Here is a 57,671-nt window from a genome sequence, read left to right on the forward strand (position 1 = left end):
GATGGGGGTGTCGTCGCTCATCCTGTCCTCCTGATGACTGCACTATAGCCTGTGCAGCTCTGGAGGGGGTCACTTCAGCGACGTAGTAGCAAAATGGCGACTCCAAGAGATATCCCGTACCAGCCCAGCGCAGACCAAGCCCCCCAGGGCGCCATCAAGCCAAACAAAATGAAAACCGGCAGAGTGAAGAACTGATTGACCGTCTCCTGAACGTTGTTGTTTTCAGCCCGTTCCTTGCCCCCGATACACTGGTCGAAACAAAGCCCGGCAACGAACACTGCTAATACGCTGTCGGTCCCGATCAATTTACCAAGTCCCAGCGTCAACAGCGTCAGGGCAATCGTGGTCGATAGAAAAGAGGGTTGATCAATGAGTCCGTGCCGTTCCACCCACAGGAGTGCGCGCCCGGCCAGCATGCCGAGCAGCGCACCACAAGCGATGCTGCCACCGATTTCCCACAGCCACGTTTGTAGGAACCACTCCGTCCATGCTTTGTCGCTGGGCAAGGTAAGTAGCAGCACCGGCAACATCACTAGGGGATAGGCCAGCCCGTCATTGATCCCTGCTTCGGTGGAAAGCATATGGCGAAAGCGCTCGGGTAGAGCCTCTTTGGCTAAGCCGCCCGTGACGATGGACGATGACACGACCGGATCGGTCGGGCAGACGCTACTACCTACCAATAAGGCGACTAGCAGCGGTAGGCCAATTAACCAGCCGGCGAGTAGCGCGCTGATAACGCACATGGCCGGCATGACGATCAAGAGAAGTACGGCGAGCGGGCGCCAGTGGCGAAATGGGTAACGCGCCGGCAAGCGTAGCGCTATGCCCATCAGGCTGATGCCCAGGGTTAACCGGGTCGCTTCTTCGAGTAACTTATGACTATCACCCCAGCCTGCCGGGTCGAGCCAACCAAGTACCTCGGGCCCGCTTAGCGTGCCGGCGAGAAAGGACAAGAGCGGAGCCGACACCAGCGAGCGGGTAACTGGACGTGTCAGAAAGCCGAGCAAGAGCACGACGAATCCCACTACGGCCAAGGCGATATTGAGCGAAGACATAGAGACATCCTTGTCACGTGAGCACGTCAATATGGCTATTTTAAGCGTCTCGAGCTCTATCTAAATAATCTAGGTTAATGAGCTAAGGCGTCAGGCAGTGTTGACTAAACTGAAGCTTCTAGTTTGATTTGGTAGAAGCAGCGGATGACCACACACATGGATCACGCCGAGGTTGGTGATCGACGTCAATTTCAGTGAGTGGGAAGCAGGACGAAGTCGCAATAGATTCTTCCTACGTTGCCATGGAGGCACTAGATGAAAAGGAATGTGTTCATCCCCGCGCTGGAAGAACAGCAGCGCATTGAGCTTGAAACGTTACGCCACACCGATCAACTGTCATTTCATGGTTTGCTAGATATCCCCACGCTGATCGAGCCGGAGTCGCTTTGCTTCAATCAGATATTGGAGAAAGCACGCCAAGAGTTGCGTGAGCTGAAACAGTTTACCGGCAGTATCGATGCGATCATTGCCCACTGGGATTTTCCTACCAGCGTACTGGTGCCGATCCTATGTCGTGAGTACGACATTCCCGCGCCGCCTCTGGATAGTGTGCTCAAGTGTGAACATAAGTACTGGAGTCGCCTGGAACAGCAGAAGGTAGTCCCTGAGATGGTGCCGGATTTCTGTAGTGTCGACCCCTTCGCCGACGACCCACTCGAACAGGTCACACTCGACTATCCATTTTGGCTCAAGCCGGTCAAGGCGTTCTCCTCTCAGCTTGGTTTCAAGATCGAGAGCGAAGAGCAGTTTCGTGCCGCCATCGACGAGACCCGCCAGCATATCCATCACTTCGGCGATCCCTTCAACGAGGCGCTGGAGCACACCGAGTTGCCAATCGAGATTGAGCAGGCCAACGGCAATACCTGCATCGCCGAGCAGATCATTGCCGGCATCCAGGGCGCCCCCGAAGGGACTATGTATCAGGGCGAATTCAACGTCCATGGCATCTTCGACCAGCCCAAGGATGAGGGCGGAGAACTGTTCGATCGGCTTGAGTACCCCTCCAGCATGCCGGAGCACATACAGCGTCAGATGATCGAAGCCAGTCGGCGCTTTTTGGAACATATCGGCTACGACAATGGCTGTTTCAACGCTGAGTTCATGTGGGATGAGGTCAACGACAAGCTATGGTTAGTCGAGGTCAATACGCGCATTTCCCAGTCGCACAGCGAAATGTTCGCCATGGTCGACGGCATGTCGAACCATGAAGTTGCGATCGATATTGCGCTGGGCCAGCGGCCCTCCATGGCCAACCGCCAAGGCCAGTATTCGGTGGCCGCCAAATGCCTTATCCCACATGGGCACAAGGATGGCATCGTCAGGCGCATACCCAGCTTGAAAGAGCTTGATGCGCTGCGCGAACGCTTCCCGGGGACCAAGGTGCGTCTGGCCGTCGAGCCCGGCATGCGTCTAAGCGAGTTGGCCAACCAGGACAGCTTCTCCTATCACATCGGCACCATCTACCTGGGCGCGGATAGCCACGAGCAGATCAAGGAACGCTACCACGCCTGCCTTGAGGCGCTGCATTTCGAGATCGAGCCTGTCGAGGCCAGCCAACCACCGGAAGACGCTAACGGCTGGCAGGCGAATTTAACCGTATGAAGGGAGGACCGATGGAGACGGTGACTTCGTATCCTTATGATGTCCAGATCATCGAGAATACCTTTATCACCATGCGCGACGGCGCTAAATTGGCCGCACGCATCTGGCTACCAGAAGGCGCTGAACATCAGCCAGTACCCGCCATCATGGAGTATATTCCCTATCGCAAGCGCGACCTGACCCGCGGGCGCGATGCCAACAACCACGACTACTTGGCTGGTCATGGCTATGCCTGCGTGCGTATCGACATGCGCGGTAGTGGCGATTCGGACGGACTCATTGCCGATGAATACACCCAGCAAGAACAGGAGGACGGCGTCGATTCTATCGCCTGGATCGCCGATCAGCCCTGGTGCAGTGGCAGCGTCGGCATGATGGGCATTTCCTGGGGCGGTTTCAACAGCCTGCAGATCGCGGCGCGGCGCCCTCCGGCGCTAAAGGCGATCATGACAATCTGTTCGAGCGACGATCTTTACGCCGACAACATGCACTACATGGGTGGTTGCCTGCTGGGCGATAATCTCTCGGAAGCGACCGTCATGTTCGCCTTCAACAGCCTGCCGCCGGACCCCGAGATCGTTGGTGACCGTTGGCGCGAGATGTGGTTCGAGCGACTCAAGGGCAATGGTCTGTGGCTTGAGGAATGGCTGGCCCACCAGCGGCGCAGCGGCTACTGGAGCCGAAGCTCGGTCTGCGAAGATTATTCAGCGATTCAGTGCCCCGTATATGCCGTGGGCGGCTGGGCCGATGGTTTCACTAATACCGTCTTTCGTCTGCTTGAGCACCTCGACGTTCCGCGCAAGGGGTTGATCGGCCCCTGGGGACACAAATATCCCCATCACGGTATTCCCGGGCCGGCGATCGGTTTCCTCCAGGAAAGTCTTAAATGGTGGGATTACTGGCTCAAGGGCCAGGAAACCGGGGTGATGGACGGCCCCATGCTGCGTGCATGGCTACAGGACAGCATGCCGCCGCATACCTCCTACGAGGACCGTCCGGGGCATTGGATCGGCGAGCCAAGTTGGCCGTCGCCCAATATCGAGGAGAAGCGCTACCCGTTGGGGCGCGACGTCATCGGCGCCAATCCAGATGATATCCTCCCCAATGCGGAAGTTTCGATTCAATCGCCCGTCAGCGTCGGCATATCGGCTGGCAAGTGGTGCTCCTACGCCGCTACGCCGGACTTGCCGGGCGACCAGCGCGAAGACGACGGCGGTTCGCTGGTATTCAAGAGCCAGGCCTTGGAGGAACCCCTCAAGATCGTCGGGCGTCCGGTGGTCGAGCTGGAGGTGTCGCTCGACAAGCCGCTGGGTATGATGGCGGTGAGGCTCTCCGATGCCGCTCCCAACAGCAAGTCCACCCGCGTGACCTATGGCTTGCTCAACCTGACGCACCGCGATAGCGACGCTAACCCAGAGCGGCTGGAGCCCGGTAAGCGCTATCGCGTCAAGGTCGAGCTCAACGGCATAGCGCACTGCTTCCCGGCTGGCCACCAGCTACGAATCTCGGTATCGACCTCCTACTGGCCGCTGGCATGGATGCCCCCCGAGCCGGCCCTGCTGACTATATATACGGGCAACAGCGCACTACTACTACCGGAACGGCCCCACCAGGAAACCGACACCGCGCTGCATCCTTTCGAGCAACCCGAGCAAGCACCCTCGGTAGCGACTACCCGACTCGAGCCCGGCCAGCATAACTGGCATGTACACCGCGACTTGGCCAATAATCTATCGACGCTTGAGGTCATCAACGATCAGGGTGGCTTCCGCCTCGACGAGATTGGCACCGAGATTCGGCGCAGCACGCGGGAGTGGTATTCCTGTCAGGATGATGATTACACCTCGGCACGCGGCGAGACCTACACCGAGCGTGGCTTTAAACGCGACGACTGGGATATTCAGGTCACCACCCGCACGATACTAACCTGCGATGAAAAAGATTTCTTCATCCACGCCCAGCTCGATGCCTATGAAAAGGGCTATCGCATCTACTCGAAGAATTGGGACCGGACTATCCCCAGAGACCACCTCTAGGTCAATGAGCTAAGGCACCAGTCAATGTTGACTAAACTGAAGCTTCTAGTTTGATTCGGTAGGAGCAGCGGATGGCTGATCTTGAGACCTATCATCGCAAGCGCGACTTCACCCGATCTCCGGAACCTCGGGGCAGAAGCGGGCAGCACCGCGGTGCTGCTCGGTTCGTGATTCACAAGCATGATGCCAGTCAACTGCATTACGACCTGCGTCTCGAAGAGGACGGCGTATTGCGAAGTTGGGCCCTGCCGAAAGGGCCGAGCCTCGCTCCTGGAGAGAAGCATCTGGCCGTACAGGTCGAAGACCATCCGCTTGAGTACGGTGATTTCGAAGGTGCGATCCCCGAAGGATATGGCGCCGGTACTGTGATGATCTGGGACCGGGGGGAGTGGCATGTCACCGCCAAGCACGATGACGATCAGATTGATTTTGAACTCGATGGCAGCAAGCTCAAGGGCGCCTGGACCCTCAAGCGCATGCGTGGTCGCAAACGCGATTCCAAGCAATGGTTAATGATCAAGCGCCACGACGATGATACCGCTCACGTGCCCACGCGACTCGACGATGTCAGTGTCGAGTCTCAGCGTTCAATGTCGCAGATCGCTGCCGACAGCAACGAGAGCAACGAAAGGCCCGCTGGTGGGTCCTCCAAAAAGCGTCATGAGACGCGGCAAGGGGAGAATGGCAACACGGAGCGCCCCCGCGAGGTATCTACTGGTGCCACATCCCAATCTACTCAGGCGGCGCTACCTAACGCAGGTGAGGTCGAAGGCGCTCGTAAGGGGCGACTGCCCACTAAGCCTTCTGCACAACTGGCCACACTGGTTGACGAGGCCCCCGAAGGGGATGAGTGGTTTCATGAGATCAAGTTCGACGGTTACCGCATTCTGACTCGGCTACAAAGTGGCAAAGCACGCTTGATTACTCGCAATGGCCATGACTGGAGCGAGCGTTTCCCGGAGATCGCTGCCGCAATGAGTGAGCTGAGCGTCGGCGGAGCGTTGTTCGACGGTGAGGTCGTGGCGCTTCGAAGTGACGGCATCAGTGACTTTCGCCGCCTGCAGCGGGCGATTAGCGAAACGCATACCGCTCGCTTGATCTATCAGGTCTTCGATCTGCTTCACCTCGATGGTGTTGACCTTCATGACGTGCCGCTGCGGGAACGCAAGCGTCTGTTAGCGGATCTGTTCAAGGCGTTGAAGCTACCCGAGCGCAGTCCGATACGCTATACCGATCACATCGAAGGCCAGGGACGCGTTTTCTTCGAGGAGGCGAGTCGCAAAGGGCTCGAGGGCGTGGTCTCTAAACGTGCTGACTCTCGCTATAGTGGCCGTCGCAATCGTGATTGGATCAAGACCAAGACCGAGCGTCAGGCAGAGTTCGTGGTTGGCGGTTATACCGATCCTAAAGGTTCGCGAGCGGGATTTGGCTCTCTACTGCTCGGCGCTTATGAAGACGGTCAGTTACGCTACTGCGGCCGCGTCGGCGCAGGCTTTTCCAATGCACAGTTGGAGGAGTTCCGACGCTCACTATCAAAAAACTCGCGCAAGACATCACCATTCGTCGAGCGTGATATCCCTAATTCCGAGTCCACACACTGGGTCACGCCGAAATTGGTGATCGACGTCAACTTCAGTGAGTGGACCGGCGATGGTCGGCTCCGCCACCCTCGCTTTCGCGGTGTACGTGAGGATCGCGATCCCGGGGATATCCAACTCGAACAGCAACGCGTCACGGGAGGGTCGATGTCTGATGACCACAGCAGTAGAAAAGATCAGGACGATAACCAGGGATCGAAAGGCGGAAAAGCCAACGCCAAAGCGAAGGCCAGTGCCGACAATCGGTCTCGCCAGTCCCGCAAGACGAGCGGCAACGATGAGGTTCGCATTGCCGGGGTTAGGCTGACCCATCCGGACCGGGTGCTATTCAAGCGCGGCCATATCACTAAGCAGCAGTTGGCCGAGTTCTACGCCGCACAGGCCGATTGGATTTTGCCGGGACTGATCGAGCGGCCGCTGACGTTGTTACGCTGCCCTGGCGGTATAGATGACGACTGCTTTGTGCAAAAACATCCCAGCGGGACTACACCGGAAAGCCTACCGAGTATCGAGATTAAGGAGAAATCGGGCAGCAATGACTATCTCTACATCCGTGATATCGAAGATATTGTTGCCCTAGTCCAGCTTGGTTCGATCGAGTTTCACATCTGGAACAGTCGTCTTGATGATCTCGAGCGGCCCGATCAGTTGGTCTTCGACCTCGACCCGGCACCGGAGAGCGCGTGGCAAGAGGTAATCGATGTTGCCCGTGAACTACGCAAAGCGCTAGAAGCCCTTGGGCTCACGGCTTTTCTACGTACCACTGGAGGCAAGGGGTTGCACTTGGTCGTGCCGCTTAAGCCGCATGCCGATTGGGATACGGCCAAAGGCTTTGCCGAAGCGGTTTGTGAACGTTGCGCCGAAAAGCACCCTGGCAAATTGACCTTGAATATGTCCAAGCAGGCGCGTCGCGGTAAAGTCTTTCTCGATTATCTTCGCAATGGCCGTGGCGCGACGGCGATCGCTTCTTACTCTGTGCGTGCCAAGCCTGGTGCCCCCGTCGCCACGCCGGTTCGCTGGGAGGAGCTGGGGCCGGCGCTCAAAGCTGACCACTACACGCTCGAGAATCTGTCACGCCGTTTGGCTTCGCTCAAGCGAGACCCCTGGGAAGGTTTTGAAAAGGCGCGACAGACGCTCACGAAGAAGCGGTGTCGAGATGTCGGGATGGAGGTTTGAATGGCAGCACGTGCCGTGTGGAAGGGCGTCATTCGATTCGGCGCAGAGCGAGTGCCGGTTAAACTTTATTCGGCGGTCAGCGATCGCAATGTGCATTTCCGTCTGCTAGATCGACGCCACCATCGCCCGGTCCACCAGACGATGATTCATCCTGAGACGGGGGAGGCGGTGCCCCGAGACGAGCGTCGTAAAGCGGTCGTAAGCAAGCAAGAGCGGACTTTTTTCGACAAAGACGAATTGGCCGAACTGGAGCCGACACCCTCGCGTGACATTGAGGTGATGCATTTTCTACCGCCTGGGGTTATCGATCATCAATGGTATCGGCGTCCCTATTTTTTGGGCCCCGATGGTGACGACGAAGCTTTCAACGCTCTGGCAGTAGCCCTGGCTGACAGCAGCCGCGAGGGATTAGTGCATTGGGTCATGCGTCACAAGACTTATGTGGGCGCGTTGCGCGACCATGATGGACATCCCGTACTCATCACCTTGCGTCACCTTGATGAGGTTGTCGATGCGGAAGCGCTGGATCCTCCAGGTGGCGGCCAGCTCGGTACCGGTGAAGTAAAAATGGCTACCGAACTCGTTGAGATGTATGCCGCCGAATTCGAACCGGAAACCTATCAGGACGAGTATCGTTGTCGTCTCGAAGACTTGGTCGAAACCAAACGTCATGGCAAGCGTGTCAAGGTAAAGCGCCGCAGGCAACGAGAGCCCAACGACGAGCTTGCGTCCACGCTCGAGGCTAGCCTGGCAAGGGAGCGTAAGCGTGCCTAAACGTGATAACAACTCCAGCTTTCGCGGTCCGCGACCGTTCTGGTCGGGTATCATTGCCTTCGGATTGGTTAACTTGCCCGTGGGTCTCTATCCTGCGCATCATTCGCGGGATGTGACGCTGCGTGAAGTGGACGAAGAAGGTACGCCGCTGGCACGCCGTTACTTCAGTGAGCGAGGGCGTAAGCCTCTCAAGTCGAGCGAGCTGGCACGAGGTGTCGAAGTGGCCGACGGCCGCTATGTAGTGGTCGAGGAGCAAGAGATAGAGGATGCCGCCGTTGAGCATCGCCGTGAGATTGAGTTGAGTCGCTTTGTCTCGCTCGAGGAACTTGACCCGCTCTACTTCCGCCAAGCTTATTTCCTAGTGCCGGACAAAGGCGCGCTCAAGCCCTATAAGCTCCTCGCGGAAGCAATGGAAAAGACCCGGCGAGCTGGTATAGCGACGCTGGTAATGCGTGGGCGCGAGGTATTGGTAGCAATACTCGCCGAAGGCGGCATCCTTCGTGCGGAAGCGCTGCGCTTTCACGATGAATTACGCTCGCCTGAAAGTATCGGCCTCGAGGAGCCGGGCCAACCGACACCGAAACGTGAGCAGCAAATGCGAAAGGCAATGGATAAGCTCAACGCCAAGACATTTGATCCCGATGAGCTGATCGACCCACACATGGAGGCATTGCAAAAGCGTGTGCGGCAGAAGCGTCGGCGCCATGAAGATACCGTCTTCGTCGAGGATAACGATACGACTGAAAGTAACAATGATGAGGACGGCGCTGAGGTAATCGATTTGATGCAGGTGCTGAAACGCAGCCTCACACGTGGTCGTGCGGCACCGAGCGACAATGAACACCGTCAATCAAGTGCAAAGGATAGCGCATCCAAGGGCGCTTCATCCCGTCGAAAAAGCGCGAGTCAGTCACTGAGTGGGACTTCGGAAGATCTCAAGAAGCTGACTCGTGAGGCGCTTTATGAGCGCGCCCAAGCGCTTGAGATAGCGGAGCGCAGTAAAATGAACAAAGCGCAATTAATCAAGGCGATTCAGCAGCAGGGGTAATGCCACTATGGCATTCATGTTCGTGAGCCTATCCAACCTGTTAGAGGGCTTTAAAATAATTAGTTGCGCATTTGTACACGGTTAAAAGTACCGGCAATTTATGATGTAAGGCAGCACCAAGATTTCTACGCTTCATGTTGTACTCACGCAACGCAAAGGAGGCACCATGAAAGCTGTCGTTTACCATGGAATCGGTGACATACGGCTCGACGACGTTCCCGAGCCGGCCCTCAAGGAACCCACCGACGCGATCGTTCGGCTTACCTCATCCGCCATCTGCGGCACCGACCTGCACTTCATTCGCGGCACCTTCGCCGACATGCAGGAGGGTTTGATTCTCGGCCATGAGGGCGTTGGCATCATTGAGGCGTTGGGCGAGGACGTACGCAACCTGTCGGTTGGCGATCGGGTAGTCATTCCCTCGACCATCGCTTGCGGCACCTGCTCGTATTGCCGCGCTGGCTATCATGCCCAGTGCGATAATGCTAACCCCAATGGCAAACAGGCTGGCACGTCGTTTTTCGGCGGCCCCAAACCGACCGGTTCATTCGATGGGCTCCAAGCCGAAAAGGCGCGTATTCCATATGCCAACGTTGGTCTGGTCAAGCTGCCTGACGCGATTAATGACGACCAAGCCATCGCCATTTCGGACATCTTCCCCACCGGCTACTTCGGGGCCGAGTCGGCCGAGATCAGTGACGGCGACAGCGTGGCGGTGTTCGGCTGTGGCCCGGTCGGTTTGTTCGCGATTGCCAGTGCTTTTCTATTCGGTGCAGGCCGGGTGTTCGCCATCGATGGTCATCAGGACCGACTGGATCGGGCCCGTAAGCTAGGCGCTGAGACCATCAACTACGAACGCGAGTCACCGGTGGAAACGCTCCAGCGGCTGACCGGGGGCATCGGCGCGGATCGTGCCATCGATGCCGTCGGTGTAGATGCTGAACACGCTCATCACAGCCAGGCCGCCGACAGAAGCGACGTCGACACCCAGGAGCAAGAGGCTCGCGAGACAGCGCCGCAGGCCAATCCTTCCGGCGAGACCTGGCGTCCCGGCGATGCCCCCAGCCAAGCGCTGCAGTGGGCGGTCGAGGGTCTCGCCAAGGCCGGTACGCTATCGATCATCGGTGTTTACCCGCCCGATTTCCGCCATTTCCCCATTGGCATGGCGGCGAACCGCAGCCTGACGATGCACATGGGTAACTGCCATCATCGCAAGTACATTCCCAAGCTCATCGAGTTGACCCTGGCCGGCAAGATTGACCCGGCCAAAATCCTCACTCAGCACGAGCAGTTGCCCGACACGCTTAGCGCTTTCGAAGCTTTCGATCGTCGTGATGAAGGCTGGATCAAGGTGGCGTTAATGCCACAAACCAACTGAGCCGGTTGATCAGCCAACCTGAACTGCTACCGACAGCACTAGTATCAGGCCAGGGCAGTTTTATTATCGCGGTTGATGAAGGTTTGGGGACAACTTTTACCAGCGTTAAACAAGGAAATCCCCCTCAGCGCTATCTTGAAAGCCAGTCCTTGGAAAGTCAGTCCCCCGTCTTCCCCGGTCGCCTCGGCCGGGGTTTTTTACCTTTAGGTGCCAAGCATAGTGCTTATTATAGCTAAACGATGCCAATGCCTGTGCGCATGATGAGTGCCATCTCAATATTTCGTGGGATTCATGATGAACAGCCAGCCTACGCCGAGAAATGACGTCTCATCAGCGTGATCATATCTTGTGCGCCTGGTGCGTCCGGGTTTTTACATTGCAGCATGAGTTGGGAACCCGGCAAATTTGGTAGCTTCAGTTCCTTGGGGACCGCGCGAATGCCTTTGGGGATCGTGCTTTTGCCGAGCACGCCGATACCGAGCCCCGCCTGAATGGCGGCTGCGACACCTGCGATGCTGTCACTGGAGTACGCAATACGCCATTCGCGTCCCGTCTCGTTAACCTGGTTCAACGCACATTGTCGCCACCAGCATGCTTGATCGAATAAGACCAAGGGCAATGGCCCCGTGGTGGGGAGGCTGATATTGCTGGCGATAACCCACCATGTTGGATCATAAAGCAGCACTTCACCGCTGCGGCGTTCATTGTCGTCCGCGACGAGCAGCGCAAGGTCCAAGGCGTCACTTTCAATAGCTGTAGCCAGTCTGTCACTGCTGGCGCTTTGTACGAGTAATTCGATACTCGGTTGGCTACGTTGGAAATGGCTCAATAGCGGTGGGAGTTCGGAACCTGAATACTCTTCCGGAATGCCGATGCGCAAGGGGCCTGACGCCGCCTCGGCACTATTGAATATGGCGGCGGCGTCGCGAAGGGCCTCGGTGGTACGCCGGGCATGAGGCAAGAGCCTCTCTCCCGCTTCGGTGGGGGTTACGCCGGTGCGTTCACGAACGAGCAGTGGTATGCCGGCCGCTGCTTCGAGTTGTTGGATCTGCATGCTGATCGCCGACTGGGTACGGTGCAGATGTTTCGCGGCTCCCGTGAAACTACGCGCTTCCACGACAGCGGCGAAGGTCACCAGCCATTCACCTCGCATGTATTCCCTCCCATCAGCATTCCTGATGCTTAAAATAAGATGAATTCGTTTTATTTATTATAGGTCCTCCACCACCCTGGCGGCTATATCAACGATTCAGGGAGAAAACGATATGCGCCGAGCTGGTTCAGGCGTCTGGTGGCTGACCGGCCTCATGTTGCTACTGAGCTCTGTGTGGCCCATGCACAATCTTGATCTGGTGATATCCGTGGCGATGGAGCTCATCACGTTATTGCCTCTGATTGTACTGGTGGCTCTGATGGCAGGATGGCTTGCGGTGAGCGCGATGGCGGAACGGTTTCGCGGTGCTTTGGATAATCGCCCGTGGAAAGCCATTTTCTTCGCGGGGTTGATCGGGACGGTAACTCCAGTGTGCGGCATTGCCAGTGTTCCACTTGTCGCAGCTTTGTTGCGCCAAGGCGTTCCTATCGCGGCGGCGATGGCCTTCTGGCTGTCTTCGCCGATCACGGACCCAGGTATGCTTTTATTGACTGCTAATATATTGAGCTGGCCGTTCGCGATCGCCTTGTTGATTGCAGCCATGCTGTTGGGACTGACGGCCGGTGCTGTCACGCACGGCTTGTGTCGGTGGCGGCCGCAAGCACAATGGGTACGTGAGAAGGCAGTACAGGAAATGCAGGCGCCGCAATGCGGGATATCGGCGCGTTCGCCTTTCTGGGCGGAAACACTTTCGACCTTTGCGCTTGTCCTGCGTTGGCTGGCGTTCGCCTTGACGGTGGAAGCCTTGGTGCGCGCACACCTCGGGGCGGCGGGTTACTCACTGCTGACGAATGTGGACAGCGTCTGGGCGGTACCTTTTGCAGTAGGCATCGGTGGGCCACTGTACATTGAGGGATACGCGGCGCTACCCCTGCTGCGTGGCATGCTGGACATGGGGCTCAGCCCCGGGGCGGCAATGGCATTTCTGATTTCTGGTGCGGCCATCAGTTTTTACGCTGCCATAGCCGTGTGGAGCCTGGTACGGCCTGCCATTTTTGGGCTTTATCTGACACTGGGAATCGTCGGCGCATTAGTGGCAGGTTGGGTGACGGATATCGCGACCAATCTTATCTAGTAGTGGCATGGTCGCTTCATGCGGGTACAGGACAACCTACGTTGAGTTTCCGCTAGAAAGCGCCAACGCGAAGGAGGAGTGTGGATCATGCTATCGGGGTTTCTGTGTTCGACATGCGGGGTGCAGTACCCCGTGAGCGAGGCGCCGCCGTCGCGGTGCCCGGTATGTGAGGATGAGCGGCAGTACGTGCCAGCGTCGGGCCAGCAGTGGACAACGCCGACGGCCCTGGCGGCGGGGCATACCAATACCTTTCGCGAGATGTCGCCGGGGTTGCTGGCGCTGGGCACGGTGCCGAAATTCGCCATTGGCCAGCGGGCGTTCTTACTGCGCACGCCCCACGGCAATGTGTTGTGGGATTGCCTTAGCCTGCTGGATGCGGCGACGATCACGTTGATCGAGGCGCTGGGCGGGCTAAAGGCCATCGTCATCTCGCATCCGCATTACTACGCCACCATGGCGAGCTGGGGCCGTACGTTCGAGTGCCCGGTATACGTGCACGCGGCGGACCGCGAGTGGATCATGGTGTCGGACGAGGCGCTTTCCCCATGGCAGGGCGAGACGCTGGAGGTGCTGTCCGGCGTGACGGCGCACCGGTTGGGCGGACATTTCCCCGGCGCCAGCGTGCTGCACTGGGAAGCGCGCGGTACGCTGTTGACCGGGGACACGCTGCTGGTCACGCCGGACCGCATGGCGTCGTTCATGTGGTCGTACCCCAACAACATTCCGTTGCCCGCCAGTGAGGTGGCGCGTATCGGCGAGCGCTTGCAACACCTCGACTTCGAGGCCGTCTACGCGGCATTCTGGCATAGCGAGATCACTGCCGATGCCGGGCCGGTAGTGGCGCTGTCGGTAGCGCGCCATTGTCAGGCACTGGAGGCGCCTCGGGCGAAGTGAACGCACACCTTTGCAAGCCAATATGACAATCATGGAGCGCATGACATGAAGCTGTATCTCAAGCCGGGGAGCTGCGCGATGGCCGTGCACATCGCGCTGGAAGAGGCGGAGCTGACCTACGAGATCGAGAAAGTGGATCTGGCGGCCAAGAAAACGGAGAGCGGCGAGGATTACCTGACCATCAATCCTAACGGTTACGTTCCCGCCCTGGTGCTGGACGACGGCGAGGTGATGACCGAGGCGGTCGCGATCCTGCTGTATATCGCCAACCTCGCGCCGGAGGCCGAGATGGCGCCTTCCCCGGGCAGCAAGGCATATTTCGAGCTATTGAGCCACTTGGTGTTCATTACCACCGAGCTGCACAAGAATTTCAGTCCGTTCTTCAAGCCCAACAGCGGCGACACGTGGCGCGCTATCGCCCAGAAGAACCTGAATGCACGCTTGTCGCTGATGAACGAGCACCTGGCCACACGCGACTACGTCGCGGGCGAGCGCTTCAGCGTGGCGGACGCCTACTTGTTCACGGTGCTCAGCTGGTCACGGGTGGTGCATATCTCATTGTCGCCATGGCCCCATCTGCAGCGTTTCGTGGCGCACATTGCCGAGCGCGACTCGGTTCAGCGCGCCATGCAGGCGGAAGGGTTGAAGTAAGCGATCGCTTGCCTCCTGTCGCTGCCATCAGGCGTGATCGCGGCCTCCGGAAGCATTGCAATTAATCTGAAGCCAGCGCCTGGAGCCGTGCCAGCGTCTCGTCGCCCAGTCGGCGCGTGAGGGTCTCGGCGTCGCCATGGGGAGCCAGTGCCGCTGCCTGGCCGGCCCACAGCGAGGAGAAGTCGCCACGCCCGTGGGCTTCGGCGGCTTGCTTGAGCGGGGCGAGCGCGCCACCGGCGGTGGGAAAGGGCGGGGCAGACGGTGAGAGCGGGCCGAGCTCGCGAATCACCCGATTGACGAGCCCGCGCGCTGGGCGGCCTGAGAACAGGCGGGTGACGACGGTGTTATCGTCGCGGGCCTCGGCCAGAGCGGCGCGATGAATGTCGCTGACCAGGCTTTCCGGTGTGGTCAGGTAATAGGTGCCGAGCTGCACGCCGCAGGCGCCCAACGCGAAGGCGGCGGCGACACCGCGTGCGTCGCCGATGCCGCCGGCGGCGATGACGGGGCGGTCGATGGCATCGACGAGCTGCGGCACCAGCGCGAAGGTGCCGGGCTGGCGGGCCATGGCGTCGGCGACCGTGTCAGCGCGGGTATCTTCGAGAAACACGCCGCGGTGCCCGCCGGCTTCGAGCCCCTGGGCGATGATGATGTCTGCGCCGTTGGTGGCCAGCCAGCGGCCCTCGGCGACGGTGGTGGCGCTGGCCATGACCGTGGCGCCGGTGGCTTTCACGCGGGCCAGCAAGGGGGCATCCGGCAAGCCGAAGTGAAAGCTCACGACCTCGGGACGCAAGCGTTCGACCAGCTCGCACTGGACGTCGTCAAAGGGCTTGCGTTGGGCGGCCGGGGCGGCCTCCTCGGGGTCGAGCCCTGCTTCGCGGTAGAACGGTGCCAGGCGTTCGCGCCAGGCGGCTTCGGCGCTGGGATCGGGCGGTGACGACAAGTGGCAGAAAAAGTTGAGGTTGAGCGGGCCGCTGGCATGCTCGCGAAACCGCGCGACTTCTCGCTCGATGCGCTCGGGGGCGAGCGTGGCGCACGGGATGGAGCCCAGCGCGCCCCCTCGACTGACGGCGATGGCCAGTGTCGCGTCGTTGGCGCCGGCCATGGGGGCCTGGATGATGGGTAGTTCGATGGAGAGGCGGTCGAGCAGTTCACGTTGCGGCCACATGGCGATGCTCCCGGAAATGACAGAAAGAGGGCGATGGCCCCGGTATCAGGATCGGCATGGTTCATGATCGAGTGACCGAGACGGCGTTGCAAGCACACTAATATGCATCTCGCGTCTCAATACTTTGGTCTTACGTCTTTGGTCTGATGTGTGGAGAGTGGCGCCCGGTTATTAGGGGGCGTACGAATATGATAATCGAATAGATATCGCTTTTAGCCACAAAACACATTAGATGGCTATCGGTACACGCATTAGGTTGGCGCCTCGCCGTCGCTGAGCGGCGTTCAGCCACCAATGCGAGGACCGTATGGACACCGCATTTGCTTTCTCTCTGTCGACGCCGGGTCTGCTTGCAGTGGCCGCCGGGGCGATCGCCATCCTGCTATTTCTGATTATCAAGGTGAAGCTGCACCCCTTCCTCGCCTTGGTGATCGTGAGTATCGCCACGGCGCTGGCGACCGGCGTGACCGTGGACGACCTGTTGCCGACGCTGCTTTCCGGTTTCGGCAAGACATTGGGCAACGTAGCGCTGCTGATCGGCTTCGGGGCGATTCTCGGGCGCATCGTGGCGATCTCGGGTGGTGCCAAGGTACTGGCGGATACTCTGATTCGCATCTGCGGTAAGCAGAAGGCGCCGCTGGGGCTGTCCATCGCCAGTTTACTGTTCGGCTTTCCGATCTTTCTGGATGCCGCCTTCGTGGTGATGCTGCCGGTGATCTACTCCATCGCGCGCGAACTGCGAGGCTCGTTACTTATCTACGCGTTGCCGGCGGCGGGTGCGTTCCTGGTGATGCACGCCTTGGTTCCACCGCACCCCGGCCCGGTGGCGGCGGCGGTATTCCTTGAGGGCGACATCGGCATGGTACTGCTGGTGGCGTTGATCGTGGGGCTACCGACCTGGTATCTGGCGGGCTATCAGCTTTCACTGTGGCTGGCCAAGCGCACACCGTTTCATCCGGTGCCGGATTTGATGGGCGGCGCCGACAGCGATGAAGTCGAGCGCACCTCACTGCCGCGCTTCTCGACGATTCTGCTGGTGCTGTTGTTGCCGCTGGTACTGATTTTCATGAATACTGGCATTACGACCCTAATCAGCGCAGGCACCTTGCCGGAAGGTAATCCCGTGCTCGGTACGCTGACACTGATCGGTGAGACGCCGGTGGCGCTGCTGATCAGCCTGTGCCTGGCGATGTGGCTGTTGCTGCTGCGCGGTCATGAAAAGGGCGCCATGGGCGCCGTCAACGAAACCATCGAGAAGGCGCTGGCCCCGGTTTGCAGCATCATCCTGATTACCGGCGCGGGCGGGATGTTCGGCGGTGTGCTCACAGCCAGCGGTATCGGCGAGGCATTGGCCGATAGCCTGCAGTCGCTGGGGCTGCCGATACTCGTGGCGGGGTACGTGATCGCGGCGGTGATCCGCATCGCGCAAGGTTCGGCGACGGTCGCTGGGACCACGGCAGCAGGGATTCTTGCCCCGGCGGTGCTCGACTCTTCGCTGAGCGGCATGCCGCTGGCATGTGTCGTGGTCGCCGTGGTGGCGGGCGCCATCGGCTATTCGCACGTCAACGACTCCGGCTTCTGGCTGGTCGGTCGTTTCCTGGGCATGGAAACCAAGACCATGCTCAAGACTTGGAGTGTGGTCTCCACGGCAATTTCGTTGATGGCCTTCGGTCTCGCCTGGGCTCTATTCGCGATGCTGACGTAAGCACTGTCAAAGCCGCCGCCGAAGTTTCGGCGGCGGCATGCAAGTAAGCAGGCCTGATATACTCCTTCGTCATGATGCTGCGACCCCATAAGGCTAACGCATGACGCGGGATTGGTTGCGCAGGGGACTGCGCTTTTTGTTGTTCGCGATGCTCGGTTTCGTCGGGCTATCGGTGCTCCTGGTGCTGGTGTTTCGCGTGGTACCGGTGTTCGGCTCGACGGTGATGCTGGAGCGCAAGATCGAGTCGTGGGTGAGTGGCGAGCCGATCTCGATTCACCAGCAATGGCGGCCGTGGGCGTCGCTTTCCGACAATGCCAAGCTGGCGGTGATCGCCTCAGAGGACCAGCGCTTTCCCATGCATCACGGATTCGATTTCAACCAGATGCAGAAGGCACTAGACGCCTGGTTCAGTGGCGACAGCCTGCGCGGCGCCAGCACTATCAGTCAGCAGACGGCCAAGAACCTGTTCCTTTGGACCGATCGGACCTGGGTGCGCAAGGGCTTCGAAGCCTGGTTCACGGTATTGATCGAACTGCTATGGCCCAAGGAGCGGATCCTCGAGGTGTATCTCAATATCGTCGAGTGGGATAGCGGCGTGTTCGGTCTCGAAGCCGCCGCGCAGCACTACTTCGGTGTGAGCGCCAACCAACTCAGCGCAGCGCAGGCTAGCCGCTTAGCGGCGATTCTGCCCAATCCGCGCGAGTGGAGTGCGTCGCGGCCCTCGGCGTACATTCAGCAGCGCAGCCAGTGGATTCGGCAGCAAATGCGTCAACTGGGTGGCAGCGCCTACCTCGAGCGCCTGTAAGCGTTGGCATCTGCTCGCCGCTGTCATTGCAGTCGCTTTTATTAGATAAGGAGCCTTCATGAATTCCACTTCCGTGGCCATCGTCGGATTCGGCAAGATCGCACGCGACCAGCACGTGCCCGCCTTGCATGACAGCGCGGCGTTCACGCTCGATGCCGTGGCCAGCCGTAATGCGTCGCTGGAGGGTGTCGCGCATTTTCGCGATATCCAGACCCTGCTCGATGAGCGTCCGGACATCCAGGCGATTTCGCTGTGCGCGCCGCCGCAAGTGCGTTATCGCCAGGCGCGCGCGGCCATCGCCGCAGGCAAGCATGTGATGCTGGAAAAACCGCCGGGTGCGACGCTGAGCGAGGTGGAAGATCTGCGTGCTCAGGCCGAACGTGCCGGCGTGACGCTGTTCGCAACCTGGCATTCGCGTTACGCGGCGGGGGTCGCTCAAGCTCGTGAGTGGCTGAGGGGGCGTCGCGTGCGTTCGGTCAACGTGCAATGGAAGGAAGACGTACGGCGCTGGCACCCTGGCCAGGAATGGATCTGGGAAGCCGGTGGTCTGGGCGTGTTCGACCCCGGCATCAACGCGTTGTCGATCATCACTGCGATTCTGCCCGAACCGTTCTTTCTCACCCAGGGCGAGCTTGCAGTGCCGGCCAATCGCCAGGGACCGATCGCGGCGACGCTGGCGTTCCGCGATGCACATGATGCCGATATTCGAGCCGAGTTCGACTGGCGCCAGACGGGACCGCAGACCTGGGATATTTACATCGAGACCGATACCGGGCCGTTGTCACTCACCCAGGGCGGCAGTCGCTTGACCGTCGGTGATGAGGTGGTAATGGAAGGCGGCGATGCCGAGTATCCCGGGCTCTACGCTCGCTTCGCCGAGCTCATCGCTCATGGTGAGAGTGATGTCGATGTCGCGCCACTACGGCATGTCGCCGATGCCTTCCTGCTTGGTCAGCGCGTCAGCGTCGATGCTTTCCACGAGTAAGCGTGCCGTGCTGAGGGCGTGACTCATTGCCCACGGATGATCTCGCGCAGAGTCGACATCAACGCCGCCGCGCCGGGCGAAAGCCGCTGTTCGCGCAGGCTGACCAGCCCGTAGGGCTGCACGCTCAGCGCCTCTGGGAATGGCAAAATGCGAAAGCGCGGCTGGTCGCAGAGCAGGTCCGCTACCTGCCGCGTGGTCACCGTCACGGTATCCGACTTGTCGACCATGGCCAGCGCCACCAGGATGTCCGGCGTATCGACGATTTGACGCGGCAACGCCACGCCGTGATGCAGGAATAGATGGTCGACCCGCTGGCGCATCAAGGCGCCGGGCGGCTGCAATACCCAAGGGTAGTCGACCATCGCCGCCAGGTTCAGCGACTCGCGTTGAACGAGCGGGTGGTCGGCGCGACACACGAAGCACAGCGCCTCCTCGCCGATCTCCTCGAAGACGAAATCGCCCGCGGGCAGCGTCGATGGAATTCGCGCGATGGCGAAGTCGAACTCGCCCTCCATGAGGCGTGGAATTAGCGCGTGGCTGACATCCACGTCGATGCTGACCTTGAGGTTGGGGCGGTCACGATGCACGCGCTCCACCGCGCTGGTCAGCAGCGTGACGGCCGGCGCCATCACCGTCCCCACCGAAACACTCCCCGCGCTGCCCGCATGCAATGCATTCAATTCGTCGCCTGCTTGATGAAGCGACGACATGATGCCGCGCGCGTGTCGAATCACCGTCTCGCCGTACCAATTGGGGGCGATGCCGCGCGGGTGACGGTCGAACAATACGAGGCCGAGCTGGTTTTCTAGCTCACCCAGCAGTTTGGATGCCGCCGGCTGACTCATACCCAGGCGCTCGGCGGCGCGGTGCAGGTTGCGCAGCTCGTCTAGCGCGATGAACAACTGCAAATGGCGCAACTTTAGTCGCACCTTCATGAACCAGTCAGTGGGCAAGGAGCTCATGGTGTCTGGCCTCAGGAGAAAACAATAACAAAATGGATATCGGTATTTCTGTCAAGTGGCATTAGTCGGTTATTTCGCTGATGCCTATTGTTCAGACTGTTAAGAAACCTGTTCTGCAGCACAACAACAACCCCTCGAAGGGATCCAGGAGGACGCCGGATGTCATTAACAACACCTAAGACGCGTACGCTACGACCCATGACACGTACCCTACTGGGGATGGCCGTGGGCTTGGCGCTGAGCGCTGGGCCGTTGACGGCACAAGCCCAGAGCGATGAGGACGTCAAGATGGGCTTCATCGTCAAGAAGCCCGAACAGGCGTGGTTCATCAATGAGCAAGAGGCCGCGACCGCATTGGGTGAAGAGAAAGGCTTCGAAGTGGTGCGCTTGTCGGGCGAAGATGGCCAGGAAGTGTTGAGTGCCATTGATAACCTCAACTCGCAAGGCGCTCAGGGCTTCGTGATCTGTCCGCCGGATGTGCGGCTGGGGCCAGCGATCATGAACCGTGCCAAGCAATATGGCATGAAAGTGGTGACCGTCGACGATCGCTTTATCGGCAGCGATGGCGAGCCGATGGAGAACGTGCCGCACTTGGGGATGTCCGGTTATAAGATCGGTGAGCAAGTCGGTAACGCCATCGCCGAAGAGATGGACAATCGCGGCTGGGATCCGGACGAGGTCGCGGCACTGCGTATCACCAACTATGAACTGCCTACCGCAAAAGAGCGTACCGATGGCGCCACGGCTGCGTTGCTCGAGTCCGGCTTCAAGAAGGACAACATCTTCGATGCCCCGCAACAAAATACCGATACCAGCAGCGCCTTTTCGGCGGCATCGCCGGTGTTCTCCAAGCGTGGCGATTTCGAGCACTGGGTGATCTACGCCCTCAACGAAGAGAGCGTGCTAGGCGGCGTACGCGCGAGTGAACAGTACGGACTCGATCCGGAACAGGTCATCGGCGTGGGCATCAACGGCTCCGGCGCGGCGTTCGCAGAGTTCTCGCGTGAGACGCCTACTGGCTTCCACGGTACCGTTGCCGTGAGTTCGACCATGCATGGGCGCCAATCGGCGGACAACCTCTATCAGTGGATTACCGAAGGCGAGAAGCCCAAGGCCAATACCGAAACTACCGGTAAACTGATGACGCGGGACAACTGGCAAGACGTACGGGAAGAGCTGGGTTTGTAAGATCGATGCCCGCGCCCCGGTGCGCGGGCATGCTTTTTTCCTTCAGGAGTGCCGTATGTCCGAGGCTTTTCTTCGTTTCGACGATATTACCGTCGAGTTTCCAGGTGTGAGGGCTCTCGACGGTGTGAGTTTTGCTGCAAAAGCCGGCGAGGTGCATGCCTTGATGGGCGAGAACGGTGCCGGGAAGTCGACCTTGCTCAAGGTGCTCAGCGGCGTCAATCGCCCTTCCTCGGGACAGTTGTGGATCGATGGCCAGTCGTATGTCTTTACCAACGCTCGCGAGGCGTTGGCTAAAGGCATCGCGATCATCTATCAAGAACTCACATTGTCACCCAACTTGTCGGTGGCCGAGAACCTGTTGCTGGGACAGTTGCCGGAGCGTCGCGGCTTCATCGACCGGCGTACCATGAAGGCGCGTGCTCGGGAGATTCTCGAAGATCTCGGCGAAGGCGAGATCGACCCGGCCACCAAGGTGCGGGAGCTGTCCATCGGCCAACAGCAAATGATCGAGATCGGTCGTGCATTATTACGTGACGCCAAGATCATCGCCTTCGACGAGCCCACCAGTAGTCTTTCCGTGCAAGAGACACGGCAACTCAAACGCATCGTTGCGCGGCTACGCGAGGAGGGGCGCGTGGTGCTGTACGTCACGCATCGCATGGAAGAAGTCTTCGAGATGTGCGATGCGCTGACGGTGTTCCGCGATGGGCGCCATATTTGCACCCACGAGACATTGGAAGGCGTCGATCAAGACACCTTGGTTGGCGAGATGGTAGGCCGACAGATCGAGGACGTTTATGGCTTCAGACAGCGTGCCATGGGCGACGTATTGATGCGTATCGACGGTCTTCAGGGGCGGGGCGTTAACGAGCCGGTCAGTCTGGAGGTGAAGCGCGGCGAAGTGTTCGGTCTCTTCGGGCTTGTCGGCGCTGGGCGTAGCGAGCTGATGCGTCTGGTGTGCGGCGTGGAAAAGGCGAGCCAAGGGCAGGTGACATTTCGTGGCAAAACCGGTGTCTTTACCTCGCCCCAACAGGCAATTCGTGCGGGCATCGCCATGTGTCCCGAGGATCGCAAATCCCAAGGAATATTCCCCGTGGCGAGTGTCGCCGACAATCTCAATATCAGTTGTCGGCGCTTCTTCAAGCGCTGGGGCGTGTTTCGCCATGCTGGGCGTGAAGCCGATAACGCCAAGACTTATATCCAGCGTTTGAGTATCAAGACGCCGAACCATCGCACACCGATCAATACCCTCTCGGGGGGGAATCAGCAGAAGGTGATTGTCGGGCGCTGGCTGGCGGAGGAGATCGACTTGTTCGTGATGGACGAGCCCACGCGTGGCATCGACGTGGGGGCTCGACGCGATATCTACACCTTGCTGTATGACCTCGCGGACCAGGGTAAGGGCGTGATCGTGATTTCCAGCGACCTCGCTGAGGTCAGCTCGATCTGCGATCGCATCGGCGTCATGCGCGATGGCGCCCTGGTCGATATCGTACCGCGCGAGCAGGCGACCCAAGAGCGCCTGCTGGGACTGGCGCTTCCGGCTTGAGTTGCCATCAATCGCATTGCTCACCCGCTAACAACATGAAGAGATTGACCACATGAGCACAAACAAAATGGCCGCTACCGACACCTCGCCGACGGCGCCAAAACCGCGGGCCAAGGCATTGCGCACGTTGCTCGACACCTCCGGGTTGATTGCGATTTTTTTCGTCCTCTTCATCGCTTTGGCGATATTCGTGCCGGACTTTCTGACCGGCCGCAATATCGTCGGATTGCTACTCTCGGTCACCCTGATCGGCACCATCGCGACCACCATGATGATGGTGCTGGCCCTCGGCGAGGTGGATTTGTCGGTCGCCTCCATCGTCGCCTTTACCGGCGTGGTGGCTGCCGTTGTGACGTCGACCTCGGGCAGCGTCTTCATTGGCGTGCTCGTGGGAGTCGCCGCTGGTGGCGCGGTGGGGGCCTTCAATGGCTTCGTGGTATCCAAGTTCGGCATCAATTCATTGATTGCCACTTTGGCAGCGATGGAGTTCGTGCGCGGGTTGGCTTACATCACTTCCGGGGGTGATGCGGTCATGGTCACCGTGCCGAGCTTCTTCGACTTGGGCAGTGCTTCATTTCTGGGGCTGACGTTGCCGGTATGGACCATGATCGCGTGTTTCGTGGTCTTCGGAATCGTGCTCAATATGACGGCGTTCGGACGCAACACCCTGGCGACCGGTGGTAATGCCGAGGCGGCGAGCTTGGCTGGGGTCAACGTCCGGCGTCTGAAGATTACCGTGTTCGCCCTTCAGGGCGTTGTCGCGGGCATCGCTGGGGTACTGTTGGCCTCGCGCATGGGGCTTGGCGACCCCAACACCTCGATGGGGCTAGAGCTGGCGGTGATTTCCGCCTGTGTGCTGGGTGGCGTCTCGCTGTCTGGTGGGGTGGCCTCGATCACCGGCGTGCTAGTCGGCGTTTTGATCATGGGCTGCGTACAGAACGCGATGGGGCTACTCAACGTGCCCACCTTCTATCAGTATCTGGTACGCGGGGCGATCCTGCTGCTGGCGGTGATGTTCGACCGCTGGAAACAAACACGCCGCGCCAAGGGGTGACGTGCGATGGCGGAAAGAGCGCCGCGCCTGCATGGCAAACATGTCTTCATTACCGGAGCGGCGGCCGGCATCGGCCGGGCCATGGCTGAGGCCTGTATCGAGGAAGGTGCGCACGTATCGCTAGCGGATATCGATCTCGAAGGCGCGCAAGCCGTCGCCCGGCAACTGCGCGATACCGGCGGGGTGGTTGTGGCGATCGCCTGCGATATTGCCGATCCCGCTTCTGTGAACATGGCGCTCGACGCGGCACGCGAGGCGCATGGGCCGGTCACGACTCTGATCAACAATGCTGGGCGCAACGTCTTCCACACGCCGCTTGAAATGCCCGAGGCTGCCTGGCAGCGCTGCATGTCAGTGGATCTGGAAGGCGCTTGGCACTGCGCGCGCGGTGTGTTGCCAGACATGCTCGCGCAGGCGAGTGGCAGCATCATCAACGTGGCCTCGACGCATGCGTTTTCCATCCTGCCGGGCTGTTTTCCCTACGCGGTGGCCAAGCACGGTTTGATAGGGCTGACGCGGTCGCTGGGCATCGAATACGCTCGACAAGGCGTGCGAGTCAATGCCATCGCGCCGGGGTATATCGCTACGCCCGCGGTCGAGGCACACTGGCAACGATTCGACGAGCCGGACGCGGCCAGGCAGCGGATCGAGGCGCTGTTGCCGCCGGGGCGCCTGGGAACGCCGCGGGAGGTCGCCATGACGGCGGTCTTTCTCGCCTCCGACGAGGCACCGTTCATCAACGCAAGCTGTATCACCATTGATGGCGGGCGCAGCGTGGTCTATCACGATTGAGCGACCCACCGTCACCGACTCGACCTTCAGGAGCCCATAACATGCAACTCGCACAAGCTCGGAACGACAATGGCGAGCGTTTCGTCCTGGTCATCGAAGACGATCCGACACAGGCGCGTCGTCTAGATGACGTGGATAGCGTGCTAGCCCTGGCACTCACGGCGCTCGATCGCAATGTCGGGCTTGCCGCGTTGGTTGCCGAGTGGCCGGGAGAGGCCCGTATCGACGCCGCGGCATTGTCCGATCAAGGTCGCCTATTGGCACCGCTCGATCATCCCGACCCGGCGCACTTGCTGGTCACCGGCACCGGGTTGACGCATCTCGGTAGTGCCGAAGGGCGCGACAAGATGCACCGCCAAATGAACGAGGCAGATCAGAGCGAAGCGCCGCTCACCGACTCGATGAAAATGTTCCGCAAGGGGCTCGAGGGCGGTAAACCGACCGGCGATGATTTCGGCGTGCAGCCGGAGTGGTTCTACAAGGGCGATGGCGGCATCGTCATGGCCCCAGGCGAGGCGCTGCGCATGCCACATTTCGCGCTGGATGGCGGCGAAGAGCCCGAAATCGCCGGGCTGTATCTGATCGACAACGACGGCGCGCCGCGTCGCATCGGCTATGCGCTGGGCAACGAGTTCTCGGATCATGTCACCGAGCGCGAGAACTACCTGTACCTGGCGCATTCCAAGCTGCGTGCCTGTTCCTTCGGCCCGACGTTGCTCGTCGACGAACTGCCCGACGACGTGCAGGGCACATCGCGCATCCGGCGCGACGGCGGTGTGCTATGGGAGAAACCGTTCATCTCCGGCGAAGACAACATGTGCCACAGCCTCGCCAATCTCGAGGCACATCATTTCAAGTACGCGCAGTTCTGTCGGCCGGGTGACGTTCATGTGCACTTCTTCGGCACTGCGACACTGAGCTTCAGCGACGGTATCAGTGCTCAGCCGGGAGATGTGTTCGAAATCGACGCCAAGCCATTCGCCCTACCATTGCGTAATCCGCTGGCAAAGGACGCCACCGCACCGGTGCCGAGCGTCAAACCTCTGTAAGTCTTTCAGTCTATTTTGACCCGAACCCCAACGGCCGCTGGAGCATACCAGCGGCCGTTGGGGTTGTGGCGGGTTGGCGTTGTGCTGAGGGAGTATGTCGGTCAGTTCATCGCTTGCGGTAGATACAATGCGATCCCAGGGAACAGGTGTAATAGCACCACGGCGAGGATCATTAGCAAGAAGAACGGCAGGGTAGCGCGGGTGATGGTGATGATGTCCTTGCCGGTCAGTCCCTGAATGACGAACAGGTTGAAGCCGACCGGCGGTGTGATCTGCGACATTTCCACCACGATGACCAGGTAGATGCCGAACCAGATGAGGTCGATCCCTGCGCCTTCGATCAGCGGCATGATGATCGACGTGACCAGCAGGATCAGCGAGATACCGTCGAGGAAGCAGCCCAGTACCAATAAGAAGAGTGTCAGAACCACCAGCAGCATGGTCGGGGACAGTCCCATCTCGGCGATGGCGTTAGCGAGCTGCATGGGCAGTTGCGTGAAACTCATTGCCGAGGAGAGAAAAGAGGCGCCTGCGATGATGAAGGCGATCATGCACGCCGTGCGCAGCGCCGCGAAGAGCGAGTCGAGAAAGATGGCCTTGTTGAAGTGACCGTTGCCCCGCGCGATCAGCATCGACAGCACCACGCCGACGGCGGCGGCTTCGGTGGGCGAGGCCAGCCCGCCGTAGATGCTGCCCAGGATGCCGCCGATGAGCGCCAGTAGTGGGATCAACTGGGCGCTATTGCGGAGCTTCTGTCCGAACGGCATGTGGGCCGCGCCCTCGCCGGCACGCCCTTGGCGGTTGCCGACCAGCAACGACCAACCGATCAGGTAGGTCATGAACAGACCCAGCAGCAGCAAGCCCGGCAGAATGCCGGCGATGAATAGCCGCGAGATTGACTGCTCGGTCACCACGCCGTAGACGATCATCATGATCGAAGGTGGAATCAGCAGGCCCAGCGTCGAGGCGCTGGCCAGCGTGCCGATGGCAAGGTTACCGTCGTAGCCGCGGCGTTCCAGCTCGGGCAGCGTCATCTTGCCGACCGTGGCGCAGGTCGCCGCCGAAGAGCCGCATACGGCGGCGAATAGGCCGCTACCGATGATATTGGAATGCAGCAAGCGTCCCGGCAGGCGATTGAGCCAGGGCGCCAGGGCGCGAAACATGTTGTCCGCAAGCCCCGAGCGAAACAGGATCTCGCCCATCCAGACGAACATTGGCAGAGCGGTCAAATCCCAGCCGTAGCTGGCGCCCCAGAAGTCGGACGCCAGAATGGGGCCGGGCTCGAAACTGCCGAAGAACGTCAGGGCGATCCAGCCGGTTCCCAGCAGGGCAAAGGCGATCCATACGCCGCCGCCGAGAAGCAGCGCCAGGGCGAGGATCGTGACGAGACTGAGGGTCAGCATGACAAGGCATCCTCTCGCGTATGGCGGATCATGAGTCACCGTCCTGTGGCTCGGGTGCCACATAAGAAGCAGGGGCCGTTAAAGCCGTGCGCAGGGTACCCAACAAGGTTTCGAGGAGCGCCACGCACATCAGAGCGATGCCAACGACGAGAACGCTTTGCGGTATCCATAGTGGAATGGCGAGCAATCCCGAGGACACATCGTTGTATTCGAGGCTTTCACGCACCAGGCCCACCAGTTCCCAAGTGAGCAGTACACTAAGCGCCAGCGCCACCAGCAGACAGAGCGTCTCGACCCATACGCGAGCACGCGGCGGCAGACGTGAAATGACCAGCGTCACGCGGATATGTGCGTGGTGCGTGAAGGTATAGGCCATGCTTAGAAAAGTGGCGCCCACCAGCAGATAAGCGGCCATTTCCGAGACGCCGGGAATTTCGAGCCCCAGGCGTGCATTGCCCACCAGGACTAGCAGTGCATCCAGGCAGCGCAGTAGCACTTGAACGGTGACGATGGCACAGATCGCTAGCATGCAAGCCGCGGCGCCCCAAGCGCCGAGGCGATAGAGTCTGTCGAGTCGGTAGGTCATGTCGGTCACTCACGAATCGGGGGCGAAGACGTCATCTAACGTTCGCGACCGCCATGCATTATGGCGATCACGAAGCGTCGAATGTCGTCTTGGGTCGGATGTGACGCGTCAGTCGTCGGCCTGGCGCTCGCGATAGCGCTCGATCAGCATCTTGGCCTGATCGCCAGCGCGTTCCTGCCAGTTCTCGAACAGCGAGTCGCCGGCAGCCTCGAGATCCTTGGCCAGCTGGCCGCTGGGCTTGGAAATCGTGATGTCGTGTTCCTTCAGAGCCTTGGCGCTCTCGGCGCTGTCCTCGCGGCTGGCCTGCCAGCCACGTCGTTCGGCTTCAGCGGCGGCATCCAGCACGGCTTGCTGCGTCTCGTCATCGAGTTGGTCGAAGGCACGTTTATTGACGAACACGATGTTCTTGGGCAGCCACAAGTTGGCATCGCTGTAATGCGAGACATAGTCCCAGGCGGACATCGACTTGCCCGTGGAGACCGACGTAATCATGGCGTCGACGCGTCCGGTGCTGAACGCAGTGGGAATATCGGCCTCTTCGGTTTCGGTGGGCGTGCCACCGAGATTCTCGACGAAGCGTTGCGTGTTGATGTTGGGGGCACGCACGCGCAGCCCCTCGAACTGCGATGCATCGGTCATCTCGAAGTCGGTATAGATGCCCTGCGCCGGCCACGGTACGGCATACAGCGGCATCAGGCCTTCATCGGCGAACATCTGGGTGATGATCGGCTTGGAGGCCCGCCAGAGGTCGTAGGCATCTTCGTAGCTCCCGGCCAGTCCCGGCAAGGTATCCACTTCGTAGATCGGCGATTCGTTGGAGAGCGACGAAAGGAACACTTCGCCCGCCTGGACGGTGCCGCGTCGCACGGAAGGTTTGATCTCGGAGTGCGCGATCAACGAGCCGCCGCTATGCACAGTGATGTCCAGTTCACCGTCGGTAGCGTCGGCGACGTCCTCGGCGAATTGTTTGGTGTTCTGAGTATGAAAGCTGGCATCGCCGTAGGGTGTGGCGAGGTTCCATTGCGCGGCCATGGCGCTGCTGGCAATGCCAAGCGAGCCGAGTGCCGCCAGCCAGGCGAAAGAATGCATCGTACGCATGTTCAATTCCTCATTGTTATTGAACTTGGAAGACGATTTCATTCTTCAAGTGGCGATGCGTTGGCGTCAAATCGTTAATTCTGATGTCAAGTATCGACGTAACCTTTCATAGTGGTCGGTGATGAAAGCTTTCCGTGATCCTGGGCGTAATCGGCGGCGCACTGCTTGGCCAGGCGAGCCACGCTGGCGCAGAAGCTCGGGTAGTTGGAACGGCGCCAGATGGCGTCATAGATCATCGGTGGCAGGGGTTCTTCCAGCGTCAGACGCTCCAGGTTACCGGCCTCCACGGCATCGCGTACCGTGGCGACCGGTAAGACGCCGATGCCCAGCCCCTCGATGCTCATGCGCATGATGGTCATCAGCGTGCTGGTGGAGTGAATGCGTGGCGTGTCGATGCCCAGCGCGGTGAGGTAGGCGACCAGCTCGCTGTAAGGCCGCGCCTGCTTGCTGAAGGAAATGAACGCCGTGTCGGCGAAGGTCGCCATATCGCCATGGCGTAATGCGGCGGCTAGCTCGGGGGCGGCGAACATACCCATCTCGTAGGTGCAAAGCGGCGTCTGAATGGCAGAGAGACCCGGCGCTAGGCCGTCCATGGCGAACAGCATGTCGAGATCGTTCTCGGCCAGGCGTTGATGTAAAAAGGGGGAAATATCCACCATCAACTCGATGGTCAGTTGCGGATAGCGCTCTGCCAGTCGGCGCATGAAGGTCGGGCACCAACTGCTGGCGATGGTCTCGATAACCCCAAGGCGCAGCGTGCCGGAGAACGATTCCTCGTCCTGGAACAGGCGCATGGCCTCGTCGCGTCCCTCGAGTAGACGTTCTGCATGGGTGAAGAACTCGCGGCCGCGAAGCGTGGGTTGCACGGGGCGCGCCGAGCGGTCGAGAAGCGATTCGCCGACGCTGTCTTCGAGCCGGGTGATACGGTCCGAGATCGATGGCTGGGTGAGGTGCAGCTTGGTCGCGCCCTTGCGGAACGAGCCCAGGCGCACCACCCAGACGAACGCCTCGAGTTCCTTGAAATCGAACATCGGTGATCCTGCACAGGTCGCCGCGCGATTCCCGCGCGGCGAAAAGGAAGCGGCGGCGAGTACTCTGTCTTCTTGAAAAGCGATGTCTTCCTGAAAAGCTATGCCTTCTTGAACAGCTGTGTCTCGCGATCTTTGAAGGCCTTGAACTCCAGGGCATTGCCGGAGGGATCGTAGAAGAACATGGTGGCTTGCTCGCCGGGTTCGCCCTTGAAGCGTACGTAGGGCTCTATTTCGAAGGCGATGCCATGAGCGCTTAGCTTGTCGGCCAGGGCCTGCCAGGCCTGCATCTCGAGAACCACGCCGAAATGCGGCACCGGCACGCCATGACCGTCCACCGGATTCTTGTGACTGGCCACGGCGCTGTCCTTCAGGGCAGGGTTGAGATGGCAGACGAACTGGTGGCCGAAGAGGTCGAAGTCGACCCAGCTCTCCGATGAGCGGCCCTCGGGGCAGCCTAGGAAGTCGCCGTAGAAACGCCGGGCTTCGTCGATGTCACGGACTTGAACGGCGAGGTGGAAAGGATCGCTGACGGCCATGGAAACATCCTCGTTAGATTGTGATTGGCATTTGTGAGCCTCGATTCTTTAGCCCGGCGCTGTGCGGCGTCAACTCGTTTTCCCACGCGGTATGATGAAAGGTTCCTCCGATATCGCGCATCACGAAAAACGATTGGACCGGGCCTCGCGGGCTTTCTTAGAGTGAAATACCAAAACCGTGCAAGCCGACGACAATAAAAGAGGTCACGTTCATGCCCCTTCCGCTTCTCAACTGCGACATGGGAGAGAGCTTCGGCAACTGGAAAATGGGCCTCGATGACGAGGTCATGCCTTATGTCGATTGCGCCAATATCGCCTGTGGCTTTCATGCCTCCGATCCCGACATCATGCGGCGTACCGTGGCGTTAGCCGTGCAACACGGCGTGCGCGTCGGCGCGCATCCGGCCTATCCCGATCTGCAAGGCTTCGGGCGTCGTTCGCTGGCTTGTTCGCCGCGCGAAGTCGAGGACATGATGCTGTACCAGATCGGCGCGCTGGAGGGCATGTGCCGCGCCGAGGGCACGACCGTGAGCTACGTCAAACCCCATGGCGCACTGTACAACGACATGGCCCGCGATCCGGAGCTTTTGCGCGGCGCCATGCGCGCCGTGCTGGCCTATGATCGCACCTTGCCGCTACTCGCCATGGCCACGGCGGACCCGGCGCCGATGCGGGCGCTGGCCGAGGAAATGGGCGTCACGCTGTGGTTCGAGACCTTCGCCGACCGCGCCTACGACTCCCAGGGACGGCTGGTGTCGCGGCGCGAGCCGGGTGCCGTCCACCATGATCGCGAGACCATCGTGGCGCAGGCGGTGACGCTCGCCAAGGGCGAAGCGCTGACCGCCAACGACGGCAGCACGCTGCGTCTAGCCGCCGATACGCTTTGCGTCCACGGCGATAATGCTGAGTCGGTGGCCGCCGTGCGCGCCATTCGTGACGCCTTCGATGGTCTGGCACGGGAGTGAGCCGGTGAGCGACCCAAGTATCGAAACGGTGGGCATGGACAGTCTCATCGTGCGCCTTTTCGACAACATCGACGAAGAGAATATGCCGTGGATGCTAGCCGCCGACCGAGCCTTGCGCGAGGCCTTCGGAGAGGCGCTGATCGATCTGGTGCCGTCCTACACCACGCTGCTGGTGCATTACGATATCCAACGCCTTGATCTGCAGGCCGCTCGAGCCCGGGTGAGCGAGGCGCTGAAAGGCCTCACGCCCGCGACGAGTGGCGAAGGCCAGCGGCATGTGATTCCGGTGTGGTACGACGTTAGTGTCGGGCCGGAGCTCGAGCGCATTGCCGAGCGTCTGGGGGGCAGCCAAGAGGACGTCATCGCGCGGCATTGCGCGCGGGATTACAGCGTTTTCGCGTTGGGCTTCGCCCCCGGCTACGCCTTCATGGGACGTCTCGACGATGAGCTGGCCACGCCGCGCCTGAAAACACCTCGCCAGAAAGTCGCCGCCGGTAGCGTGGCCATCGCCGAACGCCAGACGGCGGTCTATCCCACGCTCTCACCGGGCGGCTGGAACATCGTCGGGCGTACGCCCGTGGCGCTGTTCGGGCGCGACCGTGAGGGCTACAGCCTATTTCGCCCCGGTGACAAGGTGCGTTTCGAGGCCATCTCCCGCGAAGCGTTCATCGAGCAGGGCGGCGACCCGACACCGCTGGCAGAGCGCGGCGACATTCCCACGGAGGCCCAGACATGAAGGGATTGATCGTCGAACGTGGGGGGCCGTTGGCACTGATACAAGATGGCGGGCGCTTCGGGGTACGCCATCTCGGCGTGACCCAGGGCGGTGCCGCCGATTGGGTGTCGCTGGGATGGGCCAATTGGCTGCTGGGTAACGCGCCGCAAGCGCCCGGCGTGGAAATTACCGTGGGCGGCTTGACCCTATACGCCGAGACATCGGTCACATTGGCCCTGACAGGGGCGGATCTAGGCGCGACCCTCGACGATGAGCCATTAGCGCCAGGGCGTCGCTTTACGATCGCTGCCGGGCAGCGTCTAGCGTTCGAGAGTCCTCGGACCGGTCTGCGCGACTATCTAGCCTTTCCGGGTGGGCTCGACGCCGCGCCGGTGTTGGGCAGCGTGGCCAGCACGGTGCGCGAAAGCCTGGGCGGGCTCGATGGCCAGGGGCGGGCGCTGACCGAAGGCGATTGCCTGACATGGGTGGGAGGCACCTCTGGGAGTGAGCGAACGTTGCCCTCGAGGGTGGGCACGTTACCTGGAGATGGAGAGCGCGTGACGTTGGCGCTGGTAGGCGGCGCGCAGATCGCCGGCTTCAGTGGTACCAGCGTTTTTGAAGCCTTCAATACGCCGTGGCAGGTCGATCAGCGCGCGGATCGTATGGGCGTGCGTCTTACTGGTCCCGAACTGCGTTACCTGGGAGAGGGGATGGTTTCGGAAGGCATTCCTCTGGGCGCTGTCCAGGTGCCCGCCGACGGCCAGCCCATCGTCTTGCTCAACGACCGCCAGACCATCGGCGGCTATCCGCGGCTCGGCGCGTTGACGCCGCTGGCCTGCGCGCGCTTGGCGCAATGCCAGCCGGGCACCGAGGTATGGCTGACGCCGGTGGCGGTGGGGCAGGCGCGCGAAGCCCATCTTCGCCAGTTGGCGTGTTGGGGCTGACGGACGATCTATAAGCGGCGAGCTCGATATTTTATTTCCCGTATTGCAAATTAATTTGCAATACGGGAGGCGGATGCCTAATCTGGAAGCAGAACCCTTTCAGGGAATGGTGTCAGGAGCCCGCCCCATGTCCGCCGAGAATGTCGACTTGCCTCCCCGGCGCTATGCCGACCTGCAACTGCTGGCGCTGCGTGCTCGACGTGGTGACGCCGCCGACCTGAAGCTTTCCGCTAAGGGACTCGCTTTGCTCGAAGCCCTATTGGCCCAGCCCGAGTCAGTGAGCCTGTCGAGTATCTCGCAGTTGGCGCAGCACCACGGGGTAAACCCTTCGCGCCTGACGCGCCTAGCTCACGCGCTCGGCCTGGAAGGTTACAAGGCGCTGCAGGCGCTGTTTCGTGAGGATCTTAGCGATAGCGCCTTCTATTCCACGCGTGCCCAGCGTTTGCTGGATTTCGGTGAGACGCCCCGCGCCGAGGGCGACGCGTTGGCGGATGATCGCGCGCTATGGCAGCAGGAGATGCAAAATCTATCGGCTGCCGTGGACACGCTGGACACGACGCAACTGACCACGGCAGCGGCTAGCATCCAGCGGGCCCGGCGTATCCACGTCATCGGCCTGCGGGCCAGCTTCGGGGCCGCGCATTACCTGGCGTATTACCTGGATTATCTGCGCGATGGTGTGTACCTGGTCTCGGGACACGCCGGTGTCAGCGTCGAGCAGGCATTACGGCTGAGCGAAAGTGATCTGGTGATCGGCATCGCCTTTCGGCCCGAGTCGCAGATGAGCATCGACTACTGCCGGCTGGCGGTGGAGCAGGGTGCCTCGCTGCTGGCGTTGACGAATCATTCCAGCTCGCAACTGGCCGCGTTGAGCGAATCGACGCTGCTCGCGCCGGCCGAGGGCGCCTTCTTCTTCAATCCCATGAGTAGCCTTTTCATGCTCGTCGAGCTGTTGCTGTCCCGCGTGGCCCGAGAGATGGGGCATGACGCAGTGCTGGCCTTGCGTCAGCGCGAGGCGCTGATCTCGCGTCTGCACGTCGAGTGACATATCCGTTTACACCGCTTCTTTTACCGCTTCTCTGGAGTTTGCCATGACCTCTTCTGTCTCTTTCTCTGATGCCCCAGGGCCAGCTACCAGCGCCGCCGATTGGTTGGACCGGGGCTACGCCGACGATCATAACGCCACCGCCGCCTCGGATACGCTCTTGATCAACGAGCAGTCGCGTCTACTCGAAACGCAGGGACGACGCATCACCAAGTTCGGTTTCGGCCAATCGCCGTTTCCGGTCTTCGCCCCGGCTGTGGAGACGCTGGCCGAACACGCCGCCGACAAGGCCTACCTGCCGGTGCAGGGTATGGCGGCGCTGCGCGAACAGGTGGCGGCTTTTCATCGTCATATGGATGGCACGGACTGGCGAGCCGAACGCGTGTTGATCGCCCCGGGGAGCAAGCTGCTGCTGTTTGCGCTGATGAAGGCCCTGCCACGCGCCGAAGTGCTCATTCCGGCGCCGGCCTGGGTCTCCTATGCGCCACAAGCGCGACTCGCGGGACAGCCGGCGGTGAGGCTGGAAACAAGCTTCGATAGCCGCTGGCTGGTTACGCCGGCACAGCTCGACCGGCATTGCCGCGAGCATGGCCCCGGCCTACGGCTGCTGATCCTCAATGCGCCGGGCAATCCCACGGGGCTATCGTATGAGCCCGAAATGCAGCGTGAACTGGCCGTGGTCGCCAAGCGTCATGGCGTGCTGGTGCTCTCCGACGAGATCTACGGGCCGCTTCATCATCGCGGAGAACATCGTCCCTTCGCACTCGATTACCCCGAGGGTACTTTGACCACTAGCGGGCTTTCCAAGTGGTGTGGTGCAGGTGGTTGGCGCTTGGGTGTGTTGAATATGCCCGAAGCGCTGGGCGATGCATTGCTAACGCGCTTGCTGGGTATCGCCTCGGAAACCTGGTCGAGCGTGGCGAGTCCGGTCCAGGCGGCGGGGATCACCGCGTATAGCGTAACGCCGGCGCTGGAAGCGTATATCGAGGCCCAGCGGCAGTGGTTGAGCGCGATCGGATGCTGGTGCGCGCAACGTCTTGAGGCGGCTGGGATTCGCACGCATGCGCCGGATGGCGGCTTTTATCTGTTCCCCGATTTCAGCGCATACCGCGAGATATTACGAGCGCGTGGGATTACCACCAGCGCCGAGTTGACCGCGAGGCTGCTCGAAGAGGCCGGCATCGCGCTCTTGCCGGGCAGCGCGTTTGGCTGCGAACCGGCGCAGTTGACGGCGCGCTTGGCCTATGTGGACTTCGATGGCGCGGCGCTATTGGCACGCACTTGTCCCGACGATCTCGAATCGGCGATGGCCGCGCCTGAGCTTGCCACGGTGCGTCATGGAATCGAGGCGTTGGTGGCCTGGTTGAATGGCGCGTGAGCATTTACACTCTGTTACAGGAAAAATGTGAACTCACCCACTACAGTGGCGTCACAATGGCCACGCACACGTAATAACCTGGAGGTATTCATGCAACGGATCACTGCTCTTGTTTCAGCGGCTATGCTGACGACCGGAATGGTAGCGGCACAGGCCGCCATGGCACAGCAGGAAGACCCGGCAGCAAGCGGGACAACCCAGACTCAAGGTGCGTCCTCTCAAGATTTTTCTGACGAACAACTTCAGCAGTTCGCTGATGCGTCTGAGGAAATCGCTCAAGTTTCCCAGAAGTATACCAAGCAGCTTCAGAACGCGACTGACGAAGCCAAGCAAAAAGAGCTTCGTGAAAAAGCCAATGAAGAGATGGTCAGCGTTGTCGAAGACAGCGGCATGAGTGTCGAAGAGTTCAACTCCATTGGCCAGGCGATCCAGCAGGATCCCGAGCTCATGAAGCGCGTTCAGGGCATGGTCCAAGGCCAGCAGCAGTAAGCGAGTCGGATCTGGTATCGTCGCACTTCGTGCCGGTGCCAAATGCTAGAAGCTTCGCAAAAAGGTCACTTTTAGGTGGCCTTTTTCGTGTTGGTCTGTCTCAAGGACGTTTCGAGAGCGGCGCGTTAGTTGATATGCCGCCAGTCGACATGAAAAAGGCCCGCCATGGTGGCGGGCCTTTTTCATGCTTTCGCCCATTATGGACGAGAAGTCTGATGACGATTAGTTGTCGTTGAGAGCATCGCTGGCATCGTCCAGCAGATCGGCGGTAGCCGACTTGGTGCTTTGCCAAGCGCTTTCGGCGCCTTGCTTGGTATCTTGCCATGCTTGGCGAGCTTGGCCTTTGGCATCCTGCCACCAGTCGTTATCGTACTCAGGTAGCTTGGCGATATCATCGCGCGTCATGTCGAGCGTAACGCGATAGTTCAAGTTGTCGAGATCGTCGGCGTTCTGTGTCTTGAGGGTAAAGTTGTCGCGATCGATGACACGGTGTGTATCGCCGAGGTCGAGTACGCCCCCGGTTTCGATGACCAAGGCTTGAACGCTCATGTCCTCGCCAAGCAGCACGTCCTCGACATCGCCGACATCTTCATTGGGGTTTTCCGAGAGGAAAACGTCGGCATCCATCAATTCGTCGGCCGAATACAGCCCCTGTGGCTGAGTCTCGGATTGCGCGAGGGCAGCGCCTGTCAGGCTCAGGCCGCCGATGAGAATGGCGGTTTGCGTCATGTGATGCAGTGAATGGCGCATTGAGAAGCTCCTTCTTCGTCGGTTCTATCTATTCGACGGGTGTCGAATCGCTGGCGAGATGGACAATCAGACCGAACGAGCCCAGTCATCGGCACGTTTTTCGGCTTCTTCCTTGGTGATCCCATATTTGGTCTGCAGTTTGCCGATCAATTGATCACGCTTGCCGGCAACCTGATCGAGTTCATCGTCGGTCATTTCGCCCCAGGACGCTTTGGCCTTGCCTCTGACCTCAGTCCAACGGCCTTCTATCTGATCCCAATTCATAACGGTTCCTCCTGAACGTTTGCCAACAACACAAGCGCTTCCTGCGCGTTGCGTTCATTACGAAGAATAACAGAGATGTGTGCTTTGACAATTACACGCCATGCGCCAGGGAATACACGCTACATGAACAGCGCCAGCAGCAGCGGCACGTAGAGGAAGGAGAGCAGGGTCGAGCAGAACACGAGACTGGCGACATATTCCGGTTCGCGCCGTGAACGTTGCGCGAAGAGGTAGTTGTAGACTGCCACCGGCATGCTCATCTGCAACACGAGCACGCTTTGCGCCAGGGGCGGGAGGTTCAGAAGCCAGCCCACGCCGAAGGCCACGCAAACGGCGAGCACCGTGCGCAGCAAGCTGAAGGCGAGCCCCGAGGACAAGCTGCGCACCTGGATGTTGGCCAGCGAGACGCCAAGGGTGATCAGCATCAAGGGGACGGTGAAGCCGGAGATCAGCTCCACGGTATTGTCGATCCACAATGGCAGGTCGGTATCCGTCAGCAGGATGGCCACCGACAATAGAATGCTATACACGGTAGGCGTGCGCAGCAGGCTTTTCAGCGGGTTACTGCGGCTGATCATCATCACGCCGAAGGTGAACTGCACCAGGGCGACCGTTACCATCACAGTGATGGCATAGGCGAAGCCCTCGCTGCCAAATGCATACAGCGCCACCGGTAAGCCCATATTGCCGGTGTTGGGATACATCATGGGCGCCAATAGCACGCGCCAATTCTTGCGCAGCAGTAGCGCCATCAGCCAGGTGGCCAGTGCCATGACTAGAAGCACGCCCAGCGTGCTCAGCATGGTGCGCCCGAAGGTATGGGCATCGATGTTGGCGCCGGAGAGCGAGGCGAGAATCAGCGACGGCGTGCCGACATTGAAGACCAATTTGGTGACGAAGTCGGTGGGATACGCGTATCCCAGGCGTATCCAGAAAAATCCGATACTGGCGCCCACGAACACGGGGGCCATGACAGCAAAGAGTTGGGCGAGCATGCGCGAGCCTGATTCAGGGTCTGCGTCCACGGTGCGGAGGTGGACGGGACGATGTTGAACGCGACTGTGAGAGCCGCTGAAAGTGCCATATGGGATGCTATTGTCGCCAATCGTGGTAAAGCGTTGCAACGTGCATACGAAAACGAGAATCCTTTACCTTGACGTGGCGCGAGAATTGGCAAGAATCGTGGGCCACGCTGACATTCATCGGCGTCGCGTATAACGCGGCGCGTCGCCACTCAGAGAATTGCATGGAACTTTTGCGCGTCGTCTATCGCGATTATCGCTGGCCGTTCATCGGCGTCATGGTGTTGAGCCTGGCAAGCGCTGGGCTCGGTATCGGGGTCATCGCCTTCATCAACCAGTACTTGATCGAGGCCCAAGGCGACCCGCTTCTGGTGCTACCCCAGTTCCTGGGACTCATCGCCTTGCTGCTGGTGGTGACGCTCGGTTCGCAATTGGCGCTGACCGTGCTTGGCCACCATTTCGTTTATCGTCTGCGCGGGCGTCTTATCAAACGGATTCTGGATACCGACATCGAGCGTATCGAGCGCCTGGGCAGCGCGCATCTGCTGGCCAGTTTGTCCAGCGACATCCGTAATATCACCATCGCCTTCGTGCGACTTCCCGAGCTGGTGCAGGGCGTGATCCTGACGCTGGGCTCGGCCGCTTATCTGGCCTGGCTCTCGCCGGGGATGCTGTTCATCACCGCGCTGTGGGTGGCGGTGACCGTGGTGGGTGGCTGGTATCTGGTGTCGCATGTGTATCGCCATCTGGGCCAAGTACGTGACACCGAGGATCGACTCTACAAGGATTACGAGGCGGTGATCGATGGCCGCAAGGAACTGGCCCTCAATCGCGATCGCGCCCGGGCGCTTTACGAGGATGTCTACGAGCGCGATGCCAAGGCCTATCGGCACCATATCATCCGCTCCGATACCTTCCACCTGAGCGCGGTGAACTGGTCGAACATCATGATGCTGGGGGCCATCGGCATGGTGTTTTTCCTCGCCAATGGCCTGGGTTGGGCCAACACCAATGTGGCGGCCACCTATTCGCTGACGCTTTTGTTCCTGCGCACGCCCTTGATTCAGGCGGTGGGGGCATTGCCCACGCTGTTGAGTGCCCAAGTCGCCTTCGACAAGCTCAAGACACTGGAGTTGACCGAGTATCGCGCAGAGTTCGGCGAGAGCGCCGCGCACGGCGACTGGCAGACATTGGAACTGCGCGGCGTGACCTTTGCCTATGCTGCGGGCGAGCATGGCAAGGGGTTCGAAGTGGGCCCAGTCGATCTTACTTTGTCGCGTGGTGAACTCGTGTTTCTAATTGGCGGCAACGGCAGTGGGAAATCGACACTCGCGCGCCTGCTGACGGGGCTTTACCAGCCTCGCAGCGGCGAGATCCTCATCGATGGCACCCCTGTGGACGAGGCCGGGTGGCAGTCGTTTCGTAGCCGTTTCGCCGCCGTATTCACCGACTTCCATCTTTTCGATCAGGTGATCGGTCCTGATGGCGAGTCGCCGGACACGGCCTTGGCCGAAGCCTGGATCGCGCGCCTGGGCATGGGCGAGAAGCTGCATTTCGATGGCTGGCGAGTGACCGACACGCAGCTTTCCCAGGGGCAGCGCAAGCGCCTGGCGTTGCTGCTGGCGGTCGCCGAGCAGCGCGATATCCTGCTGCTCGACGAATGGGCGGCGGATCAGGATCCGCAGTTCCGGCGTATCTTCTACCGCGAGTTGCTACCTATGCTGCGCGAAAACGGCAAGACCGTTTTTGCCATCAGCCACGACGATCACTACTTCCAGCACGCCGACCGCCTGCTGGAGATGCGAGCGAGCCAGTTGAGCGAACTGACCGGCGAGATGCGCGAGCGCGTCAGCCGCGATGCCGTGGCACGGCTCGAAGACACATCAGGCAACGTGTGACGGACGGCGAATACTTACGGTGGCCTGCATTGTCATGCGGGTGATATCTCGCTGGCATGCCAGACGAGGCTTTCGGTGGGGCCGTCGTCCAGATCGGAGCACATGTCGACACGCAGAATCGTTGCCGTTTCGCATACGGTCTGCAGTCGGCCATGCGCACCATCTTGCTCCCATCGCCACAGGATGCGTCGCCGATGCTCGTTGCCAGTGTCGTCCTGTAGCGTCAGGTTGGCCGTCGGGTACCGTTGTTCTAGAAAGGTCAGGGCTGCGAGTTGAGCACACTGCTGCGCGGGTGTCAGCTGGGAGTCGCCGCGATAGCCGGGCAGAAAACGACGGCCTTGCGCTTCCGCTTGCAGGAAGGGCAATGCCTGCTGCGGTGTGATGCGGCCGTACTTGCGGACTGGCGAGAGCAGGATGAGGCTGGCGGCGAAGCGGCAGCCGCCCAGATGGCTGCTTTCCCATACATCGAAGGGCAGTTCGTGTGCCGTGACGACCTGGGCCAACTGCTTGTAGGTCTGGTAACCATACTTGGCGCAGCACTTATCTTTCTTGCCGTGCGTGCAGCAAAGCAGCAGGTCGTGGTCGACTCGCGCCCCTTCCCATGCCGTCAGTGGCGCCCCTGATTGCCACGCGGCCAGAAACGTCTCCAGTGCTTCGCGAGGTACGACAAACCGCCGGCGTTCGGGCATCAGAAACACTTGATGGCTCTCGTCGGCCTGCTCGCGTCGATGAATCAGATTGACCCGCCGCCCATCGGCGGCGATGGCGTCGAGGGTTTTTGCCAAGCTGTCCGGCATGTCGTTGGCATGACGCAGATTGCGCGTCCACTTGTTGCGAGGCCAACTGATCAGCAGATTGCGCTCAAAATGCGCGGCGCTGCCAGCCAACGGATCATGCTGCTCACGGCTGAGATCGGCGCAGAATCGATGGCTCATGACACACAGCGCTGTTGGGCGGTGGGGTGGGCACGCCGATGGGGTCGCTTTTTCTTGTGTGGCACGCAGATCGGGCTGCCGGTCTCGGGGTCTTCGAGCACATGGGCATCGAGATCGAAGACATGCTTGAGATTGGTGGCCGTGAATACCTCCTCTGGCGTGCCGCGGGTGACAATCTGCCCTTCACGCATCATCACTAGCTGGTCCGCGTAGGCTGCCGCCAGGTTCAGGTCGTGCAGCACCAGCAGCAGGGTGCGGCCGTGCTCATGGGCCAGGCGGGATAGCAGCTCCAGCAAGTCCACTTGCACCTTGAGATCGAGGAAGGTGGTGGGCTCATCGAGCAGGATTAGATCGGTTTCCTGGGCCAGTACCATGGCGATCCAACAACGCTGACGCTGACCGCCAGAGAGCGCATCGACGCTGCGTTCGGCGAACTCCGTGACATCGGCATAGGCCATCGCCTCGCGGATGGCGCGGGCATCCTGCTCGGCGTCCTGTCGCCACAACCGCTGGTGAGGAAAGCGCCCCATACCGACCAGTTGTCGCACCGTCAGTCCCTCCGGGGCCACAGGACCCTGGGGCAGGATACCCAGGCGCTGTGCTACCTCTCGCGTATTGCGGCGGTGGATATCCTTGCCATCGAGACAGACTTGCCCGGCGCTGGGTATAAGCGTGCGCGCCAGTGTCTTCAACAGCGTCGACTTCCCGCTACCGTTGGCGCCCAGCAACACCGTCAGCTTGCCCTCGGCCACCGTCAGATCGACGCCGTCCAGTACGCGTCGGGATTCGTACCCGGCGCACAAGGCTTCGCCTGTTAGACGAGGCGGCTTGGCAGGTATCGAGGGCATGAAGGTAGCTCGTTGGTGTGGTCCCTAGGCTGGCAACCGTAAGACAAAAAATTCTCATTTTCAATGCTGGTGACCACGTCCGCTCAGTCTTTCAGAACGGTGTGGAGGGGCCAATGATTCGCTCGGCGAACATGTGCGAGTGTTGACTTTAATCTCTATTATAATCATTCTCATTATCAGATGATCCAGCGGTTACCTAAGCAACTGCACCGAGTACACCGAGGACCTAAGCGCATTGCTGGCTCTCACCGCTCGGGCGAGATAACAAGCACGACCATCCAGTAAAGCTTCGCACAGTGGCTAGCGAGGGACGCGCGGACTTACTTGCCAGCAGAATCCTTGCACTGACGGCAGGGTTGGCATGAGGCAAGTGAGATTCAAAAGGAAGGTAGGAAGGTATTGTTGCGGAGGCTACATGAGCTACGCCCGTTTCTCTCGTTTACCTGGCGAGATAAGCCGGCACGCATCCATGCATGCGTTGCTGAATTGCATTATCAAGGAAGTGGCAATACCCCATGGTGCCGTATTCCACCGATGGCCGGCCCGGCGCGATGGACTGCCGCAGCAGTTGCACGGTCTACCCTTGCTGATCGAATGGTCGGCATCGCTGTCGCTGTTCGTGATGGTGGACCGGCGTTCGGTCATTGGTAGCCACTTTTATCTCTCCGATGTCTACCTGCGAGAGGCAGAGAGCGCTGGCTGGCATGCCCCTGAGATGGGGGAGTTGATCGCCGCGCTGTTGGAGCACTGCCGGTGGAATGACGGCACGCTTAATCGGGAATTGTGCGATCAAGTCGTGCAAAGCCAGGATGTCATGACGACGATCGTCACGCATGCCGTCGAGCAGCCCAGGCTTCATCCGCTGACGGACTACCGTTGCAGTGAGCAGGGGCTGTGGTTTGGCCATCCCAATCACCCCACGCCCAAGACCCGGCAGTGGCCGCCCCATTTGCTGCAGGACAGGCCTGCCTACGCGCCGGAGTTCTGCGCCACTACGGCTCTGTATCAGTTCTCCTTTCCGGTGGCCGGGTTGAGCGTGCAGGCCAATCGCATCAATGCTCAGGATGTACTGGCGCAGGTGGCGGACCAGCGCCATGCCGAGGATGACGGGCGTGTGGTGCTCAGCATGCACCCGGTGCAGGCCGATCTGTTCCTCCAGGATGCCCGAGTGGCAGAGATGATTGAGGACGGCACCATCGGCGATCTTGGCCAGAGCGGTTTGCAGGCGGCGCCCACCGCCTCGATGCGCACCTGGTACATCGCGGGGCATCCTTGGTTTCTCAAGGGCTCGCTGAATGTGCGCATCACCAACTGTGTACGCAAGAACGCCTGGTACGAGCTGGAAAGCACGCTGGTCATCGATCGCATCATGCACCGGCTCGTCCAGCTCGAGGATGCGGCGCTGCAGGCACTCTGCGTGGCCCAGGAGCCGGCCACGGTGCACTGGACGCCGGCCGCGGGCGATGAGGCCGATAAACGCTGGTTCCGGGAGCAGACCGGCATGATCCTGAGAGAAAACTTCTGTCAGCGCTTCTCGCCGGAACGTTGCTTGCTCAGCGCGACGTTGTTCGCGCGCGATGTGCAGTTGGTACCCATGGTGCTGTCCTTCATCGACACAGCGACGCCCGGCGAGGTACCTCGGCCACTGCCAGCGGAAAGCCGCGTCCGGGCGTGGTTTCAGGCCTACCTGCGTACTCTGGTGGGCCCGGTCTTGGGGCTATTCTTCCGCCACGGCATCGTCCTGGAGCCCCACCTGCAGAATTGCGTGCTGATCCATGACCAAGGCATGCCCCGGCAAGTGCTGTTGCGCGACTTCGAGGGGGTCAAGCTGACCGAGGATAAGGGAGTAGACTGGCTCATAGGGGAGTCACTGCATCCCCACGTCAGGGAGTCGATGACCTATTGTCGCGAGCAGGGCTGGAACCGTATCGCTTATTGTCTGCTCGTCAATCATGTCGCCGAGGCGATCCTGGCACTGAGCTGGCAGCGCCCGGCCCTGGACGAGGCGCTGTGGCAGGACACCCTGGACGAACTGCACCGCGTGCGGGAGGCCCTGGGCGGCGACGCACCAGAGCTGGATGCGTTGCTGGCGGGGGGCGAGCTGCCCTGCAAGACCAACTTCAAGCTACGGCTGATGGCCCGGGCGGACCGGCAGGCTCAGTATGTGGCGTTGCCCAATCCCTGGCACACCACGCAGAACCTGGGGCGGGAGGTGGCCTATGGCTGAGCGTCTGGCGATTTCCGATCACGTGCTCGCCGCCATCACCTCGCAGAGACAGGCCAGCTCAGAGCCCATGGCGGCGTTCTTCTATGACCTGCCGGCACTCGCCGCGCATGGCCGCGCCATGCGCGAGGCATTGCCACCGGGCGTCGAGCTCTACTACGCGATCAAGGCCAACAGCGAAGCGGCCATCATCGATATGCTGGCGCCGGTAGTGGACGGGCTCGAGCTATCGTCCGGCGGCGAGATCGCGCGGGCCTGCTCCTGCTCGACGCCGCGCCCTTGGGTGCTCTCCGGCCCGGGCAAGCTGGATACCGACATGCGTGAGGCCATGAGGAGAGGCGTCGAGGCCTTTCATGTCGAAAGCCTCGGGGAAGTAGCACGCCTGCAGGCGGTCGCGGCGGCGCTGGATCACCAGCAGCCGGTGCTGCTGCGTATCAATCCGGCCTTGCCCGAGGATCTCTCCAGCCGGCTGCGAATGGCCGGCACCGCCACGCCGTTCGGCATCGACGAGTCGCAGCTTGCTGACGCCGTCCGCGCGGTCGACGACGCGCCGAACCTGGCGCTGGTCGGTTTTCATATCCATGCCATGTCGCACCAACGTTGCGAGCAGCGCCACCAGCGGCTGCTGGCGTCCTACCTGGAGCGCTGGCCGCAGTGGCGAGCGCTGGCGCGCCAACCCGAGCGAGTCACGCAGCTCAACGTGGGAGGCGGCATCGGCGTGAACTATCTCCAGCCGTCCGAGCAGTTCGACTGGTCCGGCCTGTGCCAGGCCTTGGGCCAGCGGCTGGCGGCCATGGACGAGCCGCCGCTGGTGCGCTTCGAGATCGGCCGTTTTCTGTCGGCCTTCTGCGGCTACTACGCGATCGAGGTGCTCGATACCAAGGTCAGCCATGGGGAAGGCTTTGTCGTCTGCCGGGGCGGTACACACCAATTCAGACTGCCTGCCGCCCAGGGGCACGATCACCCGGTCATTCACCTGCCGCGCGACCCTCGGCAGGCGAGTGAGGGCGAGCGACGGCCCTGGACCGTGGTGGGGCAGTTGTGTACCCCCAAAGATGTGCTGAGCCGCCAGCAGGAGCTGCAAGGAGTCGAGGTGGGCGACTTGCTGGTGCTGCCGTTGGCCGGTGCCTATGGCTACAACATCTCTCACGCGGACTTCCTGTGCCACCCCCGGCCGGATCAGGTCTTCATCCGTGACGCCCGCGAAAGCAGCGAACCCGAGACGACCAGCCATCGGCGCGCCGAGCCGGCGAGCTGACCGGGACGCTGCGCCGATTCATTTTCCAGGAGTTACCCCATGACATCACAGGAACGTGTTCTGTCGCCGGCTGTGGCCATCGCAGACGACCCCGGCGCGCGGGGCTGCATCGACACGCCTTTTGCTTCCGCCAGGTACTGGCGGCATCACGCTCGCATTGAGCAGCGCGTCGTTGGCCAGCTGTTGCAGACCCTGCTCTACGAGGACGTGCTGCCCTATGAGGCCATCGCCGACCCGCAGCTCGGCGTCGCCGGCGCCACGCGCTTCTCCCTGACGCTGGGCCAGCGTCGCTATCGGGTGGGCGGCTGGCAGTGCCAAAGTTTTCGGCTGATTCGCCTTGAGCACGCCTCGCTGGTGGTCGAAGGCGATGAGGGCCGCGAGAACCCGGCGGGCACCCCAGCGCCAGTGAGCCTGCCTCGCTTCCTGGAGGATCTCGAGGCGGCGCTCAATGGTGGGGCGATTCAGCCGGGCTTCGTCGATGAACTGATGCAAACCCTGGTCAAGGATCTGCAGTCATCTGCCTGGCCGTTACCCGTCCACGAAACGCCGCAAACGCTGGGCGCCGATGCCCTGGAGCAGTACTTCACCGACGCGCACAGCTACCACCCTTGTTACAAGTCACGGCTCGGCTTCTCCCTGCGCGACAATCAGCGTTATGGGCCAGAGTTCGCCCAGCCGCTGCATGTGTGGTGGCTGGCCGTGCCGGTCCGCCTGGCGCACCAGGGGGCCGTCGATGGGGTGACGTCCGCCGACCGGAGCGCGGAGGACGCCGGGCCGCATGTGCAGGCGCGCCTGGCTGACTACCTCGCCAGGTACCGGCTGGCGCGCGACGAGGTCGTGCTGATGCCGGTGCATCCTTGGCAGTGGGAGAACGCGCTGGTGTCGGCGCTCTATCCAGAGCTTGCCAGTGGCGAAATCGTACTGCTTGGCGAGGGTGAGACGGCCTATACCGCGCAGCAGTCGATTCGCACCCTGGCCCCGCAGGACACGCATCAGCCCTATCTCAAGCTGGCGATGAGCATCACCAATACCTCCAGCACCCGCATCCTGGCGCGTCACACCGTCACCAACGCGCCCATAATCACCCAGTGGCTCCAGCGCCTCATCGCGACCGACGAGACTGCCAGATCCGCGGGTTTCGTGATCCTCGGCGAGGTGGCCGGTGTGGCGTTGAATGAGCGTGCTTTCCCCAGCGCTCGCTACCACGACGTGTACGGCAAGGTCGGTGCCATCTGGCGGCAGAACGTCGGCGAGTTCCTGGCCGACGGCGAACAGGCCGTGCCCTTCAACGGGCTGAGCCAGTTCACTCGCGACGCAGAGGGCGAGCCCGCCAGCCCCTTCATCGCGCCCTGGGTCGAACGCCATGGGCTGGACGCCTGGAGCCGACAGCTGGTGCATGTCGCGACCCTGCCGATCATCCATCTGCTGTTCGCCGAGGGTGTGGGGATGGAGTCCCATGGACAGAACATCGTGGTCATCCATCGCGATGGTTGGCCGGTGCGGGTGGCGCTGAAGGATTTTCACGATGGTGTGCGTTTCAGTCCCTCGCACCTGGCGCGACCTGAGCTGGCGCCTGCCCTGGAGCCCGTACCCGAGCGCCATGCCGCCCTCAACCGCAATTCCTTCATCGTCACCGACGACCCGCACGCGGTTCGCGACTATTCCTGCGACGCCTTCTTCTTCATCGCCCTGGCGGAGATGGCGATCTTCCTGCAGCGGCATTTCGGCCTGGATGAGTCACGGTTCTGGGCCATGGCGGCAGCGGAGATCAAAGCCTACCAGCGCGCTCACCCCCAGCACGGCGAGCGCTACCGTTGCTTCGACGTCTTTGCCTCTTGGTGGGAGGTGGAAGCCCTGACCCGGCGTCGCCTGTTCGGTGACGACGATCCCCAGGTCAAGCACGTCCCCAACCCGCTGGCGGCCTTCGCGCCCGGCAAGGAGGCGGCATGCTGAGGACCAACCAGCTTAAGTGGGCACTGGCCGAGGGCCGTGAGGTCCATGGGGTTATCGCCTCGCTGCCCGTGGCCGCCTCCATCGAACTGATTGCAGAGGCGGGTTTCGACTTCGTGGTGATCGACACCGAGCATGTGCTGATCAACCCGGAAACCGTCGAGCACATGATTCGCACCGCCGAGAGCTACCGGCTGACGCCCCTGGTACGGGTGGCGGATGCCGACCCCAAGGCCCTGCTACGACTGCTCGATGGCGGCGCCCAGGGAATTGTACTGCCCAACGTGGAAGACCCCGAGACCCTCGAGCGTGCCGTAGCCGCCTGCAAGTACGCCCCGGAGGGCAAGCGCAGTCTCAATGCCGGGCGGCCCGGCGCCTTCGGCAAGACCTCGCTGGCGGACTACGTCGTCGAGGCCAACCGGGAGATCATGGTGGTCGCCATGATCGAGAGCCGCCGCGGCGTGGCGGGGATCGAAGCGATCTGTGCGGTGCCGGGCCTCGACATGGTGCTGGAAGGGGCGGCGGACCTGTCCCAGTCGCTGGGCGTGACCTGGCAGCCCGGACACCCCGACGTCGTTCAGGCGCTGGAGGCGGTTCAGGGCACCGCCAGCGAGCACCACATTCCCTATTGCGCCTTCCTGCGCGATCCGGCGGCCAAGGCCCGGTGGCGGGCGCAGGGCGTCAGCACCTTCATGCTGGGCGACGAGCGAGGCATCGCCTTTCGTGCTCTGCAGCAGGCGCTCGGCGACGCCCGGACGCTAGAAAGTAGCGAGGCCCCACCGTCAGGAGGACACCGACAGTGAATTTTTCCTTTCCTTCGAATCGGGCAGGCGAGGATGCCTCGCTCGACAGTACCTACATAGGCAGTACCGATATCGACAGAACCGACACGGTGATGGAGTGCACGACCATGGACTCTCTCGATGCCAAGCAATACGCCCAGGCGCAGATCATGCAGTCGTTGGTGGACGGCCTGCTGGTCGAGGGCCTGCTGGATAGCCTGGGCGCGGCCTGGCTGAGTGCCGCCGAGGCCGATGATGGGCTCACCCGCCTTGCGGCGTTCCAGGCGCATTTGTTTCAAGTTCATTGCGGCACCCTTTCGCAGCGGTTCTGGCACTGGCCGCAGGATCGGCATCACAGCGTGGTCATGCTCTTGCGGCCCGGCATCGCCCAGGCGTGGGAGAAGGTGCCGGAGACCCCGGTGATCGTGAGGTATCACAAGAGCGGGGAGTGGGCGTCGCTCGACCCCGTCGCCTTCATGCGCCGCGTCTTCGGCGTCATGTCGCAAGACGACGAATCGACCCTAGGGCAGGGACAGCAAGTGTTTCTCCGGGCACTTGCCGACAGCTGCTGGCAGGCGGAAAGCTCCGTGGCACACCGGGTGGAAACGCGTGACCTGCTGGCTCGCGATACGGCCAAGCATTTTGCGATCATGGAACAGTGGGCATCGTTGCTCGACCGGCCCTTTCACCCTACGGCGAAGGCCAAGCAGGGGCTCAGCGAGAGCGAATATCGTGCCTACATGGCCGAGTTCAATGCCCTCATCACGCTGCGCTGGGTCGCGATGGCCCGTGACCGGGTGATGACCGGCGACGGCGTCGACGAGGCTTGCCCCGAGCCGGTGCGGTGGCTCGCCGGTGACGAGGGCCGCCGGGTGCTCGAGCAGGAGATGGCCTCGCGAGGGCTGGCCCGGACCCACGTCGCCATCCCCGTGCATCCCTGGCAGCATGAGCATGCGTTGCTCCACTGGCTGGAAGCGGCCTTCGCGGCGGGAGACTGTGTCACGCTGGAGACGCTCACCGAACCCTGGCTTGCGACCTCTTCACTGCGCTCGTTGGCCCCGACCACGGCGAGTCCGCATTTTCTGAAACTGCCGATGGCCATCCATTCGCTGGGCGCCTCGCGCTACCTGCCGGCAGTCAAGATGCTCAATGGCGACCTCAGTGCCCGCCTGCTTCACCAGGCTAGGGAAAAAGACCCCCGGCTCGCCGAGGCGCTTTACCTGTGCGACGAGAGCAAGTGGTGGGCTTACATGCCGAAGGAGGCGACGCTGTTCGACGAAGCCCCACGGCATCTGTCCGCCATGGTGCGCAGTTATCCCGATGCGTTGCTGGCAGACCCGGACGTGCGTCTGGTGCCCATGGCCACCCTGGGGACGCCGCTGCCGGGTGGCGAGCACCACCTGTTCGACGACTGGCTGGCGCAGCGCGGGATGGCGGCCAGCGCCGCCTCGGTGCAGGCACTCTTCGGCGAGCTGTGCGACACCTTCTTCGACATCAACCTGCGCATGTTCCGGCTCGGAATGCTGGCGGAAGTGCATGGCCAGAATGCGGTACTGGTCTTCAAGAAGGGGCAGTGTCACGGCCTGCTGCTACGTGACCACGACTCGTTGAGGATCAACGTCGCGCGTCTCGAGCAGCACGGCATGCAGGACCCGTGCTACTGCATCAAGCCCGGCCACGCCAACACCCTTTATCACGACAGCCTCGAGGCCTTGCTATTCTGGCTGCAGACGCTGGCGATCCAGGTCAACCTGCGCGCAATCATCGACACACTGGGGGATCACTACGGTGTTTCGAGTCATGAGCTGTGGAGGCAAATGGCGGCGTGCCTAGCGGCTGTGATCGATACGGTTCCCTTCGATGCTCGCGATCGCGCCATGTTCAATGAGCAGCTCTTCGAGAGCCCACAGTGGCCCTATAAGCGTCTCATCGCGCCGATCATCGAGCGTGCCGGCGGGCCGGGCAGCATGCCCTTTGCCAGTAGCTCGACCTGTAATCCCTTCATGCGCCTCGGCCTGCCCACCGAGACGCTGATCGAGGCCTGAGGCGGACAGCAACCGACGACGAACACCGCCCGAGATCGCCTTGGCGGTGTTTTCGTGTGGGCGGTGTTTTTACGGGAGAAGCGCGCTTAGCGAAACCATTCGGGGAACTCGGCTGCCAGTGCGTTACGCTTTTCCGCCTCTCGGGCCTGTTTGGCCTCGGCGGCGTCAGCCAGGGTATCGGCATGATGCACCGGGATGACGAAGAGCCCGTCGTCGTCACCGACGACCAGGTCGCCCGGGCTGATCGCGGTGCCGTCGATGGCGACGGGTGTGTTGATCTCGCCTTCCAGCTCCAGCGCTCGTGTGGTCAGGGGGCTGGTCGTTCGTGCATAGGTGGGCAGGTCCAGCCTGCATAGAGCATCCCGGTCGGTGATGGCACCGTTGGTGACGATGCCTGCGAGCTGCTTGCGCAGTGCCGCGTAGGCGCGAAATTCACCCCAGCAGGCACGCCGCTGGTCACCGGACACGTCGATCACCAGCACGTCGCCCGGGCAGGCCATCTTTAGCGCCTCACGGATGATGCTGCCGTCGAGGTGGGGAATCCTGACCGTCAGCGCCGTTCCCAGCAGCCTCACCGGGCGCTTCAGCGGCGAGAGCGAGGTGATGGCGCCGAAGTCGGTGATATGGCCAAGGGTGGATGTGGCAAGCGTTTGGTAACGTTGCCGTTGCTGTGCCGTGAAGGGGTCCTGTCGAGGGGCGATATGGAACATGGAGATTGCCTTGAGTGTAATGACACACAATGAAAGGGAACAAGCGCGGGCCGTCATTGACGGTGGTAGCGCGTCCGATGCAACAGGTAGACGAAGAAGGGCGCGCCGACCCCTGAGACGAAGATGCCGGCGGGCAGGTCCTTGGGCAGGAAAGCCACGCGGCCCAGCAGGTCGGCGTAGAGCACGATCAGGGCCCCGACCAGGGCGGTGACGGGCACCAGCCGGGTAAATCCCCGGCCCACTAGGCGGGCGGCGATATGCGGGGCGATCAGGCCCACGAAACTGAGCCCCCCGGCGAAGGCCACCGCCGCTCCCGCCAGCGCCACGCTGCAGGCCATCAGTACCAGCCGGCTTTGCAACACGTTCACGCCCAGCCCCTGGGCCACCGAATCCCCCAGCGCCATGGCATCCATGTGGCGTGCCAAGGTGAGGCACAGCGGAACGGCGACCAGCAGCCACGGCAGCATGCCGAAGACATCTTGCCACTGGGCGGCGTAGAGGCTTCCGGTCAACCACACATAGGCGACCATGGCGGCGGCATCGTCGCTGATCACGATCAACAGGGTGGTCACGGCCCCCATGGCCGCGGAGAGCCCGATGCCGACCAGCACCATACGTGAGGGCGTGATGCCACGCTTCCAGGCCAGCGAGAATACCAGTACCGCGGAAAGCAGCGCGCCGAGCAGTGCGGCGGCCGGCAGCCAATGGATACTCAGGCCGGTACCGAACAGTGCCAGGAAGGTCACGGCGGCCATGGCGGCGCCGCTGGTGATGCCGATGACGTCCGGAGAGGCCAGCGGGTTGCGCACGATGCCTTGAAGGATGGCGCCGGCCACGGCCAGGGCCGCACCCACCAACACGGCAAGCAGGATACGCGGCAGACGCAGTTCCCAGACGATGAAGGTGATGTCGCTGTTCTGCGGCGCGGCCAGCGCGTGCACCACCTGGTCGAACGAGGTGGGGAAGCTGCCCAGGCTCAGTGACAGCCCCATGCTGGCCAGCAGTACCAGAGCGAGCAGGGCACTGAGGAGTACCGGGCGGGTCGTGTGGCTGGCGGCGGTGTCGTTGCCTTGCTGTGGCAGGGAGGCGGAATGCGTCATGGTCAGATCTGCTTCCTGCGCGCCAGGTAGATGAAGAAGGGGGTGCCGATCAGGGCGGTCATCACCCCTACCGGGACATCCTGAGGTGGCATCAGAAAGCGCGAGGCCACATCGGCCAGCAACAAAAGGCTTGCTCCCAGCAGGGCACAGGCCGGCAGTAGCCAGCGATGGTCGACGCCGAAGAGGCCCCGCGCCATGTGCGGCACGATGAGACCGACGAAACCGATCATGCCAGCGAGCGCGACCGAACTGCCGGCGAGCAGGATCACCACCAGACCAAGCAGTAGCTTGATGGTGCCGGCGCGCATGCCCAAACCTTTGACCATGTCATCGCCTAGCATCAAGGCATTGGCGTGGCGGACCAGCAGCGTGCACAGCAGCAGGGCGATGCCGAAGAGCGGCAGCAGAGGTACCACTACCGATAGCTCGCGCCCCGACACGGAACCGGCCAGCCAGTACAGCACGCTTTCGAAGCTCTGTTGGTCGACGATCAGCAGGCCTTGGCTAAACGAGACGAACATGGCCGTGACGGCCACGCCTGCCAGCACGACCCGCAACGACGAAAGCTCCCCCTGGCGACCGCGACTCAGGATGACTACCAGGCAGGCCGCTACCAGGGCGCCCAGCAGCGCCGCCCAGACGTACTCGGCCGGAGTATGCAGGGGCAGCAGCGAGACTGCGACCACTACGAAGAACATCGCCCCGGCGTTGATCCCCAGGATGCCTGGAGAGGCGAGGGGGTTGCGGGTCATGGTCTGCATCAGAGCGCCGGCGATGGCCAGGCTCGCGCCGACCAAGGCGGCAATGACAGCGCGTGGCAGGCGCTCCGTGACAATGATGATATGCGCGACCCGAGCGGGGTCGTATTGCACCAGGGCTTGAACGAAGGTCGGCGGGGCGATATCCGTGGTGCCCAGCATGACGCTTGCCGCGAAGGCCGTCGCGACCAGTACCAGGCCCAGCAAGAGCCCCGCAATTCGGGAAGCACGATGATTCAGCATGCGCTCGACTCCTCGTCGTGGGCGCGAGACTTCGTGGACGTTCCCTCGGTGCAGGTAGCGGCGGGCGTCGTGGGATCACCAGGATCATCCAGCCCGTAATGGGCGTATAGATCATCCAGCATGGCATTGGCGGCCAGGATGCCCCCGCCCATGATCCAGTCCACTGGGTCCACCTCGAAGACACGGTCGTCTTGCACGGCATCCAGTCGTTTCCAGAGAGGATGGGAGATCCAGTGCCGATAGTTGCGCATGATGGCTGGATCGTTAGGTTCCAGGAGCACGAAGATCACGTCGGCATTCATGACCGGGATGTTTTCCTCACTGGTCAGCTTCATCCCCCAGTCCTGGTCGTGCAGGGAACTGGGTTGCTCGAAACCCAGCTCATTCAGGATGGAACCGGCGAAGCCCGTGGAGTAGATGCGTACATGGTCGCTCTTGAAGCGAACCACGGCGGCCTTTTGCGGCCAGGCGTCGCCCAGCGTGTCGGCGATTTTTTGGCGGAAGTCCGCCACGCGTGCGTCCCAGTTCCGCAACAGCTCGCGGGCGCGGGCTTCTCGTCCCGTGGCTTCGGCGATCAGTCTCAGGGTAGCCTTGAAGTCGAAGACGGTGTCTGTAGCGACCGTCGGCGCGATTTTTTCCAGCAGTGGCCGAACCCGCTCGTGGCGAAAGCGCGTGGCCACGATCAGGTCGGGTTTCAGCCAGGCGACCTTCTCCAGGTTGGGTTGGGTCTCCAGGCCGACGTGTTCCACGCCGTCGAGGGCATCACGCAAGTAGCGATACATGGGTTTTTCCAGCCAGGAGTCGACGACGCCGACTGGCGTGATGCCCAGTGCCACTGCGCTGTCCGTCGCGCCCTGGTAGAGGGTGACGATGCGCTGCGCCGTGGCGGGAACGTGGGTGTCGCCGAACGCATTAGTGACGCTGCGCATGTCCTGGCCGTCGGCGGCGAGGGCGGTGGCCGCCCAGGGCATGAGGGATACCAGCAGCGCGGCCAGACACAGTCGCCGGGTTCGGGTGTGAGGTTTCATTCCGGCCTCCTGGCGGATGCGGTCTTCAGGGGGTTGCGGGACGCGCGCGCAGACGATGACACGCCGTCTGGCGACACAGAGTCGTGTCGTGTCACGGCGTGGCCGAGTCGCCAGGCCAGCGGCAGGCAGCATGCGGCGACCGCCGCCAGTGCCAGGAACGCATGGTGCAGTGCGGAGGCGCTCGCCTCGGTATAGGGAATGCCCCGACCCAACGCGGCTTGCACGGTCGTGTCGTAGTAGATAGAAAGCGTGACGATGCCGAGCGAAGAAATCAGGCGCCGGGACATATTGTTCATGGCCGAGGCCTGGGCGACGCTGGCCTCGGGCAGCTCCTTCATGCCCACCGTGGTGGAGGGCAGATAGGCACAGCCTAGGCCGAGGCCGCGCAGGCCCATCCAGGCGCCGATCATCCACACGGGCGTGGCCTTCGTCAGCGTGGCAAGTCCCACCAGGCTTATCATGGTGATCAGTAGCCCGATGCCGAGGCACCACTGTGGTGGGTAGCGGTCGATCAGACGCCCCGCGATGGGCGAGCAGGCAGCGGCAGCCAGTGCGGTGGCCAGAAACACCAGCCCCGTAGTCAGGGGGCCGAATCCCAGCGCATTCTGCATCCACAGCGGCACCAACAGAATGCAGCCGAACAGGATGATCGACTGCAGGCAAGCCAGGATGACGCTGAGCCGATACCCGCGATGGGAAAACAGTGAGAGGTCGAGCAAAGGCGTATCGGCATGTCGCTCGACGCGCACGAAGAGCACTAATGCCAGCAGGCCGACCGCGAGCGTCAGCACGGCCTCGATGCGCAAGAGATCCGTCAGTGTCTCCACCCGGCTTAGGGAAAATAGCACTGTGCCCATCCCCAGGGTGATCAGCACGAAGCCGGGCAGGTCGAACCGACGTCGATGATGGGTCGGCTCCGTGGGAAGATAGCGATAGCTGCACAGCAGCCCCAACAGCGCAAACGGCATGTTCATCAGGAACAATGCCCGCCAGTGGCTGATCTCTAGCAGCAGCCCGCCGACGCTGGGGCCGATGGCTGGAGCGATCATCACCGCGAAGCCCCATATCCCGCTAGCGCGGCCTCGCTGATCGCTGGGGTAGGCGGAGAAGATCAGTGACAGAGAAAGAGGGATCATCAGCCCCGCTGCCACACCTTGCAATCCTCGCGCGAGGATGATGCCAGCCAGGCTCTGGGCCATGGCGCCGAGCGCCGAACCGGCCAGAAACCCCCACAGACCCAATAGGTAAACGTGCTTACGACCGAAGCGATCGGCGAGATAGCCAGTGAGCGGCATGGTCATGCCCATGGTGATCATGAACAGCGTTACCACCCAACTGACTTCCGTGGCGCTGGCATCGAAGGTGGCCATCAATTCGGCCACGGCAAGATTCAAGGCGCTGTTGTTGAGGCTGACGGTAAAGGTACCCAGCAGCACACTGATCAGCACCTTTCCGCCATGCTGGGTAGCATGCGGCATGGATACTCACTTGATGAGAGCACAGAAGGCATCGCTTAGGCATGATGCCAATGAGGAATGCGTCATGGAGTAAAATAATGACACGATGCAAATTTTAATGCAAAACATTATCAATTGCGATTGATCTCGAGATCCACGAAAAGCGGCGCCATGGAGGCGCCGCTCAAAAAGCCAGATCGGTCAGAGTCTGTGCTTAGAAGTCGAGCTGGTAGCTCAGGGTGAAAGTACGTCCCCGCCCTTTGAAGTAATACTCGTCGCTGACCCTTGCCGCCTGGGAATAATAGGTGAAGTAGTCCTCGTCGGTGAGGTTTTCCACACCCAGACTGGTACGGCCCACCGGCAGACGATAGGCCAATGAAGCGTCGAGTAAGCCGTAGCCGTCGAATTCGAGCTCGGGATCGCCGACGCTGCGGTCGAAGTAGCGGCTGTACTGCAGATGCGAGGAGAGTTTCTCGTTCCAGGCGGCACTCCAGGCGAGCTTGAGGGTGTCCGGTGCGATATTGATGCCGGTCAGTTTGCTATCCACGCTGCCGTCACCGTCGGTATCCGATTTACCCTCAGTGTGCGTATAGGAAGCCCGCAGTTGGTGAATATCATTCACCTGGGCCTCGCCGGTAATCTCGACGCCCTGGATTTCGGTCTTCTCGCGGTTGCCGACCCAAGTGCCGTTTTCTTCGGTGAGGCGCTCGCCATAGTCGGAGTTCGATTCAAAATAGCTCAGCTCGAGCCCATAGCGATCCCAGTCGAAGCGGGCGCCGATCTCACGGTTGTCGGTGACGATTGGTTGCAGCGTCAGCAGTGAGTCAACGTCCTGGCCCGGCGTGTCGATGCCACGCAGTACCCGGCCTACATCGGGCATGCCAAAGCCTTCGGAATAGTTGGCATAGATCTGCGCCCAGTCGGTGGCCTGGTAGACGATGCCAGCGTTGTAGAGCGTCTCGTTGAAGTCGGGTTTGCCGCCTCCGACGCTGACGTTGTCCTGAGTCACGTTGCTGCGATCGATGGTGCTGTAATCGTCGACCTCGAGTTCGGCATATTCCTGACGAACCCCGGCATGCAGGCTGAGCGCTTCAGTCAGGTCATAGTCCCCCTGAAGGAACACGGCTGCGTTGCGGAAGCGCGTCTCCGGTACATAAGTACGATCGGTATGGACCAGCATCTGGCGGGTATCATCCTGTAGCAGATCGAGCCCCGTGGTCAGCTTAAGGCGATCGTCGAGCAGGCCGTCGCGGCTCAGGGTGAACTTGGCGCCGAGTTTGTCGGACTCGTTGCGGGTCTGGTCATAGAGGGTGTTGCCACTGCTGCCCTGGTAAGGGAAGTAGGGCGTGGTGGCGAACTGGGCGCGAAAACGCTGGGTATAAAGTTGGGCGTCCAGGCTGTTGCCCAGCCAATCGTCATGAGAATACGACAGCCGGGCAGTGGTGACCTCGTTATAACCAGGATCGCCATCCGGATTGCCCTTGCGTGCGGTGGTGGCAACGCCGGCGTCGCGGTCGCCGACCACTGGCACGTAGTCACCTTCGCCTTCGAGCTCGAAGCGATTGATCGATACCTCGACATTTTGATCGTCGTCGATCCAGTAGGCCGCCTTGGCTAACAGGTCGTAACTGGTGGAGTTCTGGAGTTCGCCAGGATAGGCGACGCCCACTTCATCATCGTTGCCATCGTAGAAGACACCGCGTTTTTGGCGACTGGCGGCGACCATGTAGTCCCAATCGCGGGTTTGGCCACTGAGACGGTAGTCCAGTTTGTGGCCGAAACCTTCCGACTCGAAATCGTCGTCACTGGTCAAGCTGACGCCGACATGCTGGCTTACCCCGGCGCCTTCGGGGCGCTTGGTCACGTAGTTGATGATACCGCCGGTCGCACCCAGGCCGTGTTCGGCGCTGGCTCCGTGAATGACCTCGATGCGCTCGACCATGGAGAGGTCAATGGTGTAGCTGTCGCGGCTGCTATCACGTAGTGGGTTGGATTGGGGTACGCCATCGACCAGGAACAGCGGCGAGCGACCACGGAAGGTCTCTCCCGCATTGGATAGCTTCTGGCGGCTGGGCGAGTAGGAAGGTATCAAGTTGCTGAGTACCTGCCCAGGGTCCTGAGTGATCGCCAGTTGCTGCTCGATTTGCTCGCGGGTAATGATAGTGACCTTCTGCGGGGTCTCATCTTCGCGACTTTGGTTGCGGGTGGCGGTGATGACCAACGGGTCCAGCCCATGGTCGTTGGCATCTTGCGATTCCGAGCTCGTTGAGGCTTGGGCCAGCGCCGTGGCTGGTAGAGCAGAGGCGAGCACCAATGGGAGCAGCGAGAGTTTCTTATGGCGTGGTCGTTGGAAGGCTTGCATGGTAAACCGATATCCCCTTGCCGGATTTGATGTGGTGATTTTGCTGTTATAGGTCTTGAACGCTAAAGATAATGATAATTCTTTTTATTTGCAATATTGGCACATCGCATGATCTGAGCAGGGGAAGGGGCGTCATGCCACGTTTTCTTTGGG

Annotated in this window: 49 protein-coding genes; 29 read left to right on the top strand and 20 right to left on the bottom strand. The window is 61.2% G+C overall.

Annotation, left to right across the window (positions count from 1 at the left end):
• Positions 1-74: 74 nt before the first annotated feature.
• Positions 75-1,055, bottom strand: a complete 981-nt coding sequence (locus LUN51_RS14450) for a cation:proton antiporter (RefSeq protein ID WP_277811777.1) — start codon at positions 1,053-1,055, stop codon at positions 75-77.
• A gap of 255 nt (positions 1,056-1,310) precedes the next feature.
• On the opposite strand from LUN51_RS14450, the gene LUN51_RS14455 reads away from it, so the two are divergent.
• From LUN51_RS14455 to LUN51_RS14480, 6 genes are all read left to right on the top strand, one after another.
• Positions 1,311-2,657: an ATP-grasp domain-containing protein gene (locus LUN51_RS14455; RefSeq protein WP_277811778.1), complete on the top strand. Its 1,347-nt coding sequence runs from the start codon at positions 1,311-1,313 to the stop codon at positions 2,655-2,657.
• Positions 2,658-2,668: 11 nt separating this feature from the next.
• On the top strand, positions 2,669-4,693 hold the full coding sequence (locus LUN51_RS14460) for a CocE/NonD family hydrolase (RefSeq protein ID WP_277811779.1): 2,025 nt from the start codon (positions 2,669-2,671) through the stop codon (positions 4,691-4,693).
• A gap of 71 nt (positions 4,694-4,764) precedes the next feature.
• Positions 4,765-7,467 carry a DNA ligase D gene (gene ligD, locus LUN51_RS14465; RefSeq protein WP_277811780.1) on the top strand — a complete coding sequence of 901 codons (2,703 nt, stop codon included), beginning with the start codon at positions 4,765-4,767 and terminating at the stop codon, positions 7,465-7,467.
• The gene (locus LUN51_RS14470) at positions 7,468-8,241 is read left to right on the top strand and encodes a Ku protein (protein ID WP_277811781.1); all 774 of its coding nucleotides are present in this window, start codon (positions 7,468-7,470) and stop codon (positions 8,239-8,241) included.
• Entirely contained in the window at positions 8,234-9,289 is a 1,056-nt protein-coding gene (locus LUN51_RS14475) for a Ku protein (protein ID WP_277811782.1), read from the top strand. Before LUN51_RS14470 ends, LUN51_RS14475 begins: the two co-directional genes overlap by 8 nt.
• 166 nt (positions 9,290-9,455) lie before the next feature.
• The gene (locus LUN51_RS14480; RefSeq protein WP_277811783.1) at positions 9,456-10,667 is read left to right on the top strand and encodes a zinc-dependent alcohol dehydrogenase; all 1,212 of its coding nucleotides are present in this window, start codon (positions 9,456-9,458) and stop codon (positions 10,665-10,667) included.
• Positions 10,668-10,974: 307 nt separating this feature from the next.
• Here LUN51_RS14480 and LUN51_RS14485 read toward each other — a convergent pair whose 3' ends face one another.
• Positions 10,975-11,820 carry a LysR family transcriptional regulator gene (locus LUN51_RS14485; RefSeq protein WP_277811784.1) on the bottom strand — a complete coding sequence of 282 codons (846 nt, stop codon included), beginning with the start codon at positions 11,818-11,820 and terminating at the stop codon, positions 10,975-10,977.
• Between the two features lie 181 nt (positions 11,821-12,001).
• Here LUN51_RS14485 and LUN51_RS14490 point away from each other — a divergent pair, with 181 nt between their 5' ends.
• The 3 genes from LUN51_RS14490 (at position 12,002) to gstA (ending at position 14,440) form a co-directional block, all read left to right on the top strand.
• Positions 12,002-12,895 carry a permease gene (locus tag LUN51_RS14490; protein WP_277811785.1) on the top strand — a complete coding sequence of 298 codons (894 nt, stop codon included), beginning with the start codon at positions 12,002-12,004 and terminating at the stop codon, positions 12,893-12,895.
• A gap of 87 nt (positions 12,896-12,982) precedes the next feature.
• Positions 12,983-13,789 (top strand): MBL fold metallo-hydrolase, encoded by an 807-nt coding sequence (locus LUN51_RS14495; RefSeq protein WP_277811786.1) that lies wholly within the window; start codon positions 12,983-12,985, stop codon positions 13,787-13,789.
• A gap of 45 nt (positions 13,790-13,834) precedes the next feature.
• Positions 13,835-14,440: a glutathione transferase GstA gene (gstA, locus tag LUN51_RS14500; RefSeq protein WP_277811787.1), complete on the top strand. Its 606-nt coding sequence runs from the start codon at positions 13,835-13,837 to the stop codon at positions 14,438-14,440.
• A 61-nt stretch (positions 14,441-14,501) separates the two neighbouring features.
• Here the strand turns inward: gstA and LUN51_RS14505 are convergent, their stop codons facing one another.
• Positions 14,502-15,605 (bottom strand): NAD(P)H-dependent flavin oxidoreductase, encoded by a 1,104-nt coding sequence (locus LUN51_RS14505; protein WP_277811788.1) that lies wholly within the window; start codon positions 15,603-15,605, stop codon positions 14,502-14,504.
• 307 nt (positions 15,606-15,912) lie between these two features.
• Between LUN51_RS14505 and LUN51_RS14510 the strand changes: the two genes are divergently transcribed.
• The 3 genes from LUN51_RS14510 (at position 15,913) to LUN51_RS14520 (ending at position 19,100) form a co-directional block, all read left to right on the top strand.
• Positions 15,913-17,310, top strand: coding sequence for a GntP family permease (locus tag LUN51_RS14510; RefSeq protein ID WP_277811789.1), 1,398 nt, complete (start codon positions 15,913-15,915; stop codon positions 17,308-17,310).
• A gap of 100 nt (positions 17,311-17,410) precedes the next feature.
• Entirely contained in the window at positions 17,411-18,115 is a 705-nt protein-coding gene (mtgA, locus tag LUN51_RS14515; protein ID WP_277811790.1) for a monofunctional biosynthetic peptidoglycan transglycosylase, read from the top strand.
• Positions 18,116-18,173: 58 nt separating this feature from the next.
• On the top strand, positions 18,174-19,100 hold the full coding sequence (locus LUN51_RS14520) for a Gfo/Idh/MocA family protein (RefSeq protein WP_277811791.1): 927 nt from the start codon (positions 18,174-18,176) through the stop codon (positions 19,098-19,100).
• Between the two features lie 23 nt (positions 19,101-19,123).
• Here LUN51_RS14520 and LUN51_RS14525 read toward each other — a convergent pair whose 3' ends face one another.
• Positions 19,124-20,062 (bottom strand): LysR substrate-binding domain-containing protein, encoded by a 939-nt coding sequence (locus LUN51_RS14525; RefSeq protein ID WP_178997961.1) that lies wholly within the window; start codon positions 20,060-20,062, stop codon positions 19,124-19,126.
• A 198-nt stretch (positions 20,063-20,260) separates the two neighbouring features.
• Here LUN51_RS14525 and LUN51_RS14530 point away from each other — a divergent pair, with 198 nt between their 5' ends.
• From LUN51_RS14530 to araD1, 5 genes are read left to right on the top strand one after another with little or no spacing between them, the layout of a single operon-like run.
• Positions 20,261-21,250, top strand: coding sequence for an arabinose ABC transporter substrate-binding protein (locus LUN51_RS14530; protein ID WP_277811792.1), 990 nt, complete (start codon positions 20,261-20,263; stop codon positions 21,248-21,250).
• 55 nt (positions 21,251-21,305) lie between these two features.
• A complete protein-coding gene (araG, locus tag LUN51_RS14535) occupies positions 21,306-22,799 on the top strand; it encodes an L-arabinose ABC transporter ATP-binding protein AraG (RefSeq protein WP_277811793.1) in 1,494 nt (497 codons plus the stop codon).
• A 52-nt stretch (positions 22,800-22,851) separates the two neighbouring features.
• Positions 22,852-23,853, top strand: coding sequence for an L-arabinose ABC transporter permease AraH (gene araH / locus LUN51_RS14540; protein ID WP_178997967.1), 1,002 nt, complete (start codon positions 22,852-22,854; stop codon positions 23,851-23,853).
• A gap of 6 nt (positions 23,854-23,859) precedes the next feature.
• Positions 23,860-24,645, top strand: a complete 786-nt coding sequence (locus tag LUN51_RS14545; protein WP_277811794.1) for an SDR family oxidoreductase — start codon at positions 23,860-23,862, stop codon at positions 24,643-24,645.
• 41 nt (positions 24,646-24,686) lie between these two features.
• Positions 24,687-25,694, top strand: coding sequence for an AraD1 family protein (gene araD1, locus LUN51_RS14550; protein ID WP_247619647.1), 1,008 nt, complete (start codon positions 24,687-24,689; stop codon positions 25,692-25,694).
• 101 nt (positions 25,695-25,795) lie between these two features.
• Here the strand turns inward: araD1 and LUN51_RS14555 are convergent, their stop codons facing one another.
• The 5 genes from LUN51_RS14555 to LUN51_RS14575 all read right to left on the bottom strand — a co-directional run bounded on the left by LUN51_RS14555 (position 25,796) and on the right by LUN51_RS14575 (position 30,348).
• Positions 25,796-27,097 (bottom strand): TRAP transporter large permease, encoded by a 1,302-nt coding sequence (locus LUN51_RS14555; RefSeq protein ID WP_247619648.1) that lies wholly within the window; start codon positions 27,095-27,097, stop codon positions 25,796-25,798.
• 28 nt (positions 27,098-27,125) lie between these two features.
• Entirely contained in the window at positions 27,126-27,683 is a 558-nt protein-coding gene (locus LUN51_RS14560; protein ID WP_277811795.1) for a TRAP transporter small permease, read from the bottom strand.
• Positions 27,684-27,791: 108 nt separating this feature from the next.
• Positions 27,792-28,772, bottom strand: a complete 981-nt coding sequence (locus LUN51_RS14565) for a TRAP transporter substrate-binding protein (RefSeq protein ID WP_431355581.1) — start codon at positions 28,770-28,772, stop codon at positions 27,792-27,794.
• 95 nt (positions 28,773-28,867) lie between these two features.
• On the bottom strand, positions 28,868-29,812 hold the full coding sequence (locus LUN51_RS14570) for a LysR family transcriptional regulator (protein WP_247619651.1): 945 nt from the start codon (positions 29,810-29,812) through the stop codon (positions 28,868-28,870).
• Between the two features lie 98 nt (positions 29,813-29,910).
• Positions 29,911-30,348, bottom strand: coding sequence for a VOC family protein (locus tag LUN51_RS14575; protein ID WP_277811797.1), 438 nt, complete (start codon positions 30,346-30,348; stop codon positions 29,911-29,913).
• A 212-nt stretch (positions 30,349-30,560) separates the two neighbouring features.
• On the opposite strand from LUN51_RS14575, the gene LUN51_RS14580 reads away from it, so the two are divergent.
• The 6 genes from LUN51_RS14580 to LUN51_RS14605 all read left to right on the top strand — a co-directional run bounded on the left by LUN51_RS14580 (position 30,561) and on the right by LUN51_RS14605 (position 35,884).
• Positions 30,561-31,313, top strand: a complete 753-nt coding sequence (locus LUN51_RS14580) for a 5-oxoprolinase subunit PxpA (protein WP_277811798.1) — start codon at positions 30,561-30,563, stop codon at positions 31,311-31,313.
• A 4-nt stretch (positions 31,314-31,317) separates the two neighbouring features.
• Entirely contained in the window at positions 31,318-32,049 is a 732-nt protein-coding gene (locus LUN51_RS14585; protein ID WP_277811799.1) for a 5-oxoprolinase subunit B family protein, read from the top strand.
• Positions 32,046-32,972, top strand: a complete 927-nt coding sequence (locus LUN51_RS14590) for a biotin-dependent carboxyltransferase family protein (RefSeq protein WP_277811800.1) — start codon at positions 32,046-32,048, stop codon at positions 32,970-32,972. The genes LUN51_RS14585 and LUN51_RS14590 overlap by 4 nt, the downstream gene beginning before the upstream one ends.
• Before the next feature lie 127 nt (positions 32,973-33,099).
• Positions 33,100-34,017: a MurR/RpiR family transcriptional regulator gene (locus tag LUN51_RS14595; RefSeq protein WP_277811801.1), complete on the top strand. Its 918-nt coding sequence runs from the start codon at positions 33,100-33,102 to the stop codon at positions 34,015-34,017.
• Between the two features lie 46 nt (positions 34,018-34,063).
• Entirely contained in the window at positions 34,064-35,395 is a 1,332-nt protein-coding gene (locus LUN51_RS14600; RefSeq protein WP_277811802.1) for a pyridoxal phosphate-dependent aminotransferase, read from the top strand.
• A gap of 90 nt (positions 35,396-35,485) precedes the next feature.
• A complete protein-coding gene (locus tag LUN51_RS14605; protein WP_277811803.1) occupies positions 35,486-35,884 on the top strand; it encodes a DUF4168 domain-containing protein in 399 nt (132 codons plus the stop codon).
• Positions 35,885-36,106: 222 nt separating this feature from the next.
• Here LUN51_RS14605 and LUN51_RS14610 read toward each other — a convergent pair whose 3' ends face one another.
• The 3 genes from LUN51_RS14610 to LUN51_RS14620 form a co-directional block, all read right to left on the bottom strand.
• Positions 36,107-36,634, bottom strand: a complete 528-nt coding sequence (locus LUN51_RS14610) for a PRC-barrel domain containing protein (protein ID WP_277811804.1) — start codon at positions 36,632-36,634, stop codon at positions 36,107-36,109.
• Positions 36,635-36,700: 66 nt separating this feature from the next.
• Positions 36,701-36,898, bottom strand: coding sequence for a CsbD family protein (locus LUN51_RS14615; protein ID WP_277811805.1), 198 nt, complete (start codon positions 36,896-36,898; stop codon positions 36,701-36,703).
• Positions 36,899-37,017: 119 nt separating this feature from the next.
• Complete coding sequence (locus LUN51_RS14620) at positions 37,018-37,893, bottom strand: AEC family transporter (RefSeq protein ID WP_277811806.1); 876 nt, start codon at positions 37,891-37,893, stop codon at positions 37,018-37,020.
• Between the two features lie 251 nt (positions 37,894-38,144).
• Here LUN51_RS14620 and LUN51_RS14625 point away from each other — a divergent pair, with 251 nt between their 5' ends.
• Complete coding sequence (locus LUN51_RS14625) at positions 38,145-39,818, top strand: multidrug ABC transporter permease/ATP-binding protein (protein ID WP_277811807.1); 1,674 nt, start codon at positions 38,145-38,147, stop codon at positions 39,816-39,818.
• Between the two features lie 32 nt (positions 39,819-39,850).
• On the opposite strand, the gene LUN51_RS14630 is transcribed toward LUN51_RS14625, so the two are convergent.
• On the bottom strand, positions 39,851-40,753 hold the full coding sequence (locus LUN51_RS14630; protein WP_277811808.1) for a sucrase ferredoxin: 903 nt from the start codon (positions 40,751-40,753) through the stop codon (positions 39,851-39,853).
• Positions 40,750-41,601: an ABC transporter ATP-binding protein gene (locus LUN51_RS14635; protein WP_277811809.1), complete on the bottom strand. Its 852-nt coding sequence runs from the start codon at positions 41,599-41,601 to the stop codon at positions 40,750-40,752. The genes LUN51_RS14630 and LUN51_RS14635 overlap by 4 nt, the downstream gene beginning before the upstream one ends.
• Positions 41,602-42,016: 415 nt before the next feature.
• Between LUN51_RS14635 and LUN51_RS14640 the strand changes: the two genes are divergently transcribed.
• From LUN51_RS14640 to LUN51_RS14660, 5 genes are read left to right on the top strand one after another with little or no spacing between them, the layout of a single operon-like run.
• A complete protein-coding gene (locus LUN51_RS14640; protein ID WP_277811810.1) occupies positions 42,017-43,828 on the top strand; it encodes an IucA/IucC family protein in 1,812 nt (603 codons plus the stop codon).
• Positions 43,821-45,083 (top strand): type III PLP-dependent enzyme, encoded by a 1,263-nt coding sequence (locus tag LUN51_RS14645; protein ID WP_277811811.1) that lies wholly within the window; start codon positions 43,821-43,823, stop codon positions 45,081-45,083. The genes LUN51_RS14640 and LUN51_RS14645 overlap by 8 nt, the downstream gene beginning before the upstream one ends.
• Positions 45,084-45,122: 39 nt before the next feature.
• Positions 45,123-47,036, top strand: a complete 1,914-nt coding sequence (locus LUN51_RS14650) for an IucA/IucC family protein (RefSeq protein ID WP_277811812.1) — start codon at positions 45,123-45,125, stop codon at positions 47,034-47,036.
• Positions 47,030-47,836 (top strand): HpcH/HpaI aldolase family protein, encoded by an 807-nt coding sequence (locus tag LUN51_RS14655; protein WP_277811813.1) that lies wholly within the window; start codon positions 47,030-47,032, stop codon positions 47,834-47,836. The genes LUN51_RS14650 and LUN51_RS14655 overlap by 7 nt, the downstream gene beginning before the upstream one ends.
• Positions 47,833-49,860, top strand: coding sequence for an IucA/IucC family protein (locus tag LUN51_RS14660; RefSeq protein ID WP_277811814.1), 2,028 nt, complete (start codon positions 47,833-47,835; stop codon positions 49,858-49,860). Before LUN51_RS14655 ends, LUN51_RS14660 begins: the two co-directional genes overlap by 4 nt.
• 86 nt (positions 49,861-49,946) lie before the next feature.
• On the opposite strand, the gene LUN51_RS14665 is transcribed toward LUN51_RS14660, so the two are convergent.
• From LUN51_RS14665 to LUN51_RS14690, 6 genes are all read right to left on the bottom strand, one after another.
• Positions 49,947-50,570: an RraA family protein gene (locus LUN51_RS14665; protein ID WP_277811815.1), complete on the bottom strand. Its 624-nt coding sequence runs from the start codon at positions 50,568-50,570 to the stop codon at positions 49,947-49,949.
• 53 nt (positions 50,571-50,623) lie between these two features.
• A complete protein-coding gene (locus tag LUN51_RS14670) occupies positions 50,624-51,670 on the bottom strand; it encodes a FecCD family ABC transporter permease (RefSeq protein WP_277811816.1) in 1,047 nt (348 codons plus the stop codon).
• Positions 51,671-51,672: 2 nt separating this feature from the next.
• A complete protein-coding gene (locus LUN51_RS14675; protein ID WP_277811817.1) occupies positions 51,673-52,671 on the bottom strand; it encodes a FecCD family ABC transporter permease in 999 nt (332 codons plus the stop codon).
• Positions 52,665-53,699: an ABC transporter substrate-binding protein gene (locus tag LUN51_RS14680; RefSeq protein WP_277811818.1), complete on the bottom strand. Its 1,035-nt coding sequence runs from the start codon at positions 53,697-53,699 to the stop codon at positions 52,665-52,667. Before LUN51_RS14680 ends, LUN51_RS14675 begins: the two co-directional genes overlap by 7 nt.
• Positions 53,696-55,177, bottom strand: a complete 1,482-nt coding sequence (locus LUN51_RS14685) for a DHA2 family efflux MFS transporter permease subunit (protein WP_277811819.1) — start codon at positions 55,175-55,177, stop codon at positions 53,696-53,698. Before LUN51_RS14685 ends, LUN51_RS14680 begins: the two co-directional genes overlap by 4 nt.
• 193 nt (positions 55,178-55,370) lie before the next feature.
• Positions 55,371-57,518 carry a TonB-dependent receptor gene (locus tag LUN51_RS14690; protein WP_277811820.1) on the bottom strand — a complete coding sequence of 716 codons (2,148 nt, stop codon included), beginning with the start codon at positions 57,516-57,518 and terminating at the stop codon, positions 55,371-55,373.
• Positions 57,519-57,671 lie beyond the last annotated feature (153 nt).

Origin of the sequence: Chromohalobacter canadensis (genome assembly GCF_029544075.1) — a bacterium.
Lineage (GTDB): Bacteria > Pseudomonadota > Gammaproteobacteria > Pseudomonadales > Halomonadaceae > Chromohalobacter > Chromohalobacter canadensis_A.

Bases quoted from the DNA above. Each gene is read 5' to 3' on its own strand.
- LUN51_RS14675 (WP_277811817.1), bottom strand. From the start codon at position 52,671: ATGCTGAATCATCGTGCTTCCCGAATTGCGGGGCTCTTGCTGGGCCTG.
- LUN51_RS14595 (WP_277811801.1), top strand. From the start codon at position 33,100: ATGTCCGCCGAGAATGTCGACTTGCCTCCCCGGCGCTATGCCGACCTG.
- LUN51_RS14470 (WP_277811781.1), top strand. From the start codon at position 7,468: ATGGCAGCACGTGCCGTGTGGAAGGGCGTCATTCGATTCGGCGCAGAG.
- LUN51_RS14485 (WP_277811784.1), bottom strand. From the start codon at position 11,820: ATGCGAGGTGAATGGCTGGTGACCTTCGCCGCTGTCGTGGAAGCGCGT.
- LUN51_RS14450 (WP_277811777.1), bottom strand. From the start codon at position 1,055: ATGTCTTCGCTCAATATCGCCTTGGCCGTAGTGGGATTCGTCGTGCTC.
- LUN51_RS14635 (WP_277811809.1), bottom strand. From the start codon at position 41,601: ATGCCCTCGATACCTGCCAAGCCGCCTCGTCTAACAGGCGAAGCCTTG.
- LUN51_RS14525 (WP_178997961.1), bottom strand. From the start codon at position 20,062: ATGAGCTCCTTGCCCACTGACTGGTTCATGAAGGTGCGACTAAAGTTG.
- LUN51_RS14490 (WP_277811785.1), top strand. From the start codon at position 12,002: ATGCACAATCTTGATCTGGTGATATCCGTGGCGATGGAGCTCATCACG.
- LUN51_RS14570 (WP_247619651.1), bottom strand. From the start codon at position 29,812: ATGTTCGATTTCAAGGAACTCGAGGCGTTCGTCTGGGTGGTGCGCCTG.
- LUN51_RS14650 (WP_277811812.1), top strand. From the start codon at position 45,123: ATGACATCACAGGAACGTGTTCTGTCGCCGGCTGTGGCCATCGCAGAC.
- LUN51_RS14615 (WP_277811805.1), bottom strand. From the start codon at position 36,898: ATGAATTGGGATCAGATAGAAGGCCGTTGGACTGAGGTCAGAGGCAAG.
- LUN51_RS14520 (WP_277811791.1), top strand. From the start codon at position 18,174: ATGAATTCCACTTCCGTGGCCATCGTCGGATTCGGCAAGATCGCACGC.
- LUN51_RS14645 (WP_277811811.1), top strand. From the start codon at position 43,821: ATGGCTGAGCGTCTGGCGATTTCCGATCACGTGCTCGCCGCCATCACC.
- LUN51_RS14505 (WP_277811788.1), bottom strand. From the start codon at position 15,605: ATGTGGCCGCAACGTGAACTGCTCGACCGCCTCTCCATCGAACTACCC.
- LUN51_RS14455 (WP_277811778.1), top strand. From the start codon at position 1,311: ATGAAAAGGAATGTGTTCATCCCCGCGCTGGAAGAACAGCAGCGCATT.
- mtgA (WP_277811790.1), top strand. From the start codon at position 17,411: ATGACGCGGGATTGGTTGCGCAGGGGACTGCGCTTTTTGTTGTTCGCG.
- araH (WP_178997967.1), top strand. From the start codon at position 22,852: ATGAGCACAAACAAAATGGCCGCTACCGACACCTCGCCGACGGCGCCA.
- LUN51_RS14640 (WP_277811810.1), top strand. From the start codon at position 42,017: ATGAGCTACGCCCGTTTCTCTCGTTTACCTGGCGAGATAAGCCGGCAC.
- LUN51_RS14665 (WP_277811815.1), bottom strand. From the start codon at position 50,570: ATGTTCCATATCGCCCCTCGACAGGACCCCTTCACGGCACAGCAACGG.
- LUN51_RS14625 (WP_277811807.1), top strand. From the start codon at position 38,145: ATGGAACTTTTGCGCGTCGTCTATCGCGATTATCGCTGGCCGTTCATC.
- LUN51_RS14600 (WP_277811802.1), top strand. From the start codon at position 34,064: ATGACCTCTTCTGTCTCTTTCTCTGATGCCCCAGGGCCAGCTACCAGC.
- LUN51_RS14605 (WP_277811803.1), top strand. From the start codon at position 35,486: ATGCAACGGATCACTGCTCTTGTTTCAGCGGCTATGCTGACGACCGGA.
- LUN51_RS14530 (WP_277811792.1), top strand. From the start codon at position 20,261: ATGACACGTACCCTACTGGGGATGGCCGTGGGCTTGGCGCTGAGCGCT.
- LUN51_RS14685 (WP_277811819.1), bottom strand. From the start codon at position 55,177: ATGCCGCATGCTACCCAGCATGGCGGAAAGGTGCTGATCAGTGTGCTG.
- LUN51_RS14610 (WP_277811804.1), bottom strand. From the start codon at position 36,634: ATGCGCCATTCACTGCATCACATGACGCAAACCGCCATTCTCATCGGC.
- araG (WP_277811793.1), top strand. From the start codon at position 21,306: ATGTCCGAGGCTTTTCTTCGTTTCGACGATATTACCGTCGAGTTTCCA.
- LUN51_RS14565 (WP_431355581.1), bottom strand. From the start codon at position 28,772: ATGCATTCTTTCGCCTGGCTGGCGGCACTCGGCTCGCTTGGCATTGCC.
- LUN51_RS14495 (WP_277811786.1), top strand. From the start codon at position 12,983: ATGCTATCGGGGTTTCTGTGTTCGACATGCGGGGTGCAGTACCCCGTG.
- araD1 (WP_247619647.1), top strand. From the start codon at position 24,687: ATGCAACTCGCACAAGCTCGGAACGACAATGGCGAGCGTTTCGTCCTG.
- ligD (WP_277811780.1), top strand. From the start codon at position 4,765: ATGGCTGATCTTGAGACCTATCATCGCAAGCGCGACTTCACCCGATCT.
- LUN51_RS14460 (WP_277811779.1), top strand. From the start codon at position 2,669: ATGGAGACGGTGACTTCGTATCCTTATGATGTCCAGATCATCGAGAAT.
- LUN51_RS14575 (WP_277811797.1), bottom strand. From the start codon at position 30,348: ATGGCCGTCAGCGATCCTTTCCACCTCGCCGTTCAAGTCCGTGACATC.
- LUN51_RS14670 (WP_277811816.1), bottom strand. From the start codon at position 51,670: ATGACGCATTCCGCCTCCCTGCCACAGCAAGGCAACGACACCGCCGCC.
- LUN51_RS14630 (WP_277811808.1), bottom strand. From the start codon at position 40,753: ATGAGCCATCGATTCTGCGCCGATCTCAGCCGTGAGCAGCATGATCCG.
- LUN51_RS14480 (WP_277811783.1), top strand. From the start codon at position 9,456: ATGAAAGCTGTCGTTTACCATGGAATCGGTGACATACGGCTCGACGAC.
- LUN51_RS14680 (WP_277811818.1), bottom strand. From the start codon at position 53,699: ATGAAACCTCACACCCGAACCCGGCGACTGTGTCTGGCCGCGCTGCTG.
- LUN51_RS14620 (WP_277811806.1), bottom strand. From the start codon at position 37,893: ATGCTCGCCCAACTCTTTGCTGTCATGGCCCCCGTGTTCGTGGGCGCC.
- LUN51_RS14690 (WP_277811820.1), bottom strand. From the start codon at position 57,518: ATGCAAGCCTTCCAACGACCACGCCATAAGAAACTCTCGCTGCTCCCA.
- LUN51_RS14580 (WP_277811798.1), top strand. From the start codon at position 30,561: ATGCCCCTTCCGCTTCTCAACTGCGACATGGGAGAGAGCTTCGGCAAC.
- LUN51_RS14655 (WP_277811813.1), top strand. From the start codon at position 47,030: ATGCTGAGGACCAACCAGCTTAAGTGGGCACTGGCCGAGGGCCGTGAG.
- LUN51_RS14545 (WP_277811794.1), top strand. From the start codon at position 23,860: ATGGCGGAAAGAGCGCCGCGCCTGCATGGCAAACATGTCTTCATTACC.
- LUN51_RS14560 (WP_277811795.1), bottom strand. From the start codon at position 27,683: ATGACCTACCGACTCGACAGACTCTATCGCCTCGGCGCTTGGGGCGCC.
- LUN51_RS14510 (WP_277811789.1), top strand. From the start codon at position 15,913: ATGGACACCGCATTTGCTTTCTCTCTGTCGACGCCGGGTCTGCTTGCA.
- LUN51_RS14555 (WP_247619648.1), bottom strand. From the start codon at position 27,097: ATGCTGACCCTCAGTCTCGTCACGATCCTCGCCCTGGCGCTGCTTCTC.
- LUN51_RS14590 (WP_277811800.1), top strand. From the start codon at position 32,046: ATGAAGGGATTGATCGTCGAACGTGGGGGGCCGTTGGCACTGATACAA.
- gstA (WP_277811787.1), top strand. From the start codon at position 13,835: ATGAAGCTGTATCTCAAGCCGGGGAGCTGCGCGATGGCCGTGCACATC.